Here is a 44797-nt window from a genome sequence, read left to right as displayed (position 1 = left end):
GGCCCATAGAGGGCTGGTGCCATGCTGGTAGCATCGTACGACCAGACATGCAGTGCAGGATCCTTGAATTGATCGGCCAGCAGACCGAAGCCGGGGATGTTCGCCGTCCAACCATGGCCGGAGGGGTCGAAGCGGCGGATCGTTACCTTAAGTGCGTCGCCGGGCTGGGCGCCCTCGATGTAGACTGGGCCTGAGACCGGGTTGATCATGCCGAAGTCGAGGTTCTTCAAGGTGTCGATCGTCGCATCGCGCCCAAGCTGGCCCCCTGAAGAGTCGAGGCATTCGAAATGGATGGTCTCACCGGATTTGGCGACAAGCGCAGGTGCAAAGTCCTTGTTCCAGCCGAAATTGTGCTGGGCGCGGTGGATCGTGTGGGTGCAGGCAACGCACATATCAAATCTCCCTGGAATTGTCAGAGCCCTCCCGGCGCGCCGGGAGGGCCTTTGCTCCTGCCGAGCTTTACTGGTTGACGTAGATGGCGTCGTAATTGATGACGCGGGTCGGATCGATGTAGATGTTGTCCGCACCACCCATGCGCAGCGACTTGGCGACGACGCGGCGTTCGTTGATCACCGGAACCCATGGCGCGTCGGCCATGATATCGGTGAAGACCTTACCCCAGGCCGCAGTACGCTCTACCGACTTTGCGGGATCGGACATGGAGTCTGCCTCGACCGCTCGCTTGTCGAGAGCTTCGTTGCAATACCACGACCAGTTCCAACCGCCGGCAACTGCGCCGGAGCATCCAAGGATCGGGCCGTAGAAGTTTGATGGATCCGGGAAGTCGGCAATCCAGGCCATGCCACCCGACCAGATCATCGGCGCTTCACCTTCAGTGCCGCCGGCGGCGATGACGTTTGCCTGTGCCAGCGCGCGAACCTCGGCCTTTACGCCGATGGCGGCTAGATCCTGCTGGATTGCCTGGGCGATGCGCGGCTGTGGATCAGTATTGGTAGAATACAGGACCGTCTCGAAACCATCTGTGAAACCAGCCTCTGCAAGCAGCGCCTTGGCCTTGGCGACGTCATAGGCATAGCCGCTGAAGCCCTTGTCATATCCGGGCATAAGCGGTGGTAGCGGCTGGTTTGCCGCGGTTGCGCGACCGTTCAGGATGCGGGTGATGCGTTCCTTGTTGATCGCCATATTGACCGCCTGACGCACCTTGACGTTGTCGAACGGCTTCACCTTGGTATTCAGCGTGACGTAGCCCGTATGAAGCTGCTCGCCATCGACGATCATCTTCGGGCCATCGGCGGAATTCTTGATCTCGAGGAACTTCGCCGGAGGAATGCCGTCGCCGGCAATATCGACCTCGCCCTTCTGCAGTCGCAGCAGTGCGACGAGCGGTTCCTGGCCAACTTCGACCTTGAAGCTGTCGATATGCGGGACGTCCTTGACGAAGTAATCCTTGTTGCGCTCGAAAACGAGCTGCTGACCGATCGTCCAGTCCTTCAGGACGAAGGTGCCTGAACCCACCGGCTTTTTGCCGAAATCTCCGCCTGCGGCTTCCACCGCCTCTTTCGGAACCACTGAGGCAAAGTTTATGGCGAGTACGTGCAGGAAGGTCGCGTCCGGGCGAGACAGGTGGAAGATGACTGTTGAATCGTCGGGTGTTTCGATGCCGGCAAGGGTCGTCGACTTGCCCCCAGTCAAATCCTCGAAACCTTTGATGGCGCCGAAGAAGCCGGCTCCGGGGCCCTGCGTCTTGGGATCGACAGCCCGTTCGATGGAATATTTGACGTCGGAAGCGACCACCTCACGGCCGTTGGAGAACTTCACACCTTTGCGGAGCTTGAACGTATAGGTGAGGCCATCTGGAGAGACCGTGAAGTTTTCGGCAAGCGATGGCACGAGATTCGGAGTGCCCGGTTCATAGTCCATGAGACGCGAGAACAGGCTCTTGATCATTGACCAATTAACCCAGTCGTAGCCTATCGCCGGATCAAGCGTGGTAATGTCGTCCTTGTAGGTGACGACAACGTCGCCGCCCTGTTTTGGTGTTTCCTGAGCCATCACGATCATCGGTGCGAGCGCTACCATCGTCGCGAGCGTCGTTGTCTGAAGTAAACGTTTGAACATGCTGAGTTCCCCTTCTTTGGTTGTTGTCAACGAGTACGGATACGTGGATCGATGAGTGGTGCGATCAGGTCGGCAAGCAAGTTGCCGATCACGATGGCGAGAGCGGAAACCAGTGTGACACCCATGATGATCGGGATGTCGACTTGCTGGATTGCCTGCCACGCAAGCTGGCCAATACCAGGCCAACCGTAGACAGCCTCCACGACAACGACGCCGCCCATGAACTGTCCGATATCGATGCCAATCATGGCGATGATCGGCAGGATTGCATTGGGCAGGGCGTGCCGGAGGACGATGCGTCGAGACGAGAGGCCTTTGGCGCGGGCAGTGCGAACATAGTCCTGGTTGAGCACGTCGATCATGGCCGATCGCACCATGCGTGCATACCAGCCGGCGCCAAGAACGCCGAGGGTGGTGGCCGGCAGCACAACATGGGCGATGGTGCCGTAGCCGCTCATCGGAAACCAGCCGAGCGTTACGGCAAAGACGTAGAGCAACAGCAATGCGACAACGAACTGTGGAGCAGAGACACCGACGAAGGAGGCCATCATCACCAGCCGATCGACTGCTTGGCCGCGCCGCACCGCCGCCACGGTCCCGAGAACGAGCCCGAGCACGACCTCGACCAGGATGCCTGCCAGCATGAGTGTCAAGGTTGCCGGAAGGCGTGCGGCAAGCAGGGTCCAGACCTCGGTTTTCTGGGCGTAGGAACGTCCGAGGTTGCCCGACAGCAGGTGGAGTAGATAGCTCCAGAATTGCGTCAGGAGAGGTTGATCTAGGCCGAGCTCGTGACGGATGTTTGCGACCGTTTGCGCAGTCGCGCTGCGCCCTGCCAGCATGCGCGCCGGATCAGCGGGCAGCGCATAGAGCAGAACGAAAGTGATGGCCGCAACGCCGAGAAGGATCAGGGCTGCCTGCACGAGGCGACGAAGGATGAGAAATAGCATCAGCCGCGCCCCCGTTGCGTTGGGTCGAGAATGTCGCGCAGTGCATCGCCGACGAGGTTGAAGGAAAGGGCTGTCAGCAAGATTACGGCGCCCGGGAAAAACACGAGCCACGGAGCCGCCTGAAAGTAGCTTTGGCTTTCAAAAATGATGTTGCCCCAAGATGGCTGCGGTGGCTGGACGCCGATGCCAAGGAAGGAGAGCGTTGCCTCAAGTAGAACCGTTGTTGCGATTCCGAGCGTGCCCCAGACGATGGCTGTGGGCATGAGATGGGGCAGTATGTGTACGAACAGGATCCGGAAATGGCCGGCACCGAGCGAACGCTGAGCCATTATGAAATCGCGCTCCACTAGACCCCGTGTCTCGGTATAGACAATGCGCGCAACCTGTACCCAGTTGACGAGCGCGATGACCATCGCGACGATCCAGAGGCTTGGCCGCAGCAGAGCGGCGAGGACGATCGCAAGAAGCAAGGCAGGAAAGGCCATCATCAGATCGGTGAAGCGCATCAACACGTTACCGAGCAGGCCGCGGAGATAACCGGCGAGGATGCCGATCAACAGGCCGATCGCAACTGCAATCCCGTTCGCGACCAGTCCGATGATGAGTGACGTGCGTGCGCCGAAGAGCAGGCGTGAAAAAAGGTCGCGTCCGAGCGTGTCGGTGCCGAGAAGAAACTGGCCGCCGGGCGGTAGTGGGGCACCTTCAAGGGAGAGTCCGTCGAACATCTGATCGTCGGGGCTGAATGGCGCGATCCACGGCGCGGCGATCGCCATGAAAATGACGAGCAGAACCACGAGGAGGCCGAACAGAGCTGCGGGCTGGCGCAACAATGCCTTTATAACACGCATCAACCTGCCTCCGGCAGCGGTTCGGCGCCGCCCAGGATAAAGGCAGCGATCTGCTCCATTGGCAATCGCCGCTTCATGGCGCAATCGCGCAAAATCGCGTAGGCGCGGTCCTCGTCTATTGCGCGAGCCACCATCAACTTCTCGACAGCGGCATGAACGAGCGGGCGAAGCCGCACCCTCTCCTCCAGATATTGCAGACGCTGTGCGAAGGCTTTGCGTTCCTGGTGGATCGATACGGCCATAACGAGTGCAGGGTATACCGCCGACGCGGCGATAGGTTTGGCAATGATGGACCCGGCGCCCTGTTCCATGGCCCAGGCGATGCGCCCAGGCGCTTCCGAGCCAAGCAAAGCCACTACCGGACAATTCGGCGTGCCACCATTCCACGGAAGCAAATTGTCCCAGCCCTGATCGGCATCGACAATGACGAGATCAGGCAGCTCGGCAGCTGACAGTGTCGACCATTGGAGTTTCGTTTGCAGACCGAGCAACCGAAGCTGACGGGTCAGACGTTCGGTATTGCCATCCTCGCGATGCAAGATGGTGACGCGCCAGCCGGTGAAATTGGGAGTTTCTCTCATGACACCACCCGCAGTTTTGGTGAAGCTGGGGCGTTTCGGCGGGTCAGGTATGGATCGGCTGCCAGCGGTGGACGAGAGGCGACAATGTCGAAGGCGTTATCAGCGTTAATTCGGCCGAGATGAAAGGGCAGCGCCGCGTGGTTTGTCTCGCGGTCAACAACGAGTGAGCCAAAAAGCGTCGGCCAGGATTTGCTGTGTAGTTCGGCCTTCGTTGCAACCGGATCATCGCTTCCAGCAGCAACGATCGTATCAGCGCAAAGACGCGCGGCAGTGTATGCGCTGGCAAAAACACCAGAGACGCGACGGCTAGAGCCATAGTGGGCTGCCACCCGCGCCTTGAAGGCAGTGTTGTCTGGTGTCGCGATGCTGTCGAAGTAGGAGGCTGCGCATAGCTGGCCAATGGCGGCGCCAGGGGCAATGTCGTCCAGCTCGCATTCCATAAGGTCGCAGCTGACAACGGGGCAATTTTGCGCCCGAAATCCCGGGTCGCGGTCGGCGAGAGCCTTGATTCCTTCAAGGAATGCGTAGCTCGAAGGACCAATGAGATTATTCAGGATGAACGTTGGCCGACGCTGCTCGATGTCGGCGATAATGCGCTCGACGGCAGTTTCCTCAAGCGGCAGGTAACGCTCGCCAAGAACGTCGCCGCCGGCGTTGGTGACAAGCTCCCGTGCCAGTCTGTTCATCTCCCAACCCCAAACATAGTTGGCGCCGACAAGATAGGGTCGCTTGCCGTACTTGGGGATCAGGTGCTCAAAAAGCGGAATGAGGTGCTGGTTGGGGCAGCCACCGACATAGATCACGTTCTCGTTGGCTTCGAAGCCTTCGTATGGACACATGTACCAAAGGAGCGCGTCATGCTTCTCCACAAGCGGGATGACTTCCTTGCGTGCCGCTGACGTAATCGTGCCAATGATGTGACGGCATCCGGCCCGAAGCAGCTGTCGCGCGCCTTCGAGGTAGGCAGCGAGATCTGCGTGGGGGTCGAAGAAGACAGGTTCTATTGAAAGGTCGCTGGTGTGGGCGAGTTCCTCGAAGGCGAAATGGGTGCCGTCGCGGGCATCGCGGCCCATCGCCCCATATGGCCCCGTCGTCGAAAAGAGAACGCCGATCTTCAACGTATCATTCCTTCAAACACAAAAAACCCCACGACGCGGTTTCCGTCAAGGACGGAGCGTCATGAGGCGAAACTGCCCAGCGACTATCGAAGTCATGTCATCCGCAGTGGCCCATTGCCTAATCTGCAGGCCTGCATAAAAGACAGGCATGGGGGATTTGTCAAGGCGTGTTATAGGCGATTTCAAATTCGCCCAGAGTTCTTCCGTTTGAGCGCCGCAAGGAGCTATCTAGTGCATCACCGGCGCTGTGAGCGTCCGGTGATTGTGTTGTGCTGCCAGCCGTACTCGTTCTTCCTTGGTGCTCGGTCGTGGTTGTGACGCCACAGGTACGATCAAACGTGGTGGCCAGCGAGCGTGAGACCAAGGCCGATTAGGATTGAGCCACAGGTCCTAGGCACGATTGACCCGGTGTATCCGCCCTTCAACCGCACAAGAGCAAGGGAGGCGATGCCAACCGACGCGACGTCTGCGAGCGAAAAGACGAGGTTGACGAAAATGCCCAGAATCAGGAACTGCGCCCAGAGCGGCATCACTGCCGAGGGATCGACGAACTGTGGCAGGAATGTCAGGAAGAACAGCACGGTCTTCGGATTGAGGACCTCAACAATGATGCTGTCACGCAAGCTCGCCGATGCGGGTCTATCAGCCTCATCGCCCCCATTGCTCCACCCAAGAAACATCCTCACACCAAGCCAAACGAGATAGCTGGCGCCCACAAATTTCATTGCTGTATAGGCCATTGGCGCGTGGTTGATCAGCGATGCGAGTCCAACTGCGGCTGCCATTATGTGCACGTAGCAGCCAATGTGGACGCCGAGTGCGGACATCAATCCCGCCTTGCGTCCATGTGCCAGCGTTTGAGCCGTCATGTAAAGTATAGCCGGCCCTGGCACGCATGCGAAGGCAACTGTCGCAATGGCGAAGGGTATCCATAGTTCCAACGACGGCAGCATTTTGCTCCTCCCAGTTGTTGACGGCGGGAGGAGTAGGGCGAGTGCTCGCGGGAATGAATACGACAGCTGTCGTACTCGGAACGCTTTTCTTCTTCGACGATCGGTTGATGGTTAAGCGAATCTTGTCGTCAGGTGCGGCTGGTGAGGTTGTGACTCGGTCAACCGACTGGCATCCCCAAGCGTACAGCATAAGCTGTCAGCTCTGCAGTGCTGTGCAGATTGAGCTTTCTCATGAGGTTTTCGCGGTGCTTGCGCGCCGTTAGAGGGCTGATCCCCAGGCGCTGAGCGGTTTCCCGGCCCGTCATACCTTGCGCAACCATCTGCAGTGTCTGCAGTTCGCGTGGCGTTAGCGGGACGGGCGACAGGATGTCGGTGACAGGGACGTGGCCGCTTTTCGCAAATCGGACAGTCTGCCCCAAATAGGTATCGCCGTTCCTGATTGCCGCGAAGGCGTCGGCCAACTCTTCGGGGTCGCCGTCCTTGGTGAGATAGGCGCTGGCACCCGCTTCAATCGCCGCGCGGACCATTCTCGGTTCGGTATTTGCGGTCAGCACCACAATTTTCATACGAGGAGCGAGTGAGTGCAAGTCGGAGATGAACTGTGCAGCGACGCCTGGCATCCCGAGGTCGAGTATCAAAATGTCCGCAGTCACGCTGCGTACGAGGTTCAAGAGCCTGTCGCCGTCAGCGGCCTCCGCCACGACAGACACGTTCGCCATGGCGGAGATCAAAAGCTTGAGGCCTTCCCTTACGATCGCGTGATCGTCAGCCAGAATGACTGTTGTCCGGCGCATCATTTTTATCTCCATCAGCGGCGAATCCATTTTTGAGCAACCTGTGGAAGGCACCGTGCAAAGAATCAATTTTTGCTAGAATGGATCGTTCTGCTGATAAATACAGGGCGCTTGGAGACACGCAATGCAAGAAGACAAAATACGTCAAGCGCTCATCGAACTTCTGTACCGCAATTCCTACGGGGTGGTCATTTCGAACATCGTCATCTCGCTGGCGGCCGCATATGTGTTGAGAACCGAGGTCCCTACAACTTGGATAGGGGGGTGGCTTTGTGCACTGTATATGCTCACGGCAACGCGTGTTCTCGTGTCGCGGCGCTTCTTTCAGCTTGCTCCCGAACCGGGCTCGGAACGCTCCTGGGCGTGGCTCGCCGCAACTTTCTCGTGGATGTCGGGGCTCTTGTGGGGATCGCTCGGTTGGGTAGGGTTTCTCCCGGGGTCCCCGGTTGTGTTGTCGTTCACCGTCATCGTCCTGACCGGACTGGTTTGCGGCACCGTACCTTCCCTTTCTGCTTTTCCTCCGGCTCTCATCGGATCAATACTTGCGACGGTCCTCCCGATTGCCGTGCGTTGCATGACTGTCGACAGCGAGATGTCCGCTCCCTTCCTCTTCCTTCTGGTCGCACTTGTCTGCATTAACTTCTACTACTGCCGCACTACCTACCGGATGTTGCGTGAGACCATAAGTTTGCGGCTGGAGAATGAGACGCTCGTTGAGGACTTGCAGGAGGAACGCGATCGCGCGCAGAGCGCGGACCGTGCGAAAACACGCTTTCTCGCCGCCGCCAGCCACGATTTACGTCAGCCTCTCCATGCCCTCAGCCTGCTTGTTTCCACGCTCGCATTGTTGGGACGGCGCGGCGACGTCCCTTCGGGAGCAGCACGGGATCTCGCTGAAAAAGCCAAAACCGTAGTCGGTAACCTCAGTGGCCTCTTAAACGCGCTGCTCGACATTTCCCGTCTAGATGCAGGTGTGGTCAGGGTTGCAAAGGAACCGGTAGCGCTGGGCGAGCTCTTTCACGATCTCCGAACAGAATTTGTAGCCGAGGCCGAGCAGCGGGGGCTGGCATGGCGCGTCGTCATGTCTGATCTGTGGGTTGATAGCGATCCCTTGCTTCTCAGGCGTATCCTCAACAATCTGCTGTCAAATGCCTTCCGATATACGAAGAGGGGGACGGTCCTGCTCGGATGCCGCAGGCGCGGCAACCGTGTGGAAATTCAGGTCTGGGATACCGGTGGAGGCATCCCGTCGGATAAGCAGACGAGTGTTTTCGAGGAGTTCGTCCAGTTGCAGAATTCTGCACGCGATCGCACTCAGGGGTTGGGGCTCGGGCTTGCTATCGTTCGCCGCACAGCAGATCTCCTTGAGCACCCCCTGAGACTGACTTCCATGTACGGCCATGGATCAATGTTTTCCATAACTCTCCCTGTCCATCAGGGGCTAGGTGCGCTAACTGCGAGCAGTGCCAGCCTTCCGTCCGGAGGCTGCCTTCTTGGTATAATGTTGGTGGAAGACGAGACGGATGTGCTCCAAGCGATGGAGCAATTGCTGACGTTGGAAGGGCACCGAGTCTATGCGGGCCGAACGGCTGCCGAAGTGCAGGAAGTTCATTTGGCAGATGTGTCGATGACCAATCCCCCAGTTGATCTGATAATCGCCGACTACCGCCTGGGGCATGGTCTCACAGGTCTCGACGCGATCCGGACCCTTCGCTCCTACCTGGGGCGTTCCGTTCCGGCGATCGTGGTGACGGGCGACACGTCGCCGTCCCGTTTGAAGGAAGTGAGCGAAAGCGGCTTTCGCATCCTGCACAAGCCGATTAGCGGCGAGGAGTTAGGCAACGCCATTCAAGCCGCGCGTCCTGATTGACGTCCGGGACCTGCATGAAATGCAGCAGGGCATGGAAGCGGCGTGCCTCCAATGCCCTGCCTGAACGCATGGCCTACACGCTATTCGGCGGCCAGCCGGGCGTAGTCATTAGCGCTGAGAATAGATTCAAGCGCGGACAGCTCGTCGCTTGTGAGGTCGGTCAACGGAGCGCGGACCGAGCCTGGATCGCGACCGATGACCTTGAGGCCCGCCTTGATAATCGAGACAGCGTAGCCTTTCTTTCGGTTGCGCAAGGCCACGAACGGGAAGAAGAAGTCCTTGAGTATCTGATCCACCGTCTTCTGGTCGCCTTTGCGCAGGGCCTGGTAGAAGCGCTGAGCCAGTGCCGGAACAAAGTTGAAAACAGCTGACGAATAGGTGGTGACACCCGCCGCGAAATAGGCCTGGGCGTAAACCTCATGGGTGGGCATGCCGCCGACATAAACCAGGCGGTCGCCGATCTTGGTGGTGATCTCGATGACGCGGTCGACGTCACCCACACCATCCTTGAAGCCTATCAGGTTGGGGCATTCATCACACAGCCTTGCCAGGCTGTCTGCAGACAGGATTGCGTTATCGCGGTTGTAAACGATGACGCCGATTCCGACTGATTTGCAGACCGCCTTCACGTGAGCGATCAGTCCGGCCTGTTCAGAAAACATGAGATAGGGAGGTAGCAGCAGCAAACCGTCCGCGCCGGCCCTCTCGGCCGATTGTGCAATCTCGATAGCAAGGGATGTCCCATAGCCCGTGCCCGAGATAATTGGTGTCTTGCCGGCTGCAGCCTTGGCGGCGCGTACGACTTGCGGAACTTCCGAAGGATTGAGTGAGAAGAACTCCCCGGTGCCGCCGGCGGCAAAGAGGGCGCTCGCTTGAAAGCTTGCGAGCCAGTCGACATGTGTGCGGTAGGCGGCCTCGTCGAACTGGTTGGCGCTGTCAAAATGCGTGACGGGGAAAGAGAGAAGGCCGTCGCCGACAGCTTTCTTGATGGCGTTGGGTTCCATATCAGAGTCCTTGAATTTATTGCTTTATTGGGAATTGAGCCGACATCAGAGATGCCCGGCGTCCAGGGCTTCAAGCAGGGCGGCGATGTAGCCATAGCAAAAGCTGAAGGCGACGCCGCTCGCATCCCTGCCAGCGATCCGCGGCACATGATCCGGCATGACCATGTATTTGTAGCCGATCTCCTTGTAGACTTTCAGCGATCGGACCATGTCCATGTCGCCCTCGTCGGGGAAGGTTTCCATGAAGGAAAGCTTGCCGCCGCTGATATTGCGAAAGTGCAGGTTGAAGATCTTGCCGCGCGTTCCGAACCAACGGATGATGTCGTCTATCTCCTCGCGCGGATTGTCGAGCATCTCGCCGATCGAGCCTTGGCAGAAGTTCAGGCCATGGTAGGGGCTTTCGCGCATCTGGACGAACTTCTTGAGCCCGTCGACTGTCCCTAACACCCTCGTGACACCGCGATAGCCAGGTGGTGTGTACGGGTCGTGTGGATGGCAGGCGAGGCGGACACGGTTGCTTTCTGCAACAGGCACGACGCGCTCCAGGAAGTAGTCAATCCGTTCCCAGTTCTCATCCTCCGACAGCACGCCTGCAAGCCCAGGCAGCGCCTGATGGTCGGCCCTGTCCCAGCGGAACGCCTCATTGAGCGACCCGCCACGACCCTTTTCGAGTTCCGTGCGTGGTATGCCGATCAGATTGAGGTTGTACTTTGTTGCGGGAATGCCGGCCTTTGCACAGTTCTCGATCATCCGGCAAACCGCGTCGATCTGACGGTCGCGCTCCGGCCCGGCCAGAAGAATGTCGGGGTAAGAGGCCTTCTCGATTGGTTGTGAGGGAAGGGGAAGCTGAATCATGTCCAGTACAAGACCGAAGCTTTCCACGTGGTCGCGATGGCGTTCGAGATCGTCCAGCGTCCAGCCGGACGGAGGACCCGGCGGGTCGGCGGAAATATGCTTCACCCCAAGCTGGGCAAAAACACGAAAATCATCGTCGTCGCGCGCTGCGACCTGCGTACCCAAATACACGCTCGTCCTCCCGATTGATCAAACAGTGTCATATGACATAATATGAATTTCGGAGGCTGTCGAGCCCTATTGCTGCTCTGCGAGCATTCGGTACCGCCTCTGGCTTGCTGTCATATGCGCGCGCATTGCCTGCCGCGCTCGGTCGGGGTCCTGGTCAGCTATGGCTGCAAGTATCTCGCCGTGTTCGGCGTGTACCTTTTCGAGATAGGCGCGGTCGTTGGCTTCAGGGAGGGTGGGGAATTGTCCTCGCGGTATGGCGCGCGGGCCGAAATGACGAAGCACGTCGACGTAAAACCGGTTGTTCGTGGCGGCCGCGATCGCCATGTGGAACTCGTAGTCGGCCTCAACGGTCGATTGCCCGGCATCGATCAGATTGGCCATTTTCCTGTTGGCTGTCCGTATCGCCGCCTCTTGCTCGGCGGTCCTGCGGTAAGCGGCAATTGCCGCCGCCTCTCCCTCTGCTGCCATTCGAAACTCCAGCAACTCCAGTGTTTCGGGGATGCTTTTTACCTCGATCGGTGTCAAGGATAGGCCGGTTTTTGCCTTGGGGTCGGCGACAAAGACGCCCTTTCCTTGCACGGGCAAAACGAAGCCGGCCGCCCGCAGATCGGCAATCGCCTCCCTGACGACCGTGCGGCTGACGCCAAAGGCCGCCTCGAGTTGTGGCTCGGTTGGTAGCTGGTCACCCTCTTTGAGCTTGCCTGTCTCAATCTGCAGGCGCAGCTGATCAATGACCTGCTGCGCGCGACGCTCTCTGCCCCGACTGACCGTTACCATAATCCCATCCCCAACTTTTCCATCTCGTCCTGTCCGTAAGGCGCTTGCAAAGCTCCATCAACTTCGATAGATCATAATACGACATACGGACGACATATGATGTCTAGTATAGTAACTCAGGGAGGAGTTGCAATGAAGCATTTTTCCAGAAGTCTTTTTGTGGGCGTTGCTTTTTGTGCGCTGACGCTTGCTGCGCAGGAGCTCAAGGCAGCCACGCCCGCTGACCAGCTCGTTATCGGTACCTCGCTTGCGCAAGTTCTGTCGCTCGACCCGCAGCAGGCGACCGAGGCCAAGGCGATCGAGATCATGTCGAACCTTTACGATCGGCTTGTCGCGACGACGCCTGACGGGAAGATCGTGCCGCAGCTGGCGGAAAGCTGGCAGGTGGACGATAAGGGGATTACGTTCAAGCTTCGTGACGCCACCTTTGCCTCCGGTAATCCCGTAACCTCCAACGACGTGGTCTATTCCCTGGTGAGGCTGCTGAAGCTTGACCAGGCTGCGGCGGCAAACCTGAAGCGGGTCGGCTATACCAAGGACAATGTCGATAAACTCGTGAAGGCGGTCGACGACAAGACTGTACGGATTGATCTGTCCGGCGAGGTCACGTCTGAGCTCCTGCTTTATCGCCTCGCCATGGTCATCGCCAGTGTGGTCGACAGCGTTGAGGTCCAGAAGAACGCGGCTAATGACGACTTTGGGAACGCTTGGCTGAGAACGCATTCGGCCGGATCTGGCCCGTTCACGCTTAATCGTTGGTCGCCGAACGAGCTCGTCATTTTGGATGCGAACAAGGACTACGTTGCCGGCGCACCGAAGATGCGGCGTGTGATCGTAAGGCATGTGCCCGAAAGTCAGGTCGAACGACTGATGCTGGAGCGTGGCGATATCGATATTGCCAGTGCCATGACCGCGTCTGATCTTGCGACCTTCGGCGACAAGGAGGGCTTCGACGTTCAGCGAGTGCCGACGGGTGGGTTCTACGTGCTGGCGATGAATGCCGGAAACAAGTATCTCGCCAACCCAAAGGTGCGCGAAGCGATTGCCTACGGGATCGACTACAAGGGTATCGAGAAGACGATCATGGGTCCATATGGCAGGACCCGGACGGTACCGGTTCCGGAGAATTTCGAGTACGCCATCCCAAGCCCTGACTGGCACCTCGATGTAGAAAAGGCAAAGCAATTGCTGGCTGAAGCCGGCTTCAAGGATGGCTTCTCGGTCAACCTGAAGACCATCGCACAGACACCGCGCATCGATCTGGCGACGGCGATCCAGGCCTCACTCGGCCAGATCGGCATCAAGGTCGATATCCAGCAGGGCAACGGTTCTGACATCATCGCGGCGCATCGGGCACGAAATTTCGATCTCCTTATGCCGCAAACCGGCGCATACATGCCAAACGTTCTTGGAGCGATGGAGCAATTTGCGTCCAATCCGGACAATTCGCTTGAGGCTAACAACGCGGGCAACTTCGTCTGGCGCTCGGCCTGGGATATTCCAGAATTGACTGCCCTTACGGCAAAGGCGTCAATGGAGCCTGACCCCAAGAAGCGCGGTGAACTCTATGTCGAGATGCAGAAGATGTTCATTGCTCAGAATCCCGCCGTGCTGCCGATGTTCGAGCGCTTTGAACCGATCGTGCTGAGCAGCAAGGTGCAGGGCTATATCGGGCATCCCAATCAAGCGACCCGGCTTGAGGGTGTGACCAAGGCAGAGACTGATTAAGCAGGGTCGCCGATCATGAAAGAATTGTCCGTAACCGAACTGGGACGGCGACTTGGACATCTCGTCGTTAGCCTGTTCATCCTGTTGTGCGTCACTTTCGTGATCGGCCGCGTGCTGCCGGCCGATCCGGTGGGCGCGATCGTCGGCGAGCTTGCGGATCCGCAAGCCTATGCCGCCATGCGCCAGAAGCTGGGGCTCGACCTGCCCATCTACCAGCAGTTTCTGATTTACCTGAAGGGCCTGGCCCAGGGCGACTTCGGGACCGCGGTCCTGACAGGAAATCCGGTATCCTCGGATCTGGCCCAGGCATTTCCGGCGACGTTTGAGCTTGCCACGCTTGCGATCCTGATCTCGACGTTCGTCGGCGTGCCCCTTGGTCTGATGGCCGCATTGTTTCGCGACAGTCTCATAGACAAGACAGCACGAGTGATTGCACTCGTCGGCCACTCGATCCCGATCTTCTGGTTCGGGATCGTCGGCCTTGTGATCTTTTATGCCAGCCTGAATTGGGTCGGCGGACCGGGACGCGTGGACGTCTTTTATGAGGGACTGGTCGCGCCGCAAACGGGTCTGCTTCTCGTAGACAGCCTTATGCAGGGCGAAACAGAGATCTTCTTGAATGCGCTCGGCCACATCATCTTGCCAGCCGTGATCCTTGCATATGCTGCGATGGCCTACATCACACGCATGACCCGCAGTTTCACGCTGGAGCAGTTGAGCCAGGACTATGTCATCGCAGCACGCGCAAAAGGTGTTGGACCGGCGAGTACTGTCATCAGCCATGTCCTGCCCAACATAGCTGTTCAGCTGATCACCATCCTCGCGATCTCGTATGGCGGCCTGTTGGAAGGTGCCGTTGTCACCGAGATCGTTTTTTCATGGCCTGGGATTGGCCAGTATATGACCAACGCACTGATGATCGGTGACATGAACGCGGTCGTCGCAGGCACGATCATCATCGGTTTCATCTTTATGTTCCTAAATTTCCTCGCGGATATCGCCTATGCAATCTTCGATCCGCGCACACGGGAGGCTGCCCGATGAGCGACGCACTTCAAACTGGCCTACTTGTACGCCCGCCCAGCCTTCACACGAGAATCGCCGCCTCGGCGCGGCGCATTTCGTCGAAGCTTGTACAGGAGCCTCTCGGCCTGGCAGGCTTTGTCGTCCTCGCGCTCTTGTGCGTGGTAGCAACCTTCGCCCCGGTGCTTGCTCCCTATGATCCAAATATCCAGGTTCTCTCGGACGCTCTGAAACCGCCAAGTGTCGCTCACTGGGCAGGGACCGATGAATTTGGCCGTGATATCCTGAGCCGACTGATCTACGGCACGCGGATAACGGTCCAGACGGTCCTCTCGATCTCCTTGATTGTCGGCCCGATAGGACTGTTGATTGGTGTCGTGGCGGGCTTCTTTGGCGGCCGTACGGATGCACTTCTGATGCGGGCGACTGACATCGTTCTCTCGTTTCCATCGCTCATCCTGGCACTCGCATTTGCCGCTGCCCTCGGCGCCGGTCTAACCACGGCAATTATCGCTATCTCCTTGACAGCCTGGCCCCCAATTGCCCGGCTGGCCCGGGCTGAAGCACTGGTGGTCCGGAATGCAGACTACGTTTCCGCTGCTCGCCTTTACGGCGCCTCGCCACTGCGCATTCTGTTCGTTTACATTGCGCCAATGTGCATTCCGTCGGTCATCGTTCGTCTTACGCTGAATATGGCCGGGATCATCCTGACGGCCGCGTCTCTCGGGTTCCTGGGCCTTGGCGCGCAGCCGCCTGCGCCGGAGTGGGGAGCCATGATATCCAATGGGCGAAAGTTCATGCTCGACTACTGGTGGGTCGCTGTGATGCCCGGCTTGGCCATCCTTGTTACCAGTCTCGCCTTCAACATCGCGGGTGATGCGCTTCGCGACATTCTGGATCCTCGCCATGCAAGATCATGAGGTGAAGCCGGTGCTCTCCATCAAGGGGCTGAATGTGAGTTTTGGCAGGAACCCAATCCCTGCCGTCTCTGACGTAAGCTTCGACATAGGACGCGAGCGTGTCGGTATTGTCGGCGAATCCGGCTCCGGCAAATCGACCACGGGGCGTGCGATCATGCGCCTTCTGCCTCCGAGTGCTACGGTCACTGCGCAGCGTCTTGATCTCGACGGGCAGCCGCTTTTGTCGAGGTCTGAACGGCAGATGGGCAAATTGAGGGGCAAGGACATCGCATTGATCATGCAGGATCCTCGCTACTCGCTGAACCCCGTCCTGACGGTGGGAAAGCAGATCGCGGAGGCGGCGCGTCTTCATCTTGGCCTGCGTGGTGGAGAGGCATTTGCCGCCGCCAGAACCATGCTGGAGCGTGTCCGGATCAATGACCCGGAACGCGTCATGTCGCTCTATCCCCACCAAATCTCGGGGGGTATGGGCCAGCGGGTGATGATAGCAATGATGCTCCTTGCGAAGCCGAAGCTGGTGATCGCCGATGAACCGACCTCAGCGCTCGACGTTAGTGTCAGAAAGGACGTGTTGACGCTCCTCGATGAACTCGTTCGGGAGAACAATTCAGGCCTCTTGTTGATCAGCCACGATATCCGCATGGTTGCCGCTTTCTGTGAGCGGATCATTGTCATGTATTCCGGAAGGGTGGTTGAAACGCTCACTCGGCTCGAGGACGCGCGTCACCCCTATACACGGGGGCTAATGGCCGCGCTACCCGATCCGAAGCATCCGGTACGGCGCCTGGCTGTCCTCGACCGGTCGAAACTCGACACGGAGAAAGCATGATGATTGAAGTTCGTGATCTCAATGTCGTCTTTGCTTCGGGAAAGCAGGAAAATCACGTCGTAAAGAAGGTCAGCTTCGACGTGGCTTCGGGCGAAACCCTTGGCATCGTGGGCGAATCCGGGTGTGGCAAGTCTACCTTGTTGCGCTGTCTTGCTGGTATGGAAAACGGCTGGTCGGGAAGAATTGCGCTCGCCGGCAAAGATGTAGGCAAGGCACGAAGCCGTGATGAACTGAAATGCGCACAGATGGTGTTTCAGGATCCCTACGGATCCCTTCACCCGCGCCATCGAATTGGAACGGCATTGGCCGAGCCTTTGAAAGCCATGGGCCATTCCGACATTTGGCCGAAGGTGGAAAAGGCATTGCGACAGGTTGGATTGCCAGTGGCGTTCGCCAGCCGGTTTCCCCACGAACTTTCCGGCGGCCAGCGCCAGCGCGTTGCGATCGCAAGGGCGCTGATACTCCAGCCGCCGATTTTACTGCTGGACGAGCCTACGTCTGCGCTCGATGTGTCGATACAGGCAGAGATTCTCAACTTGCTGGCAGACCAGCGTGACGAGCGCGGATTGACCTATGTTCTCGTCAGCCACGATCTTGCCGTCATCGCGCACATGTGCGATCGCGTATTGATCATGAAGAACGGCCAGTTTGTCGACGAGTTGACCAAAAGCGACATGCAAAACGGCGTGACGCACGACGCTTATGCCCGCGAGTTGTTCGAGGCCAGTTTCGTCTGATTGTATAGACAAGAAGTTGGTCGGAAGGGCGATGCTCCTGCGCGCCCACTGGAAGAACAAATTTTGGCCTTATGGGGAGCACGCTCGCATCGGAGCCCCGGCACGCGGCGTTCAAATTGTGCGGGGACCTAGCGCGGACGTCTGGAACCTAGCGACCGACCCTCGTCAGGCGCATCGCCAAATCAAATCCAACCTTGCCCACGACAATCGAGAGGCAGAAGGCCACAGGCCATGCGATGGCGAAGTGCTTCGCCCAGCTTCGGATCCAATCGATGCTGGCGCCAAGTTCGACGAAGGCAAAAAAGCCCGTCATGAGGAACGCCATCATGCAGGAAATGAAGGCTTGCGCTAGAATGATTGTCTTGCGGTCGTTCATGTTGTTCTCCGAACGCGAGGACGGAGAGCAAGGCGGTTCGAACCATGCCAGCACCATCCTCAATATGAGGTTTGATGCCGAGGGTTCGCAAGCGCGACGATCCGCTTCACGCGGCGCTGGAATAACCACACCAGCCGGGATCTTTTCGACACATTCCGATAGCGCATCGAAAGTGCTGACGTCAATCCGCTGCGCCTTCCTGCATGGGTCTCAGGGCCAGGCCGCGTAGCTGGTGTCCGCGCTTGGCTTCCGAAGAACGGCGCCGGCGCGATAAGCGCGCGGGGAGACGCCGGTGAGCCGTTTAAAGAAGCGACTGAAATATGCCGGATCGGTGAAGCCGAGCGCTTCGGCGACTGCCGCGATTTGCAATCCCGAGCCGTCGAGCATGGTGGATGCTTCCGAGATCAGACGTGAGTGAACAAGCTCCATTGGTGTTCGTTTGGTCGCACGGCGCGGATGGCACTGTTCAGGCGATCAGCGGTAACGCCAAGGGCGTTGGCGTAGTGGTCTACCGTCCAATGATCCCGGATGTGCAATTCGATCAAGTGTACAAAGCCGCGAACGATGGCACGCGGCGATGGCTGCTGCCGTTCGACGGTGGAACTCGTCAGGCGCCAGATCGCCAAGAGAAGGAGTGCCAGATGGTGGCGGATGACTTCCTGGGTCCCAGCTTCGTCGGCCTTCAGCTCCTGTTCGATGATGGCGAATGCGCCCGACAAGCGACGCGCTTCCAAAGTGCCGAGGCGCACGCCGAGGATCGGACGTGAGATCGCTTCACGAACCTGTGCGAAAACCGCGCCGGAAGGCATCGCCGATCCGAGGATGACATCAGGAACGGCCAGAGCGGCGCCTTCGCTGCCGGCATCGAAAACGATGGTGCCGGTCTCGCCGGAGGGCGCCCATATGATCGCTGGGCCATTGATCGGGACTTCATGCGAACCCAGCCGGATGTGTCCGCTGCCGCAAACAAGGACGAAGGCGCGATTTCGGGTGCCGCGAAACGTCCACGCCGATTGCGCGAGGGCGCCGAGAAAAATGCGTGCCTCAACGGCTTCCGATACCTGACGGGGAGGATGCGTGGTCGTAACCAGCGGGGCATTAGCGGAACCCATGGCAATCCTTTCGACTTTCCGTGAAAAGTACAAATATCTCTTGTAAAAGTCTATTACGCTTCAAAAGGGCAACGCGTAGATTGACCGCGTCAACGGATGCTTCCGCACTCTTGGAGGAGAACGGAATGGGGATTGCGATGTTGACCTGAGCGGCCTGTGGGAGCAGGCCTTACGGGAGGAAAATCGATGAAAATCTATCAACGCAGGCAAGTCCTGCGAAGTGCTGCACTTGTCGCCGCGGTCGCCGCAACGGGCGTCGGACGGGCGGCCTTTGCTGTGGAGCGCAAATCCGTTCGCATTGGCTATGCGATTTCAAAGACCGGGCCGAATGCGGGCGGTGCCGGTATCACGACGCTTCCAAACTACTTGCTCTGGGTCAAGGACGTGAATGACGCCGGAGGTCTCGAACTGCCGGATGGCAAGAAGCTGCCGATCGAGGTGATCGAATACGACGACCGTTCGTCGTCGGAAGAAGTTGTGCGGGCAACCGAGCGTCTGGCGACGAACGACCAGGTGGATTTTATTCTTGCACCGTGGGGTACCGGCTTCAACCTTGCGGTTGCGCCACTTTTTGATCGCTATGGCTATCCCCAGCTTGCCGTTTCTGCAGTAACCGACAAGGCACCCCAATTCGTCCAGCGCTGGAAGAAGAGTTTCTGGATGCTCGGGGGCGGCCATGATTACGCCAGGGCACTCGCGAGTATCCTCGTTGAAGCCAACAAGGCCGGCACTATCAACAATAAGGTCGCGATGGTCTCTGTTGCAGATGGCTTTGGCATCGACCTTGTCAGCGCGGCCCGTCCCGCTTTCAAGGAGGCTGGTATCGAGGTCGTGTACGACCAAACCTATCCGTTGGCGACGTCGGATTTCTCGCCTGTCATCAACGAGGCGATGGCAAGCGGCGCCGACAGTTTCGTTGCCTTTTCCTACCCGCCGGACACGTTTGCGCTCACGCAGCAGGCACAGGTCGCGAACTTCAATCCGAAGGTGCTTTATCTTGGCGTCGGAACGGGCTTCCCCGTCTACAGCAAGAACAACGGAGAAAATGCAACCGGCATCATGAGCCTGGGTGGAATCGATCCGGCAAACAAGGCGAACGAGGAATACCGCAAGCGGCACGAGGGGCTCACTGGGGTTGCTCCGGACTACTGGGGCAGCGTGATCACCTATGCAAGCCTCCAGATGCTGCAGGAGGCGATCAAGCGCAAGGGATTGGATCGCGAGGCCGTCTCGGCCGAAATCGCCGGCGGCACCTTCGAAACGGTGCTGGGTGAGACAAAACTCGAGGAAAACCAGCTACGCAAGCTCTGGTGGACCGGTCAATGGCAGAACGGCAAATTCGTCGGCGTCGCTCCATCCGATCGCTCGGGTGCCAGCAAGGTCATGCTGCCTCGGAAGGAATGGAAGAAGGCCTGACGCCGCAGGCGGCGCGCGTTCCAGGAAATGCGCGCCGCCCCGCAAGCATCGAAAAAGGAGGAGGCTGATGCTCGTCACAGCCCTGTTGTCCGGGCTGGTGCTCGGCGGAACCTATGCGCTCGTCGCCATGGGGCTGACGCTCCAGTACGGCATCGCTCGCATCATGAACCTCGCCTATGGTGAGACGATCATAGCGGCTTCATTTCTCGCATACGTGATGTTTTCACACTGGGGGATCAGTCCCGTGCTTGGCCTTGTCATTGCTGTGCCAGCGGGCTTTGTTCTCGGCTATGGCGTGTACGGGGTGATGATGCGCCCGCTTGTTGCCCGCGCCCGCGACAGGGCAAGCCTTGAGATCGACTCGATCCTGGCGACGTTCGGCCTGCTTTTTGTGATCCAGGGACTTTTGCTGGTGGTATTCGGTGCGAATTTTACCAGTTACAGCTACCTCAATGTCCCTGTGAACGTGTTCGGTGCGACGCTTGCGGCCAACCGGCTGTTGGCGCTGGGTATGGCGGTTACACTTGGTCTTGGAATCTATCTCGCTCTGACGCGAACGCTCTGGGGTACCGCGCTGCGTGCTGTCTCGGTTTCACCATCCTCTGCGCCGCTCGTCGGCATCAACGTCGACAAGGCCGCTCGCACTGCATTTGCACTTGGGGGAGCGCTTGCGGCCGCCGGTGGCGTTGTCATTTCCATGTACCAGACATTCACGGCGACTTCGGGCGTGGTCTTCACCATGAAGGCGTTGATTGTCGTTATCATGGGTGGCGTTGGCAATGTTATCGGCGCACTTTCGGCGGGCCTGATCCTTGGTGTGGTCGAAACCTTTGTAGCGACCTATGTCTCTCCAGGGCTTACCCTGGCCGCGACCTATCTCATCTTCCTTGCCGTGCTGCTGTGGCGTCCTGCCGGTCTTTTCGGAAGGGTTTCTCGATGAGGCGCGCCACTCTTCTGCAGGCGGGAACATTTATCGCAATTGTCGCAGCACTGGCGTTCCTGCCATCCTTTGCCAGCCCGTACAGCGTCACGCTGATGATCGGGATGCTCGGTTATGTCACTCTCGCGACGGCCTGGGCATTGTTTTCCGGCCCGACGCGCTATGTGTCGCTCGCAACCGTCGCCTTTTTCGGCATCGGCGCCTATACCTGCGCGGTGCTCAGCGAGAGCGTCCCTTATCCGGTGCTACTGCTCATTGCTGGCGTGATAGGTCTAATTGTCGCGCTCGTGGTCGGCCTGTCGACGCTGAGGCTTGCAGGCGTTTATTTCGTCATCTTCACCTTCGGTCTTGCTGAACTCGTCCGCCAACTTGTGACATGGTACGAGGTCAACATGACCGGCACGCTCGGTCGCTACATATTCCTTCCGGTCACGCCGGAGGGAATATACTGGCAGCTTTTGGCGCTTGCCGCGGCCACGTTCGTTATCTCTTGGGCCGTTGGGCGCAGCAGAATCGGGCTTGCGCTCAAGGTGATCGGTGACGATGAGGTGGTGGCTGCCCATTGTGGTATCAACATTGCCCGCGTGAAAATTGCTCTGTTTGCCGTCAGCTCCGTTATCATCACCCTCGTTGGTGCCATCCAGGCTCCGCGCTGGACCTACGTGGAACCAGCGATCGCCTTCAATCCCACAATTTCCTTCCTGACGTTGATCATGGCTCTGCTTGGCGGAGCTAGCAGACTGGGTGGGCCCCTGCTCGGAGCTGTGCCATTGTTCCTGTTGTTCGAATGGCTGTCGGCGAACTTCCCGAACCACTACTCGATTATTCTTGGCTTGCTCTTCATTGCGATTGTCTTCGTCCTTCCGCGCGGCGTCCTGGCCTTTATCGAGGAGAGCTGGAAGCGGCGGCATAACGGCAAGTCGCGCGCAGTTCCGGGGGTGGCCGAATGAGCGAACTTCTGACAGTTTCCGGCTTGACCAAGCGCTTCGGCGGACTGACGGCGGTCAATGCAGTCTCCTTTTCCATAGAGCGCGGCGAAGTGGTGGGTTTGCTCGGTCCAAACGGTTCAGGCAAGACCACGGTTCTCAACATGATTTCCGGACACCTCAGGCCGACCGGCGGAACGATTGCGTTGGACGATCAACTCATATCCGGTCTGGCGCCGGACCAGGTCGCCAGAAAAAGCGTGTCGCGCACCTTTCAGCTGGTGCGCTCCCTGCCGTCACTGAGTGTTATCGAAAATGTTACAGTCGCGCTTGCTTTCGGCCCTCGAAAGCTCTGGGGCAGCGCGGCCGAAGAGGAGGCGTTGGCGCGGCTTGACGATGTTGGTCTCACTCATCGCGCCTATCAGACAGCGCAGGACCTGACCTACATCGACTTGAAGCGCATGGAACTCGCTCGCGCGCTAGCGGCTGAGCCGCAACTACTGCTGCTGGATGAGTGGCTGGCTGGACTGAACCCCACGGAACTGCGAGCCGGGATCGATCTCATTCATTCGCTGAAGAACCGCGGGATCACGATCCTTCTTGTGGAGCATGTGATGGAGGCAATCCGGGCTGTCTGTAATCGTTGCGTCGTGATGAACGCCGGGCGCAAGATCGCTGATGCGCCGACCGCTGAAGCGCTCGCCAACCAGGACGTGGTCACCGCCTATCTTGGGGGGCACCATGCTTGAGGTCACCAACCTTTCTCTACACTATGGGCGACACGTTGCGCTTGATCGCGTGTCGATTAAGGTCGGCAAAGGCGAGACCGTGGCCATCCTCGGCGCCAACGGCGCCGGAAAATCGTCATTGCTTAAATCGATTGCCGGGATAGCGCGGGTAGACACGGGGGCTGTGATCAATTTCGCCGGGGCGAGAATTATGGGAATGCCCGCGCACGATATCCTGGAAGCGGGCATTGCCTTGGTTCCTGAGGGACGGGGAGTCTTCGGCGAGTTAACGGTCGCGGAAAATCTCGCGCTCGGTGCTTATGCAAGGCGTGCGCGGGCTTCCACGGCCGAGAGCCGGAACTACGTCTATGAACTCTTTCCCAAGCTTCGCGACCGGCGCGCACAGTTCGTCAACACGATGTCGGGTGGCGAGCAGCAGATGGTGGCGATCGGGCGGGCTTTGATGTCAAAGCCGCAGTTGTTGATGTTGGACGAGCCTAGCCTCGGCCTCGCGCCGGTCGTCGTCGGAGAGTTGTTCGAAAGTCTGGCGCGGATTCGAAAGACGGGCCTTGCGCTTCTGATTGTCGAGCAGAACGTGAAGAAGAGCCTTTCGATCGCTGACCGCTGTTATCTCGCCGAGGCAGGAAGAATCACCGGTGAGGGACCTGCTCAAGCACTCAAGGATGATCCCGCAATACAGCGTGCCTTCCTCGGCGCCAGCGCGACAATATGATTTTATGACAAGGAGATGGCATGAACATGCTTGGCTTGAAGATCAACAATACGGAAGTGGAAGCGACCGATGGCCGCAGTTTCGAGCGATTGAACCCGATCTCGGGCGAAGTCGCCTCTACCGTTGCCGCGGCTTCGGTGGAGGATGCTCGCCAAGCCGCAAACGCGGCCGCCAAGGCGTTCCCTGCCTGGGCTGCGACCGGCCCCGGCCAGCGCCGTAAGCTGTTGCTTGCTGCCGCTGACAGATTGCAGGAAAAGGCTTCCGAGTTCGTCGCTGCCATGGCGGCGGAAACAGGCGCGACGGCAGGCTGGGCGATGTTCAATGTCGGTTTGGCTGCTGACATGTTGCGTGAGGCGGCTTCGCTTACGACCCAGATTGCAGGAGAGGTGATACCCTCCAATCGGCCGGGAAGTCTGGCTATGGCGATCCGCCAGCCGGCCGGCGTCGTCCTGTCCATCGCACCGTGGAATGCTCCGGTAATTTTGGGTGTCCGTTCCCTGGCAACGCCACTCGCCTGCGGCAACACTGTCGTCATGAAGACCTCGGAGATTTGCCCGCGAACACACAGGCTGATCGTCGACGCATTGCATGAGGCCGGTCTTCCCGAGGGCGTCTTGAATGCGGTGTCCAATGCACCCGAGGATGCGGGCGGCATCGTTGAGGCCCTTATTGCTCATCCCGCGGTGCGCCGGGTCAATTTTACGGGCTCGACACGTGTCGGACGCATCATTGCTGAAACTGCGGGCCGCCATTTGAAGCCCGCGCTGCTGGAATTGGGCGGAAAGGCGCCATTTGTTGTGCTCGACGATGCTGATATCGAGCAGGCGGTCGCCGCTGCTGCGTTCGGTGCCTTCATGAACCAAGGGCAGATATGTATGTCGACCGAGCGGATCGTCGTGGACGACAAGATCGCCGATACGTTCGTCGAGGCGCTGGCAGCGAAGGTGAAGACGCTCAAGGCTGGTGATCCGCGCAAGGGCAATACGCCACTCGGCTCAGTCGTGGACGCCAGGGCTGCCCAGCGCATTGACGCACTGGTGAGGGACGCGCTCTCGAAGGGCGCGGTTCTAGCTGCCGGCGGCGACGTGAACGGCACGATTGTCGACGCGACACTCCTCGATCGCGTCACGCCTTCTATGCGGATATATGGCGAGGAGAGCTTCGGTCCGGTCGTTTCGGTGGTGCGTGTAGGCTCCATCGACGAGGCCGTTCGCGTTGCCAACGATACGGAGTACGGGCTTTCGTCGGCAGTCTTCGGCAGAGATGTTAACCGGGCAATGGCCGTTGCCAAACGTATCGAGTCCGGCATTTGCCACATCAATGGCCCGACGGTACATGACGAAGCGCAGATGCCCTTCGGCGGTGTCAAGGATTCCGGTTACGGGCGGTTTGGCGGCAAGGCAGGAATTGCCGAGTTCACCGAATTGCGCTGGATCACCATCCAGGATGGCCCTGTCCACTATCCGATCTGATGGAGAATACATTGGGGATGCTGGACGGAAAGACCTGCATTGTCACTGGCGGTGCTGGCAGTCTCGGCCTGGCGGCCGCAAGACTGTTCCTCGCCGAAGGCGCAAACGTTGCGCTGGTTGATCTGTCGTCGCAAGCACTGGAGAAAGCGGCAGCGGCCTTGCCACCGGGCCGGATAGAGCTGATTGAAGGGGATGTCTCAAACGCTGGCGACGTCAGGCGCTATGCCAAGCAAACAGTGGAGCGGTTCGGCCTCGTGGACGTGCTGTTTTCCAATGCGGGCAATTTCGGCACCGTGGCTCCGATAGAGAGTTACCCTGAAGACGTTTTCGATGCTGTTCAGGCGGTGCACGTCAAGGGAGCTTTCCTGGCAGCAAAGTTCGTTGTGCCTGTCATGCGTGACGGCGGCAGCATCGTGATCACCTCGTCGGTTGCGGGTGTGCGCGGGGACGCAGGTGTCTATGCCTACATCACTGCCAAACATGCGCAGGTTGGTCTTATGCGTTGTCTTGCCAAGGAACTGGCGCCGCGCGGCATTCGCGTCAACTCGATCCATCCTGGTCCAATCGACAACAGCTTCCAACTTGCGGTGGAAGAGGGACTTGGCGCGGCCACCAATGTCGATGGCACAGAATTCTTCAATCGACTCATCCCCCTTGGGCGACACGGTACGCCGGAGGAGGTCGCGAAATCCGTCCTCTATCTTGCCTCAAGCCAATCAAGCTTCGTCACGGGCACGACACTGATGGTTGATGGCGGCATGAGTGTATAGCAGGGGAAAACCATGAACGATAACGGCGAGTGCCAAGTCGCAGAGCTGACGATGACTGCCGGCGGGGCGTTGCTGGCGCGGCTGAAGGCCATTGGCATCGACTACATTTTCGCCAATTCAGGAACCGACTTTCCGCCCATCATCGAAGGGCTGGCTGAGGCCGAAGCCAAGGGTATTCCGGTGCCGGAAGCGATCGTCATTCCGCACGAGAACGCGGCGATGGGCATGGCACACGGTTACTATCTGGCGACCGGGCGTGTGCAGGCAGTCATGGCGCACACCAATGTCGGGCTTGCAAACTGCGCGATCGGCGCGATCAATGCCGCCACCGAACACATACCCATACTGCTCTTTTCGGGAAAGACGCCAGTTTCCGAGAGCGGCCATCTGGGTTCGCGAACTGTGCCAATTGGATGGGGGCAAGAGATGCGTGACCAGACTTCGCTGGTACGCGAAGCTGTGAAATGGGACGACGAACTGCGCTTCCCAGAGCATGTGCATCAAATGGTCGATCGGGCTCATGCGATCGCAACGTCGACGCCACGTGGTCCGATCTACGTTGGGCTTCCGCGGGAGGTTCTCTGCCAACCTTGCAGGACCAATGGCTTGAGGGAGCCCGTGCACATGGAGCCTGCGATCCATGTGCCGGATCCAAAAGCAATCGAAGAGGCGGCGCGACTGCTCGCATCCGCCCGCCATCCGGTCATTTTTGCGCAGCGCGGCGCTGGATCTGAAGCGGGCTTTGCAGCGCTTTCTGCACTTGCCAAGGAGTGGGGAATTCCGGTTTGCCAGTATTGGGCAGTCCAATTGGCGCTACCGACCGACCATCCGATGGCGGCGCAGGCCGATCCTGCGCCCTTGCTGGCTGATGCCGATGTCGTGCTGGTCGTCGATGCACTTGCTCCTTGGGCGCCCGACACTCATCCCCTTAAGGAAGGCTGTAAGGTCATTCAACTCGGACAAGATCCGCTGTTCCAGCGATTTCCGGTTCGCTATTTTCGTTCGGATGTCACGATTGCCTGCGAGATTGCAGACGGTTTGCTGGCGTTGAGTGCGGCAATGTCTCGATTGTCTCCCGGCAGTGATGTTGCAGACAGGGTCAACGCGGTTGGCGCGGCGAACCGCAAGGCGAGGATGGCTGTGCTGGCGCGGGCAGAGGCAGGATGCGCAGAGCCGATGACCAAGGACTGGGTAAGCCTGACGCTCTCCAGAGCGATTCACGGGCGTGAGGTGACGGTGTTGTCGGAACTTGGATGCCCGCTTGCACCTATGCAACTCGCTGACAATCGCGCCTGGTACCAGGAGCCGCATTCGGGCGGTCTCGGCTGGTCCTTCCCTGCAGCGCTTGGCATGCAGCTTGCCGACCGCGACCGCTTGGTCGTGGCGACGATGGGCGATGGCTCCTATATCTTTTCCAATCCGGTTGCCTGCCATCAGATCGCCGAGGCTCTCTCGCTCCCCATCCTGTTGGTGATCGTGAACAATGCCGAATGGGGTGCGGTGCGCCAATCTGTGGTTGGCCTCTATCCCGATGGCTATGCAGCCAAAGCGAACCGAATGCCGCTCACCTCGCTCGCACCAATCCCGGATTTCTCAAAGATAGCGCAGGCGAGCCGTGCCCACGCCGAAAGAGTAGAGCAGGGTGCCGATCTCGAGGCAGCGCTTCTCCGCGCCATTCGCTACATCGACGAGGAGCGGCGCATGGCATTGCTTGATGTGCAAGTACGCGCATAGACAGTCTGGAATGGGGAGCACCAAATGCCTGAATTAGCGACTACCGAATTCTGGAAGGATCTGAAACCGATCAGCCGGGTCTTCCAGCCGGACGCGCTACCGGAGGTCTATCTTAACGACGCACCGACGGACGACGAGCGCTTCTATGTTCCCTTTACGGACACGGTCTCCTCGCGGCCACTCTGGATTTCGCCGACACAGAACAAGTGGTGCGACATCCTGATGGCCAAGCAGGCTGGGCTAGTAAATCGGCACTATCATCCGCACGAGGTCTTCGCCTACACGATCTCCGGAAAATGGGGATACCTGGAACACGAATGGACAGCGACCGCAGGCGATTTCGTCTACGAAACGCCTGGCGAGGGGCATACCTTGGTCGCCTACGAGCACGAGCAGCCGATGAAGGTATTCTTTCAAGTCAAGGGTCCATTGATCTGGCTCGACGAGAATGGAGAGCCGGATGGGTTCTTCGATGTGCATAATTATATTGCTCTTTGTCGCGACCACTACGAGAAGGTCGGCATCGGTCGTGACTATGTCGATCGGCTCTTCCGATAGTAGAGTAGCGTGGTCCTGGCGTATCGATCTCTCCGGTACAGCGGTGGCCGTCGTCCACACACAGCGATATAGTATCGCATCGACGGCTTGAGCAGACGAATGAGAGTGACGATGATCAAGATCCCGGCCCCGGTGTTGGCGCTTTCGGCACTTTTGCTATGGACGGGCGATGCCTTTCCCATCGAGGCACAATACGAGTGTGCCGGGGGTATCCGGATCCATGCAGCTTTTTCGTCTCCCGGCGGTTCGCCCGGAAGTGTGGTTCTGGTCTTTTCCGACACGTCGGGTGAGATCAGACTGCCTCAGGTGAGGTCAGCCGATTGTGGTCGATATGCCAATGACGATGTAGAGTTCTGGATCAAGGGCAACGAAGCCACTCTGACAAGAGCAGGTAGGAGCGACAAATGTCACACCAAATAATTGTCGGCGAGGTGGCTTGTGCCTGATGTTTTCTCGAGCCACGTGCGTTGAGCTCGACTAGGAGGCAGGTGTCTTGAGCCTTAGACCGCCACGAACAATCTCCGGCCAGTCGGGTGCGGCGCTCAATCCATTGGAATACGAGCTTGCCTCAGAGCGGGCAGAGGCGTTGGGGCGGCAGGGCCGCAAGATGGAGACAGCGTTGGCCAAGCTTGCCGCCTGGTCGGCAGACAACGGCGGAAACGACCGTCAGGCACTGCTCGATGATGCGTCGGACGCCGTGTGGGCGCTGTTTATCCAGCGCGAAATCTGCGGACTGCGAAACAATGGCGATGTCATCCGACGCTACCAGATTCCGACAGAGGTTCTCGCCCGGCTCGGCGCTTCGCGCAAGTGACACTTTCAAGGCACGCAAGCGAACTGGCTTGCCCGGCAACTGGATTTTGCCCGTGGAGTCATTCGGCTTTTACGGCGAATGCCAATCCTCTGCTAACCGCACCCTAAATCATGGGTCGGCAAACACGCGTCAGTGGTAGATTCTCGGCACACACGGTGCTAGGTTCCTGTCAAACTCAAGCTTCCGTGGGGATCCCATGTTCCGATTGGGTAAGAAGTATCGTCACTTCATTCACGACGCCGGTTGCGGTTGCTCGCATCCCGTTCTGCAAGAGCGGTCTCGTCATCTCAGCGAGTACTCAAGACGGACATTTCTCGCCGGCCTGGGATCGGCCGCGATCACGGGGGGGATTGCCTCCCCTGTTGGTGCACAGACACCACCGACCAAAATCCTGCTCAGGCAAGTCCGGCTATTTGACGGCCGGTCCGAGACGCTGCAGTCGGGTGTTCAGGTTCTGGTTGAAGGGAACACGATCTCCGCAATAGACAAAGCCAACAATGCTCCACCGTCAGACGCTACCGTCGTGGAATGCGCTGATCGGGTGCTGATGCCGGGCATGATTGATGCACACTGGCACACGATTTATGCCGCGGTTCCCCTCAATACCTTGATGGCCGGCGATCCCGGTATCATTTTTGCAACGTCGACAGCCGAGGCAGAGCGAACCCTGATGCGGGGTTTCACAACTGTACGGGATTTGGGCGGGCCTGTGTTTACCTTCAAACAGGCAATCGACCGCGGGATTATCACCGGTCCGCGCATATTTCCCTCCGGGGCAATGATAACGACATCAGGCGGCCACGCCGATTTGCGCATGCCGTTTGAAATTCCCGCAAGGGAGGGGCAGCTCAGTCTTAGTGAGATGATGGGAAGCGCCGCCATAGCCGACGACACCGGCGAACTGAAACGCCGCGTGCGCGAACAGCTTTTACAGGGGGCTTCACAGATCAAGCTCGTGGGAGGGGGAGGCGTCTCCTCGCCTAGGAGCCCTCTGGACATGACGACATTCAGCGAGGACGAAATTCGTGCGGCAGTTGAGGTGGCGCGCGATTGGAATACCTATGTGACGGTCCATGCTTACGCGCCGAGGACCGTTCAACGGGCCATTGCCGGCGGAGCTGCCTGTATCGAGCACGCGCATCTGATGGACGAAGACACGGCGCGGATGTTTGCTGAAAAGAACGTCTGGCTGAGCACGCAACCCTTTCTGAGCGTGGAGGATGCAGCTTCGCAATCGGGTCCGGGCGCCGAGCGGGTAAAACAGCTCTTTGCCGGGACGCCGAAAGTCTATGAGTTTGTGAAGAAGTACGGCATCAAAACGGCATGGGGTTCTGACGTCTTGTTCTCTCCCGAATTGACACCCCGGCAAAACACCATGCTGACCCACCTTTCCAACTGGTACTCCAGCGCGGAGGCATTGCGCATGGCAACGTCAGGCAATGCAGAGCTACTTGCCTTCTCCAATCTGCGCACGCCATACCCTGGAAAACTGGGCGTCATCGAGCAAGGGGCCCTTGCCGATATTCTGGTCTGGGACGGAAATCCGCTCGATGATTTCAAGATAATCGAGGATCCGGAGCAGAAATTGAGCGTGATCATCAAGGACGGAAGGATCTTCAAGAACACCTTGTAAGCCGTTCGCTTTCCATCGGAATCGAGATGAGCTTTGCCTTACGCTCTTGAAGGAATTCCGCAATGCCTAACCTCATCGATAGTCACCTCGCGCTTGTGCCTACATCATGCGGTGGGGGTAGCTCAAACCAACACCCACGGCTTTTCCACTACACAACACTGCAAGGGTTTCTGGGTATTATCAGCTCGAAAGTGATATGGGCGACGAACATCCACTACCTGAATGACTCCGAGGAATTCGCGTATGGGCTTGCGTACCTGAGGACGGAAGCGGAAGCCCGGGTAGAGACTGCGCCTTCAGGCCATCAAGCGATCTTGCTGCGCGTGGCATCCCTCGTTGATTTCTTCAAGCAAGGCTATGTCTACACGGCATCGTTTGCGGAGGATGATGATCTTCTCAGTCAGTGGAGGGGATATGGGGCTGGTGGTGGAGTCTGCCTGGGATTTGTCGTCAGCGACCTGCAGAAGATTGCTCAGAGGTCAGGATTTCGCCTTATCAAGTGCATTTATGAGCAAAGCCAAAAGGCTGCTCTCGCGAGGGAATTTCTCGACCAGTCCTTGGCAACCTTGGATCCGGTCGCATCAATGGATGACGGAACCGTCGAGGAGTTCGCAAACCAGATCGTTACCCGCTACCAGCAACTCGCCTGCGCCTTCAAGGATCCGTCGTTTCGCGAGGAATGCGAATGGCGGATCATTTCGAAATTCGTGCCGGTTGATCATCCATCCGTGAAAGTCCGTGGGACGTCGACGATGCTTGTGCCGTATTTCGAGGTTGATCTCGAACTGGGAGAGGACGGCCAAGGTCGAACGAGCATCGGCGTCGATACACTGGTCGTCGGACCGAGCCTTCAGAAGGAGCGGATCCTCCAGGCAGCCTCCATCGCCAGCAGGAATTTGACAGTTGAGACGGCGCGCCCGTCCGATATTCCATACCGGTCGCTCTAGTCGTGGGCTGTCATGGTCGCTGGCTCTCAGTGGTGACATTGACGTAAAGTCCGTGGGTTAGAGCTTTGCCTTCATGAGCTTGTTGAGGCTCACTTCGAACTGTTCGGCATCTGCGCCGAGAAGGGCCCTGACATCGGCCTGGAACTGAAGGGCGATCGGCGTGAGACGCACCATTAGTGCTTTCCCTTCCGAAGTCAGCGAGAGTGAGACAAGCCTTCGGTCGTTGGGGTTGACCACCTTGGCGACCAGTCCCTGAGCCTCGAGACGAGAGGCAGCGCGACTAACCTTCGATTTTTCCATGTCAACACGCGTCTGGATTTCGCGGACGGAAACTTCACTGCTCTGGGAAAGATGCGCCAGCACACGCCATTCCGGCACGGAAAGTCCGCTGTCGGAACTATGCCGGCGTTCGTAAGCGCCGCTCATTCGCGAGGCCACAACAGCAAGCCGGTAGGGCAAAAAGTCACTTAGCATAAAAGAGGCCATTGGATTTGATCCCATAGTCGAACGACGGCTCCGTCTTGCACCTGTGCGGGTTCGAAACCATTCAAGCTTGACATCGTTGCAAATGCAACAAATATATCACGATGTCGCAAGAGGCAGTATGGGAGGACCCGATGACTGGCTTAAGCATGTCGCAGGAACTGACCTGCGCGAAGACCCCGATGGGTCTCCATGCCGGCTACATGCCGGGTTTCGGCAACGATTTCGAAACGGAATCCCTGCCTGGTGCTTTGCCGCAAGGGCAGAATTCCCCACAGAAATGCAATTATGGGCTCTATGCGGAGCAGCTCTCGGGCACGGCGTTCACCGCTCCGCGCGGACACAATGAGCGCACCTGGTGCTACCGTATTCGCCCCTCGGTCAAACACACCGCCCGTTTCCAAAAGATCGACGTTCCGCTCTGGAAGTCGGCCCCCCATATACTCTCGGATGTCATCAGTCTCGGCCAGTATCGTTGGGATCCCGTTCCCCATGGCCAACAGGAACTTACCTGGATCACAGGCATGCGCACTGTCACGACGGCCGGCGACGTTAACATCCAGACGGGCATGGCAAGCCATATCTACCTTGTCACCAAATCCATGGAGGACGAGTATTTTTACTCCGCCGACGGTGAATTGCTCGTCGTGCCCCAGGAAGGCCGCTTACGGTTCTCCACCGAATTGGGTGTCATCGACGTCGAGCCGAAGGAAGTCGCGCTCATTCCACGCGGCCTTGTCTACCGCGTGGAAGTGCTTGAAGGTCCATGTCGAGGTTTCGTGTGCGAAAACTACGGCCAGAAGTTCGATTTGCCGAACCGCGGACCGATCGGGGCCAACTGCCTGGCCAATCCGCGCGACTTCAAGACGCCGGTTGCCGCCTTCGAAGATCGGGAAGTTCCCTCCGCAGTCACGTTGAAATGGTGCGGCCAGTTCCATCGCACCGAAATCGGCCATAGCCCGCTCGATGTGGTGGCATGGCACGGCAATTATGCACCATGTAAGTATGACTTGCGGACTTATAGTCCAGTCGGGGCGATCCTCTTTGATCACCCGGATCCCTCAATTTTCACTGTGTTGACTGCGCCGTCTGGACAGGAGGGCACGGCCAACATCGATTTCGTGTTGTTTCGTGACAGGTGGTCGGTGGCAGAGCATTCCTTCCGCCCACCTTGGTACCATAAGAATGTCATGTCAGAGCTGATGGGCAACATCTATGGCATCTACGATGCCAAGCCGAAGGGTTTTGTGCCAGGCGGCATGTCGTTGCACAACTGCATGTTGCCTCATGGACCCGATCGCAATGCCTTCGAAGGTGCGTCGAACTCCGATCTGAAGCCCGAAAGGCTGACTGAGACGATGAGTTTCATGTTCGAAACCCGCTTCCCCCAGCATGTCACCGAATGGGCTGCCAAGAGCGCGCCTCTGCAGGACGACTATATCGACTGCTGGACGAGCCTCGACAAGAAGTTCGACGGCACGCCCGGCACCAAGTGATAGTGGCTGGGCGAAGTCTGGCCTCTACGTCAATCGCTGACACCGAAAGGCAAAACATGCCACTTTTGCGCTCCTGGGTGGACACCGCCAACGAAGCCAATTGCTCCTTTCCGTTGAACAATCTGCCCTATGGAGTGTTTTCCTCGGGCAACGAGAAGCCTCGCTGCGGGGTCGCTATCGGCGACAGGATCTTCGATGTTACTGCGGCCGAAGCAGGTGGTCTCCTGTCAGCAGACAAGGAGCCGCTTTTCGACGAACCTTCCTGGAACAAAGTGATGGCGGAAGGGCCGAGGGCATGGGAAAGCCTTCGGGCGCGGCTGATTTCAATCCTTGGTGAAGGTTCGACTGATCAGGCGAGTGCGGCGGCCCATCTCGTTCCTCTTGCCATGACCCGGCCGCACCTTCCCTTCCGTGTGGCCGAATACACCGACTTTTACGCCGGTCGGAACCATGCAACCAACGTCGGGACAATGCTTCGTGGTCCGGAGAACGCGCTTCCGCCCAATTGGTTACATATCCCGATTGGCTACAACGGCCGTGCCTCATCAGTCGTTGTTTCCGGCACGCCTGTCCGTAGGCCCTGGGGGCAGCTCAAGGGACCGAACGATGCCGTTCCTCGTTTTGCTCCGTCAGCCCGATTTGACCTGGAACTCGAAATTGGCGCGATCGTCGGCATGCCTTCTGTACATGGGCAGCCGGTCACGGTTGCGGAAGCCGACGAGATGATTTTCGGCTATGTTCTCCTGAACGACTGGTCTGCGCGGGACATTCAGGCCTGGGAGTACCAGCCGCTGGGTCCTTTTCAGGCGAAGGCCACGGCAACCACAATCAGTCCATGGATTGTCACGAAGGCGGCGCTCGAGCCTTTCCGTGTGTCGACCCCGCAGCGTGAGCTTGCCCTTCTGCCTTATCTTCAGGAGCCGCGCCCCTTGCTCTATGACATCACGCTCGAGGTCGGCCTCACGCCAGATGGCGGTAAGGAGACAATCATTGCCCGCACCAACTACGCGGAAATGTATTATTCGGCGGCCCAGCAGCTCGCCCATCACACTACGTCAGGCTGCGCCATGAACACCGGCGATTTGCTAGGCTCCGGCACGATTTCCGGAGCAACCAAGGACAGCCGTGGTTCGCTTCTTGAGCTGAGCTGGGGAGGCAAGGAGCCTATCTCGATCGCGGATGGTAGCCGCAGTTTCATAGAGGACAACGACACTATAACCCTGCGCGGTTCAGCAAAGGGAAAGGGCTACATGATTGGTTTTGGTGACTGCACCGGCCGTGTGCTGCCTGCCCATTCAGACCTCTACGCCCGAACAGATCAGCGCTCCGGCTGAAACTTAACCCGCTGGTCGTCTCTTCTGGACGAACCGTTTGCGGAACCAGTCGCGTAGCATTTCCTTTTCGTAAACGAACTGGTCGCCTGAGTATCGCGCACCGGGCAGGGAGAGGTAGTTCATGTCTGTGATTGTTTCTTGTCCGGTCACGACCGTTCCTCCGCTCTTAAACCTGTAGCGAACGCTAAATCGCGGAGGTGTTATGTCGCGCAGAATTCGAACATCAGCGTAGCGGGGGCGCCACGGCTCGTACTGACCTGCCAGACGAATGTCCGTAATTTCGATGCTAAGCTGCTGGTTTCTGGTCAAATATCTTCTGTCGAGGAGTTCAAAATACTTGGTAAATGCCGCCATTGCATTCTCACGTCGCGCGCGATTTCGAAAGTCGTCGTCGCGAAACGTCTCGGGTTTCACAAAGGTTATCCGTATCGATGCCTGCGCGCCGTCTGAAATCAGAGCCAGTGTCGTAATGACCGCAGCCACAAACCATTTGCGTCGCATTGACCTATCCCACACAAGGCCATCGCTCACCTCGCTGTAACAAGGCGTGTTCTGGGCGTTCTCGTAGGAGATTTTAGCGCGGAAAGCGTCCGTGCGAAACAGTTCTGCTGACATTGGAACGGCAAATAAGCCGCTGTCCAACCGGTGCGCCTACACCCGAGCGAATATGCGAATGCATTGTCCCAGATGGAGCTCGCGTTTGTTTCAGTCGCGCCAAGTTTCTGCTCATCCCCCGTGCGCTCTCATGCCACCAACGACCCTAGGCAGCTTTGAGGTGACATTCTGCGAAGGCACGGTCAGCCTTTGCCTATCTTTGCGATCGACCGAAGGTCGTCAGCCGTCGTCGTCGGATACCCGAAAAACTCCAAGTAGGCGGGAATCTGTTCGAACAGCATATCCGTGCCAACCTGAAACGCGCAGCCTCGCTCGCGCGCTGCAGCGAGAAATGGCGTGATTTCGTCTTTCATGACAACCTCGCCAACAAACGTGCTGGGCGAAAGGCGCGATACATCCACCGGTAGCGGGTCCCCCTTGCGCATTCCAAGCGGAGTTGCGTTGACGACGATGTCAAAGCCGGTCGGATCAGTGGAGCCGACTTCGACCACGGTCTCTGGATAGAATGTCTTCAGGCGGTAAAGGAGTCCATCCAACGTCGCCTGGTTGCCGTCGTAGAGCACTATCCGTCGCACACCGGCTCCAGCCAGTGAGGCGGCAATCGCCGAGCCGACGCCACCCGCTCCAACGATAAGGACATCTCCTCCTGCAATTGTTTGCCCCTTGCGAAGAAGTCCCCTTACAAATCCTTCGCCATCGAACATGTCGCCAATCAGCCTGCCGTCATGGGCTAGCCTGACTGCGTTGCAGGAGCCGGCAACCTTGGCGTTTTTCGATGTCTCGTCCAACAGTCCCATGGTGGTAATCTTGTGCGGCATGGTGATGAGCGCGCCGTGGATGTTCGAGAGCCGGAAGACAAGCTTGAAGAAGGAAGGATAATCTTCCGGCTTGCAGCCCATCGGCACCACGACCGCATCGATGCCGTTCTTTTCGAAGTAGGGATTGTAAATCAGGGGAGCCTTGAACGACTCCGTGGGATAGCCGAGGTGAGCAATAAGCTGTGTGGTCCCCCTAATCATTTACGTGCCCTCGCCATGCGTCGGGCTTGCCGAGGTAGACCATCTGTCCAGACCGCGCGGATGACTTGATCGCCTCGATAACGCGGAGCGTTGCAATACCTTCCTGGCCGCTGACAAGCGGCTCAGCGTTACCTCTGATGACATCGCAGAAATGTTTGAGTTGCAGCGCAAGTGGATCGCTTGAAGCGTATGGCACACGGCTTTCCACGAGAGGCTCCAACCAGTCGGGGTCCGAAGCGTTCATCCAAAGATCAAGTTGAGGTATGGCGAGTGAGCCATTGGTCCCGCCGATCTGATAGCAAAACTGGTTTTGCCTTGGAAACGCAGGGTTTTCGCCGGATGTCATCTCCCAACTCCAGGGCGATGCAACGGCATCTGAAGCATTCAAAGTTCCAAGAGCACCAGTTGCGAAACGAAGAAGAATAACGGCGCTATCTTCGACACAGTGCCCGCGGGCAGAGTTTGACTCCATCGCAAAGACGGCCTCCACATTCCCGAAGAAATATCGGAAGAGATCGACGTCATGGATCAGGTTGATGAAGGTCGGTCCCCCGCCTGACTTTTGACGCCACTCGACCTCGAAATAGTCTTTGGGCTTGGCGACCCAGAATGTACCCTGAACCGTGAGGATTTTGCCGAGCCGACCGCTTTCCAGGATACGCTTGGCCTCTTGCAGCATCGGGTTATGGCGTCGGTGGTGGCCGACCAGAATGGGGATGCCGAGCCTGGATCCCGCATCAACGAGTGCTGTGGCTGCTTCGCTGTTGTCCGCGATCGGCTTTTCGACAAGGACTGGGATGCGTGCGTGAATGACCTCCAACGCATTGGCAACGTGAAGCTGGTTCGGCGTAGCAACGATCACGCCATCCGGACGTTGGGTTTGCGCAAGCTCGGAGAAGGTGGCAAACCATGACATGCCCTTACCCAAAGCGAAGTCGCGACCTGCCTCGGAGGGATCGATGATGGCACAGAGCGCGGCGTCCGCTTCAGCCAGTACACCTTCAACATGGCGCTTGCCGATCAGGCCAGCTCCCATGACGGCGATGTTCAGGGGCTTTGTTCGAGACTGATTTGACATCATTGGGCGCTCCTCGATGCCTCAGTTGCGCAGGATCTCGCCCAGGAATTTTCGCGTGCGCTCGTGACGCGGGTTCGTGAAAAACTCCGCCGGATGGGCCTCTTCGACGATTGCTCCGCTCGCCATGAAGATCACCCGGTCTGCGACCTGGCGTGCAAAGCCCATCTCATGGGTAACGCAGATCATCGTCATGCCTTCTTCGGCGAGCCCAATCATTGTATCGAGCACTTCCTTGACCATCTCGGGATCGAGCGCTGAGGTCGGCTCATCGAAAAGCATGATTTTCGGACGCATACACAACGCGCGCGCAATCGCGACGCGCTGCTGCTGACCACCTGAGAGCTGCACCGGATATTTATCGGCCTGCTCGAGGATTTTGACCCGGCCAAGCAACGAACGGGCGCGTTCTTCCGCTTCCACTTTCCCAACGCCAAGCGCCCGCATTGGCGCGAGCATGCAGTTCTGCAGTACGGTCAGATGGGGGAAGAGGTTGAATTGCTGGAACACCATGCCAACCTCACGCCGGATGGCGTCGATTGCTTTAGCCTGATTCCCCATGAGAATGCCGCCAACGCGGATCTCGCCTTTCTCATAGGTCTCCAAATGGTTGATGCAGCGGATGAGCGTGGATTTCCCGCTGCCGGACGGACCACAAAGCACGATACGCTCACCCTTGCGGACCGACATGTTGATGTCGTGCAGTGCTTGGAAGGCACCGTACCATTTCTCCACATGGTCCATGGTGATCATCGTGTCTTTGCTCGATACCGAAGAATTGGTCATGGTCTGGGTTCCATCGCTCTTTCGTGGACGCGCGGCTTCACCGAGCGGAGGCAGCAAATCGCCGCTCAAGGCGGGCGCCGAAAAGGGTGAGTGGGCAACACATCAGGAAGTACAGAGCCCCCACAACTCCGAAGACCGTCAGTGGTTGAAAGATCTGATTGGAGATGATGTTGCCGGCTCGGGTCAATTCGGTGAAGCCGACGATCGAGGCAAGCGAGGTTCCCTTGATCAGCTGCACCAGGAAGCCGATCGTTGCCGGTAGCGAGATGCGCAGCGCCTGCGGAAGGATGACATCCTTCATTCGAGAGACATATTTGAGGCTGAGTGCCTTTGCGGCCTCCGTCTGGCCGCGTGGAACGGCGTCGATCGAACCGCGCCAGATCTCGCCCAGATAGGCACTTGCATGCAGTGTCAGGCCGATTGCCACGGCGACCCACGCGTCTAGTTTCAACCCGATCAGAGCAAGGCCGTAGTAAACGACAAAGAGCTGCATCAGGAGCGGTGTGCCCTGAAAGACGGCGATGTAACCAGCCGTGATGCGCTCAAGGAGCGAAATTCCAGATGTGCGTGCCAGCGCCACACCAAGGCCGGAGATGCCCCCGCAGACGAAACCGACCGCTGACAGAAGCACGGTCCATTTCAGCCCGATCAGGAGAAAGACGAATTCTTCGCTGCCCATCGAATGGCTCCTACTTGACCGGGTAAGTGAAGTAACGCGCCGAGAAGAAAGCGAAGAGGCGCATCATTAGCCAGGAAATCACGAGGTAGAAGATCGTGACAGTGAAATAGACCTCGAAGCTTCTGAAGCTGTCGGACTCTATTCGTTGGGAAACCGAAGTGAGCTCATATGCCGAGATTGCCGAGGCGATACTGGTCGAAAGCGTAAGAAGCACGAACTGGCTGGTCAGCGACGGGTAGATCGCGCGCAAGGCTGGCTTCAGTATGATGAGCCGAAAAACCTGCGCCTTGTGAAGGCCAAGTGCCAGCCCCGCCTCCATTTGCCCCTTCGGAATGGACTGGACGCCGCCGCGAATGATCTCGATCGCATAGGCGCCACCATTGATGCCAAGCGCGATGATTGCGGTCGGCGTAGGGTCGAGACGGATGCCTGCGAGCGGAAGTGCAAAGTAAAGGAAGAAGATCTGAACCAGGAAAGGCGTGTTTCGAATAAGCTCGACAAAGCCGATCACCAGCCAACGAACCGGTTTGAACGGAGAGTCTCTTAGCGCCACACCACCGATGCCAATCACAATGGCAAGGAGCATTCCGCAGATGGCGAGGAGAAACGTGCCCAGACAACCGAGAAGCAGGCTGGGAAGTCCATCAATGACCGGCGTGAAGTCCAGTGTATAATTCATCGTGCGCTCGCTGGTGCGACCATCCCGGCCATTGCCTCGATTGCCAGTTCATATCCGCGGGCGCCGAAGCCAATCATGATGGCCGTGGCAACGCGAGAAACCAGTGAATTGTGATAGATGCTCTCCCGAGCGTGAACATTGGAGATATGCAGTTCGATTTTCGGCGGATCGAACGTCTTCAATGCGTCGAGAAGGGCGATCGAGGTAAAGGTATAGCCTGCAGGATTGATGATGATGCCGCAGGCCTCAAGGCGGGCCTGATGAACGCTCTCCACCAGTTCACCTTCGAAGTTCGTCTGGCGAAATTCGATCTCAAAGCCAAGGCTCTTTGCCTTTACCAGACATTTCTCCTTAATGTCGGCGAGCGTGGCGGTGCCGTAGATTGCCGGCTCCCGCTGGCCCAGAAGATTTAAATTCGGCCCGTTGAGCACAAATATCGTGTTGTTCATGATTGCGCTCCTAGACATGCGCAGTGCGCCTTGCAGATGGCATGACGGTGCCTGGCGGGCATTCCAGAATGCCCGCCGGTTCTGAGTGCCAGTCCAGCGAAGGCTCAATTCGCGGTGAAAGGAATGGCCTCGAGCTTCTCCGGGAATTCAGGAACAGGGACCTTCATCCACTTGCCGTAAATCGCCTTGAGTTCGCCATTGGCCTTGATCTTGTCGATGAAGGCATTGATCGAGGCATTGATTTCCTTTTCGCCAAGGCGCGTGCAAGCGCCGTTGTAGAGCTTTTGGAATTCAAGCTTGTTTTCGAACTCGCCAGGCCGAGCCTTCTCGACGCGGTCCATGTAGAAAATGTTGCCACCGAGTGCCTGAACCTGGCCGGAAACCAGCGCTTGTACACTGGGGGCGTCGCCGTCGAAGCGGCGGATCGTTGCGCTCTGCGGGGCGTTCTTTGTGACCTGCGTGTCTTGAGCTGCACCCTTGGCGACCCCGATCGAGAGGTTTGCCATGTCTTCATTGGTTTTAATTGACATGGACTTCGGTGCGATCAGGACGATGGCATTGGCCACGTAGGGCTTGCTGAACTGAACTGCCTTTGCGCGATCCGGCAGCATGGCCATTGTCGCAAAGAGTACGTCAACGCGACCGGTTGTCAGCGCCGGAATACGGTTGTTGACTTCGAGGGGCACGAATTCGACCGGAACGCCGAGCTCCTTGGCGTAGAGCGTCGCGATATCAGCGTCGAGGCCATCCTGCTTGCCGCCGCTCGTCACGAAGCCCCACGGCGGATTGTCACCCTGGATGCCGACAATCAGTTTTCCTCGGGCCTTGATCTCTTCAGGCGTGATTGCGGCAGCTGGCCTTGCAAGCCCGACAGCTGCCACCAAGGCGGCTGCGCCAAGCATCGCGTTTCGGCGCGTCAGCATCGATTTGAACATGGATTTCCTCCTCCGTTTGGGCGGTCGCGTGGACCCAACAGTCATCCTCTCCCGACTGTATGCCTCATGTTTGACAGAGGAACTCACTTAAATCAACATAGTTTTTGAAAATCATATGAGACTTTGCATTTGACCAATTGAATTGAAATCCTCAGGACATTCGGCATAATGCCGTTTGGCGGAGGATAGCCGAGTTGGCCCTCGTCACCGGTTTGAAAGGGGATAACGACATGAAGACCTCGATCGCGACGGTAACGCTGAGTGGCGAACTTCCGGAGAAACTCGAAGCAATTGCCCGAGCAGGTTTTGATGGCGTCGAGATATTCGAGAATGATTTCCTGGCTTTTGACGGAAGTCCGGCCGATGTGGGAAGGATGGCCAGGGACCTCGGGCTCGAAATAACGCTCTTCCAGCCGTTCCGTGATTTCGAGGGCATGCCGGATGCGCTGCGCACGCGTACGTTTGACAGGGCTGAACGCAAGTTCGACGTCATGCAGGAGCTCGGGACCGATATGGTGCTGGTTTGCTCTAACGTCTCGCAGGCCGCACACGGCGGCATCGACCGCGCGGCCGCCGATTTCCAAGAACTTGGTGAACGTGCAGCCAAACGTGGCCTAAAGATCGGCTATGAGGCACTTGCCTGGGGGCGCTACGTCAATGACCACCGCGACGCCTGGGAGATCGTGCGTCGCGCCAATCACCCAAACGTTGGGCTCATACTCGACAGCTTTCATTCGCTGTCGCGCAAGATCGACATCAACTCGATCCGCTCGATACCAAAGGAGAAGATCTTCATAGTGCAGTTGGCGGACGCGCCTCTGATTGACATGGATCTACTCTATTGGAGCCGCCATTTTCGCAATATGCCGGGGGAGGGCGATCTGCCAGTGACACCTTTCACCGAGGCTGTCGCCTCGACGGGATATGATGGATTTTTTTCGTTGGAGATATTCAATGACCAGTTTCGTGGGGGCTCGACAAGGGCAATTGCTGCTGATGGCCATCGGTCGCTGATCTATCTGGCCGATCAGGTCCGTCGGAGTGTCAAGACGCCGATCGGTGCCGTTATGCCGGATCGGGCTATCGTAAAAGGCATCGGCTTCGTCGAGTTCGCGACGGACGAGGACGAGGCCGTGGGGCTGATTGCCCTTCTGAGGACCCTTGGTTTCCGCAAGACAGCCGTCCACCGTTCCAAAAAGGTCACCCTGTTCGAACAAGGCGGCATCCGCATTCTGGTCAATGTCGATCCGCTCGGCTTTGCGAACGCAGCCTATGCGGTTCATGGCACATTCGCTTATGCATTGGCGCTGATTGTCGAAGATGCGGCCGAAGCCTATCGCCGTGCTCTTTCGCTTGATGCGGAACCGTTCCGCCAAGCCGTTGCCGAAGGCGAGCTTGAATTTCCAGCCATTCGCGGCGTCGGCGGCGGCCTGATCTACCTGATCGACGAAAAGACCCCGCTCGGCCGTTTTTCCGAAATCGATTTTGAACCCGTGCCGGCAGAGAGTGCTGAAGACGCCGGGTTGTTGCTGGTTGATCATATTGCCCAAACGGTCGCCTATGACGAGATGCTCACTTGGCTGCTCTTCTACACCTCGATCTTCGAGACGGACAAAACGCCGATGGTCGACATCATCGATCCTGGCGGTGTTGTGCGCAGCCAGGTCATTGAAAACAGCTCAGGTGCTCTGCGCATCACGTTGAATGGGGCAGAGAACAGGTGCACGCTCGCAGGCCACTTTATTGCCGAGAAATTCGGTTCTGGAATACAGCATTTGGCATTCTCAACCAATGACATATTGGCTACCGCTCAGGCATTGCGTGAGCAAGGATTCAAGCCGCTTCATATCTCACCCAATTACTACGACGATCTTGAAGCCCGATTTGGTCTGGAGCCTGAGCTGACAGACCGACTGAAGGCTGAAAATATCCTCTATGACCGCGATGACCGTGGAGAGTATTTTCAGCTCTACAGCAGCACTTACGGAGAGGGTTTCTTCTTTGAGATCGTCGAGCGGCGGGGCTATCGCGGCTATGGCGCACCAAACGCCCTTTTTCGCATTGCCGCGCTCAAGAAGCAGATGCGCCCCGAAGGAATTCCAAGGGATGCCGGCTGATTTGCGTCCTCAGGCAATCTTCCCGCTATTCAGCACGTGTTCCACGCCACTCTGGATGTGCCGCCTGATGATAGCACGGGCGCCCTCTACGTCTCGCTTCAAGGCGAGTTCGAACAGGAGTTTGTGATCTTCGACGACGGCATTTCCGCGAAAGCTCTGTGCCAGCATATGATAGCGCAAGAAACGGTCGAACACTGACGACAGTGTGACCATCAGTGTGGATGAGTTGCAGGCCGATACGATCGCCTGGTGGAATTCCCAGTCGAATCGGACCCAGTCAATTGTGCGCGATGCGTCACCTGCGAGAAGCTTCCTTTCTGCGGCAGCCAGCTTGTGGTGAGCCGCAACGATGCGCCCTTCCCATTCGAGATTTCCTGCCGCGAACGACAGTCCGATCGCGTGACATTCCAACACGGTGCGAATATCTGCGAGTTCCTCGAGTTCCTTGCGAGATGCCGGACTGACCTCAAAACCGCGCTGACCTTCGGCAAGAACGAGGTTTTCCGTGGTCAGGCGACTTAGTATTTCGCGCAATGACGAAATACTGATCGAATAGCGATCTTTTGCTTGCTCAAGCTTTATCTTTGCACCGGGTGCAAGCGCACCGGAAATGATGTCCTGTCGGAGTTGCCGGAAAACGACATCGCTTACGGTCTCGGAGGTTTCGGGGGCAACTTTGAGCATAAAATCCTCTGCGTCAATGAGCGTCAATCAAGAGCGGCATGCGGTCTCGCAAAGCCCGAGGGACTACAAGAGCCCCTTTCCAAGGGCATGTTCGACACCGCCCTCAATGTGACGCTGCAATATCTTCTTCGCCGTCTTGCTATCGCGTTTCAAAGCAGCCTCCATGAGTTGGCGATGCTCCTGTTCCGCGACACCGCCGCGATAGGACAATGCGACCATCTGGTATCGCAGGTATTTGTCGAAGATAGCTGAGTGTGTCTCCATAAGAAGGCGGGATCCGCAGGCCGAAATCAGCGCCTGATGGAATTCCCAGTCATAGCGCTTCCAATCCTCAGCCTTGCTGGTGTCGCCCGAAGCCATAGCTTCTTCCATGCGGGCTAGTTTGTAATGAGCGGATACGAGATTGGCTTCCCATTCCACCTCACCCTGTTCGAACGACTGCTCAAGCGCGTGTTCTTCCAGCAGCAGCCTCAGAGCAGCGATTTCCCTCAAGTCTGCGACCGACACCGGCGCCACTTCGAAGCCCCTCTGGCCTTCGGCCACGACGAGCCCCTCGGACGTCAGGCGATTGAGGATCTCTCTTAAAGTGCTCACACTTGTCTCATATGCGCCCTTCAGATTCTCCAGTTTGAGCTTTTGACCCGGGGCAAGCCGTCCGAATATGATGTCTGCTCGTATCTGCCGATAGCCGCTTTCCGCAACCGTCTCTTCTACCATTTCCTGCCGCACCACGTGTCTCCGACATTCTGTCTTTCGTCATATATAACGGAAACACTAGGTCGGGTTCAATAAACAAGCTGACGTGGTCGTTTCGCAGCGGGCAGCCCTATCGGTGTGGTTCGTACCGTTTGCGCCAGCTCAGGTGGGTGGTCGACATGCTGCGGGGTGCGGGGTCCTTTTTGAGAAAATTCCGCTGATCAGGTTCCCCGCCATTTGGACCTGCAGGAACAATGCGGGCACAAACACGAGCGACAGGACGGTCGACGCAATCAAGCCGCCAATGACAAAGATCGCCATCGGCGCGCGGAATGCGCCACCGTCGCCCAGCCCAAA

Annotated in this window: 48 protein-coding genes (1 of these 48 running past the window's edge); 22 read left to right on the top strand and 26 right to left on the bottom strand. The window is 58.0% G+C overall.

Going from position 1 to position 44797, the window contains the following annotated elements:
* The 8 genes from JNB88_RS25845 to JNB88_RS25810 all read right to left on the bottom strand — a co-directional run.
* A partial coding sequence (locus JNB88_RS25845; RefSeq protein ID WP_220357937.1) for an acetamidase/formamidase family protein occupies positions 1–392 on the bottom strand: 392 nt, incomplete at its 3' end.
* Positions 393–459: 67 nt separating this feature from the next.
* Complete coding sequence (locus JNB88_RS25840) at positions 460–2079, bottom strand: ABC transporter substrate-binding protein (RefSeq protein ID WP_220357936.1); 1620 nt, start codon at positions 2077–2079, stop codon at positions 460–462.
* 26 nt (positions 2080–2105) lie between these two features.
* Positions 2106–3026, bottom strand: coding sequence for an ABC transporter permease (locus JNB88_RS25835; RefSeq protein ID WP_220357935.1), 921 nt, complete (start codon positions 3024–3026; stop codon positions 2106–2108).
* Entirely contained in the window at positions 3026–3874 is an 849-nt protein-coding gene (locus JNB88_RS25830; RefSeq protein ID WP_220357934.1) for an ABC transporter permease, read from the bottom strand. The genes JNB88_RS25835 and JNB88_RS25830 overlap by 1 nt, the downstream gene beginning before the upstream one ends.
* Entirely contained in the window at positions 3874–4455 is a 582-nt protein-coding gene (locus JNB88_RS25825) for an ANTAR domain-containing response regulator (RefSeq protein WP_220357933.1), read from the bottom strand. The genes JNB88_RS25830 and JNB88_RS25825 overlap by 1 nt, the downstream gene beginning before the upstream one ends.
* The gene (locus JNB88_RS25820) at positions 4452–5573 is read right to left on the bottom strand and encodes a transporter substrate-binding protein (protein WP_220357932.1); all 1122 of its coding nucleotides are present in this window, start codon (positions 5571–5573) and stop codon (positions 4452–4454) included. The genes JNB88_RS25825 and JNB88_RS25820 overlap by 4 nt, the downstream gene beginning before the upstream one ends.
* Positions 5574–5905: 332 nt before the next feature.
* Positions 5906–6526, bottom strand: a complete 621-nt coding sequence (locus tag JNB88_RS25815; RefSeq protein WP_420832218.1) for a LysE family translocator — start codon at positions 6524–6526, stop codon at positions 5906–5908.
* A 158-nt stretch (positions 6527–6684) separates the two neighbouring features.
* On the bottom strand, positions 6685–7323 hold the full coding sequence (locus JNB88_RS25810; protein ID WP_037130286.1) for a response regulator: 639 nt from the start codon (positions 7321–7323) through the stop codon (positions 6685–6687).
* 571 nt (positions 7324–7894) lie between these two features.
* Here JNB88_RS25810 and JNB88_RS25805 point away from each other — a divergent pair.
* Positions 7895–9190 carry a hybrid sensor histidine kinase/response regulator gene (locus tag JNB88_RS25805; protein ID WP_223217333.1) on the top strand — a complete coding sequence of 432 codons (1296 nt, stop codon included), beginning with the start codon at positions 7895–7897 and terminating at the stop codon, positions 9188–9190.
* Positions 9191–9270: 80 nt separating this feature from the next.
* On the opposite strand, the gene kdgD is transcribed toward JNB88_RS25805, so the two are convergent.
* The 3 genes from kdgD to JNB88_RS25790 form a co-directional block, all read right to left on the bottom strand.
* Complete coding sequence (gene kdgD, locus JNB88_RS25800; protein WP_220357930.1) at positions 9271–10194, bottom strand: 5-dehydro-4-deoxyglucarate dehydratase; 924 nt, start codon at positions 10192–10194, stop codon at positions 9271–9273.
* 45 nt (positions 10195–10239) lie between these two features.
* Complete coding sequence (locus tag JNB88_RS25795) at positions 10240–11220, bottom strand: mannonate dehydratase (protein ID WP_220357929.1); 981 nt, start codon at positions 11218–11220, stop codon at positions 10240–10242.
* 66 nt (positions 11221–11286) lie between these two features.
* Positions 11287–11997, bottom strand: coding sequence for a FadR/GntR family transcriptional regulator (locus tag JNB88_RS25790; protein ID WP_220357928.1), 711 nt, complete (start codon positions 11995–11997; stop codon positions 11287–11289).
* A gap of 132 nt (positions 11998–12129) precedes the next feature.
* Here JNB88_RS25790 and JNB88_RS25785 point away from each other — a divergent pair, with 132 nt between their 5' ends.
* The 5 genes from JNB88_RS25785 to JNB88_RS25765 are packed head-to-tail and all read left to right on the top strand — an operon-like array spanning position 12130 to position 17234.
* Positions 12130–13725: an ABC transporter substrate-binding protein gene (locus JNB88_RS25785; protein ID WP_220357927.1), complete on the top strand. Its 1596-nt coding sequence runs from the start codon at positions 12130–12132 to the stop codon at positions 13723–13725.
* Between the two features lie 15 nt (positions 13726–13740).
* On the top strand, positions 13741–14769 hold the full coding sequence (locus JNB88_RS25780; protein WP_220357926.1) for an ABC transporter permease: 1029 nt from the start codon (positions 13741–13743) through the stop codon (positions 14767–14769).
* A complete protein-coding gene (locus JNB88_RS25775) occupies positions 14766–15668 on the top strand; it encodes an ABC transporter permease (protein WP_220357925.1) in 903 nt (300 codons plus the stop codon). The genes JNB88_RS25780 and JNB88_RS25775 overlap by 4 nt, the downstream gene beginning before the upstream one ends.
* Positions 15655–16497, top strand: a complete 843-nt coding sequence (locus JNB88_RS25770; RefSeq protein ID WP_220357924.1) for an ABC transporter ATP-binding protein — start codon at positions 15655–15657, stop codon at positions 16495–16497. Before JNB88_RS25775 ends, JNB88_RS25770 begins: the two co-directional genes overlap by 14 nt.
* Positions 16497–17234 (top strand): ABC transporter ATP-binding protein, encoded by a 738-nt coding sequence (locus JNB88_RS25765; protein WP_220357949.1) that lies wholly within the window; start codon positions 16497–16499, stop codon positions 17232–17234. Before JNB88_RS25770 ends, JNB88_RS25765 begins: the two co-directional genes overlap by 1 nt.
* A gap of 148 nt (positions 17235–17382) precedes the next feature.
* Here JNB88_RS25765 and JNB88_RS25760 read toward each other — a convergent pair whose 3' ends face one another.
* From JNB88_RS25760 to JNB88_RS25750, 3 genes are all read right to left on the bottom strand, one after another.
* Complete coding sequence (locus tag JNB88_RS25760) at positions 17383–17610, bottom strand: DUF2798 domain-containing protein (protein WP_220357923.1); 228 nt, start codon at positions 17608–17610, stop codon at positions 17383–17385.
* 210 nt (positions 17611–17820) lie between these two features.
* The gene (locus tag JNB88_RS25755; protein WP_220357922.1) at positions 17821–18039 is read right to left on the bottom strand and encodes a helix-turn-helix domain-containing protein; all 219 of its coding nucleotides are present in this window, start codon (positions 18037–18039) and stop codon (positions 17821–17823) included.
* Positions 18015–18722, bottom strand: coding sequence for a hypothetical protein (locus JNB88_RS25750; RefSeq protein ID WP_220357921.1), 708 nt, complete (start codon positions 18720–18722; stop codon positions 18015–18017). Before JNB88_RS25750 ends, JNB88_RS25755 begins: the two co-directional genes overlap by 25 nt.
* Positions 18723–18908: 186 nt before the next feature.
* Here JNB88_RS25750 and JNB88_RS25745 point away from each other — a divergent pair, with 186 nt between their 5' ends.
* The 13 genes from JNB88_RS25745 (at position 18909) to JNB88_RS25685 (ending at position 31393) form a co-directional block, all read left to right on the top strand.
* Positions 18909–20138, top strand: a complete 1230-nt coding sequence (locus JNB88_RS25745; RefSeq protein ID WP_220357920.1) for an amino acid ABC transporter substrate-binding protein — start codon at positions 18909–18911, stop codon at positions 20136–20138.
* 67 nt (positions 20139–20205) lie between these two features.
* On the top strand, positions 20206–21078 hold the full coding sequence (locus JNB88_RS25740) for a branched-chain amino acid ABC transporter permease (RefSeq protein WP_220357919.1): 873 nt from the start codon (positions 20206–20208) through the stop codon (positions 21076–21078).
* Positions 21075–22028, top strand: coding sequence for a branched-chain amino acid ABC transporter permease (locus JNB88_RS25735; RefSeq protein ID WP_220357918.1), 954 nt, complete (start codon positions 21075–21077; stop codon positions 22026–22028). The genes JNB88_RS25740 and JNB88_RS25735 overlap by 4 nt, the downstream gene beginning before the upstream one ends.
* Complete coding sequence (locus JNB88_RS25730; protein ID WP_220357917.1) at positions 22025–22753, top strand: ABC transporter ATP-binding protein; 729 nt, start codon at positions 22025–22027, stop codon at positions 22751–22753. Before JNB88_RS25735 ends, JNB88_RS25730 begins: the two co-directional genes overlap by 4 nt.
* Positions 22746–23465 (top strand): ABC transporter ATP-binding protein, encoded by a 720-nt coding sequence (locus JNB88_RS25725; protein ID WP_220357916.1) that lies wholly within the window; start codon positions 22746–22748, stop codon positions 23463–23465. The genes JNB88_RS25730 and JNB88_RS25725 overlap by 8 nt, the downstream gene beginning before the upstream one ends.
* A 20-nt stretch (positions 23466–23485) precedes the next feature.
* Complete coding sequence (locus JNB88_RS25720; protein ID WP_220357915.1) at positions 23486–24937, top strand: aldehyde dehydrogenase; 1452 nt, start codon at positions 23486–23488, stop codon at positions 24935–24937.
* Positions 24938–24954: 17 nt separating this feature from the next.
* Complete coding sequence (locus JNB88_RS25715) at positions 24955–25707, top strand: SDR family NAD(P)-dependent oxidoreductase (protein WP_220357914.1); 753 nt, start codon at positions 24955–24957, stop codon at positions 25705–25707.
* A gap of 12 nt (positions 25708–25719) precedes the next feature.
* Positions 25720–27441: a thiamine pyrophosphate-requiring protein gene (locus JNB88_RS25710; protein WP_220357913.1), complete on the top strand. Its 1722-nt coding sequence runs from the start codon at positions 25720–25722 to the stop codon at positions 27439–27441.
* Between the two features lie 24 nt (positions 27442–27465).
* Entirely contained in the window at positions 27466–27999 is a 534-nt protein-coding gene (locus JNB88_RS25705) for a 2,4'-dihydroxyacetophenone dioxygenase family protein (protein ID WP_220357912.1), read from the top strand.
* 111 nt (positions 28000–28110) lie between these two features.
* Entirely contained in the window at positions 28111–28419 is a 309-nt protein-coding gene (locus JNB88_RS25700; protein ID WP_220357911.1) for an MliC family protein, read from the top strand.
* A 73-nt stretch (positions 28420–28492) separates the two neighbouring features.
* Entirely contained in the window at positions 28493–28813 is a 321-nt protein-coding gene (locus JNB88_RS25695; protein ID WP_037129995.1) for a DUF6665 family protein, read from the top strand.
* Positions 28814–29009: 196 nt separating this feature from the next.
* The gene (locus tag JNB88_RS25690; protein WP_220357910.1) at positions 29010–30446 is read left to right on the top strand and encodes a metal-dependent hydrolase family protein; all 1437 of its coding nucleotides are present in this window, start codon (positions 29010–29012) and stop codon (positions 30444–30446) included.
* 62 nt (positions 30447–30508) lie between these two features.
* Positions 30509–31393 carry a DUF2971 domain-containing protein gene (locus JNB88_RS25685; protein ID WP_220357909.1) on the top strand — a complete coding sequence of 295 codons (885 nt, stop codon included), beginning with the start codon at positions 30509–30511 and terminating at the stop codon, positions 31391–31393.
* Between the two features lie 57 nt (positions 31394–31450).
* On the opposite strand, the gene JNB88_RS25680 is transcribed toward JNB88_RS25685, so the two are convergent.
* Positions 31451–31879 (bottom strand): MarR family winged helix-turn-helix transcriptional regulator, encoded by a 429-nt coding sequence (locus JNB88_RS25680; RefSeq protein WP_220357908.1) that lies wholly within the window; start codon positions 31877–31879, stop codon positions 31451–31453.
* Between the two features lie 146 nt (positions 31880–32025).
* Between JNB88_RS25680 and hmgA the strand changes: the two genes are divergently transcribed.
* Entirely contained in the window at positions 32026–33372 is a 1347-nt protein-coding gene (gene hmgA, locus JNB88_RS25675; protein ID WP_220357948.1) for a homogentisate 1,2-dioxygenase, read from the top strand.
* A gap of 56 nt (positions 33373–33428) precedes the next feature.
* Positions 33429–34706 carry a fumarylacetoacetase gene (gene fahA / locus JNB88_RS25670; RefSeq protein WP_220357907.1) on the top strand — a complete coding sequence of 426 codons (1278 nt, stop codon included), beginning with the start codon at positions 33429–33431 and terminating at the stop codon, positions 34704–34706.
* Between the two features lie 3 nt (positions 34707–34709).
* On the opposite strand, the gene JNB88_RS25665 is transcribed toward fahA, so the two are convergent.
* From JNB88_RS25665 to JNB88_RS25630, 8 genes are all read right to left on the bottom strand, one after another.
* Positions 34710–35348: a DUF3016 domain-containing protein gene (locus JNB88_RS25665; RefSeq protein WP_220357906.1), complete on the bottom strand. Its 639-nt coding sequence runs from the start codon at positions 35346–35348 to the stop codon at positions 34710–34712.
* A 155-nt stretch (positions 35349–35503) separates the two neighbouring features.
* Positions 35504–36340 carry a shikimate dehydrogenase family protein gene (locus JNB88_RS25660; protein ID WP_220357905.1) on the bottom strand — a complete coding sequence of 279 codons (837 nt, stop codon included), beginning with the start codon at positions 36338–36340 and terminating at the stop codon, positions 35504–35506.
* Positions 36333–37418, bottom strand: coding sequence for a Gfo/Idh/MocA family protein (locus JNB88_RS25655; RefSeq protein ID WP_220357947.1), 1086 nt, complete (start codon positions 37416–37418; stop codon positions 36333–36335). The genes JNB88_RS25660 and JNB88_RS25655 overlap by 8 nt, the downstream gene beginning before the upstream one ends.
* 21 nt (positions 37419–37439) lie before the next feature.
* On the bottom strand, positions 37440–38201 hold the full coding sequence (locus JNB88_RS25650) for an amino acid ABC transporter ATP-binding protein (protein WP_037130011.1): 762 nt from the start codon (positions 38199–38201) through the stop codon (positions 37440–37442).
* A gap of 37 nt (positions 38202–38238) precedes the next feature.
* Positions 38239–38880, bottom strand: a complete 642-nt coding sequence (locus JNB88_RS25645; RefSeq protein WP_037130014.1) for an amino acid ABC transporter permease — start codon at positions 38878–38880, stop codon at positions 38239–38241.
* A 10-nt stretch (positions 38881–38890) separates the two neighbouring features.
* Positions 38891–39559, bottom strand: a complete 669-nt coding sequence (locus JNB88_RS25640) for an amino acid ABC transporter permease (protein WP_220357904.1) — start codon at positions 39557–39559, stop codon at positions 38891–38893.
* The gene (locus tag JNB88_RS25635) at positions 39556–40008 is read right to left on the bottom strand and encodes a type II 3-dehydroquinate dehydratase (RefSeq protein ID WP_037130019.1); all 453 of its coding nucleotides are present in this window, start codon (positions 40006–40008) and stop codon (positions 39556–39558) included. Before JNB88_RS25635 ends, JNB88_RS25640 begins: the two co-directional genes overlap by 4 nt.
* Before the next feature lie 104 nt (positions 40009–40112).
* The gene (locus JNB88_RS25630; protein WP_220357903.1) at positions 40113–40943 is read right to left on the bottom strand and encodes a transporter substrate-binding domain-containing protein; all 831 of its coding nucleotides are present in this window, start codon (positions 40941–40943) and stop codon (positions 40113–40115) included.
* Between the two features lie 230 nt (positions 40944–41173).
* Here JNB88_RS25630 and JNB88_RS25625 point away from each other — a divergent pair, with 230 nt between their 5' ends.
* Positions 41174–43060, top strand: coding sequence for a bifunctional sugar phosphate isomerase/epimerase/4-hydroxyphenylpyruvate dioxygenase family protein (locus tag JNB88_RS25625; protein ID WP_220357902.1), 1887 nt, complete (start codon positions 41174–41176; stop codon positions 43058–43060).
* 9 nt (positions 43061–43069) lie between these two features.
* Here the strand turns inward: JNB88_RS25625 and JNB88_RS25620 are convergent, their stop codons facing one another.
* The 3 genes from JNB88_RS25620 to JNB88_RS25610 all read right to left on the bottom strand — a co-directional run.
* Positions 43070–43744 carry a GntR family transcriptional regulator gene (locus JNB88_RS25620; RefSeq protein ID WP_037130028.1) on the bottom strand — a complete coding sequence of 225 codons (675 nt, stop codon included), beginning with the start codon at positions 43742–43744 and terminating at the stop codon, positions 43070–43072.
* Positions 43745–43807: 63 nt separating this feature from the next.
* Positions 43808–44461 (bottom strand): GntR family transcriptional regulator, encoded by a 654-nt coding sequence (locus JNB88_RS25615; RefSeq protein WP_222858136.1) that lies wholly within the window; start codon positions 44459–44461, stop codon positions 43808–43810.
* Positions 44462–44602: 141 nt separating this feature from the next.
* Positions 44603–44797, bottom strand: the final stretch of a protein-coding gene (locus JNB88_RS25610; protein ID WP_220357900.1) for an efflux RND transporter permease subunit. 2949 nt of this gene lie beyond the right edge of the window; the window shows 195 of its 3144 coding nt (coding positions 2950–3144); its start codon lies beyond the right edge, outside the window; it ends in the stop codon at positions 44603–44605.

This window comes from Rhizobium cauense, from assembly GCF_019511525.1.
In the GTDB taxonomy this organism is placed as follows: domain Bacteria; phylum Pseudomonadota; class Alphaproteobacteria; order Rhizobiales; family Rhizobiaceae; genus Rhizobium; species Rhizobium cauense.
Note: the sequence above shows the minus strand (reverse complement) of the source record. Positions and strands in the feature narration are given on the sequence as shown.

Bases quoted from the DNA above. Each gene is read 5' to 3' on its own strand.
- JNB88_RS25620 (WP_037130028.1), bottom strand. From the start codon at position 43,744: ATGCTCAAAGTTGCCCCCGAAACCTCCGAGACCGTAAGCGATGTCGTT.
- JNB88_RS25720 (WP_220357915.1), top strand. From the start codon at position 23,486: ATGAACATGCTTGGCTTGAAGATCAACAATACGGAAGTGGAAGCGACC.
- JNB88_RS25790 (WP_220357928.1), bottom strand. From the start codon at position 11,997: ATGGTAACGGTCAGTCGGGGCAGAGAGCGTCGCGCGCAGCAGGTCATT.
- JNB88_RS25730 (WP_220357917.1), top strand. From the start codon at position 22,025: ATGAGCGAACTTCTGACAGTTTCCGGCTTGACCAAGCGCTTCGGCGGA.
- JNB88_RS25750 (WP_220357921.1), bottom strand. From the start codon at position 18,722: ATGGGTTCCGCTAATGCCCCGCTGGTTACGACCACGCATCCTCCCCGT.
- JNB88_RS25815 (WP_420832218.1), bottom strand. From the start codon at position 6,526: ATGCTGCCGTCGTTGGAACTATGGATACCCTTCGCCATTGCGACAGTT.
- JNB88_RS25785 (WP_220357927.1), top strand. From the start codon at position 12,130: ATGAAGCATTTTTCCAGAAGTCTTTTTGTGGGCGTTGCTTTTTGTGCG.
- JNB88_RS25700 (WP_220357911.1), top strand. From the start codon at position 28,111: ATGATCAAGATCCCGGCCCCGGTGTTGGCGCTTTCGGCACTTTTGCTA.
- JNB88_RS25810 (WP_037130286.1), bottom strand. From the start codon at position 7,323: ATGATGCGCCGGACAACAGTCATTCTGGCTGACGATCACGCGATCGTA.
- JNB88_RS25655 (WP_220357947.1), bottom strand. From the start codon at position 37,418: ATGTCAAATCAGTCTCGAACAAAGCCCCTGAACATCGCCGTCATGGGA.
- JNB88_RS25710 (WP_220357913.1), top strand. From the start codon at position 25,720: ATGAACGATAACGGCGAGTGCCAAGTCGCAGAGCTGACGATGACTGCC.
- JNB88_RS25780 (WP_220357926.1), top strand. From the start codon at position 13,741: ATGAAAGAATTGTCCGTAACCGAACTGGGACGGCGACTTGGACATCTC.
- JNB88_RS25775 (WP_220357925.1), top strand. From the start codon at position 14,766: ATGAGCGACGCACTTCAAACTGGCCTACTTGTACGCCCGCCCAGCCTT.
- JNB88_RS25645 (WP_037130014.1), bottom strand. From the start codon at position 38,880: ATGGGCAGCGAAGAATTCGTCTTTCTCCTGATCGGGCTGAAATGGACC.
- JNB88_RS25640 (WP_220357904.1), bottom strand. From the start codon at position 39,559: ATGAATTATACACTGGACTTCACGCCGGTCATTGATGGACTTCCCAGC.
- JNB88_RS25745 (WP_220357920.1), top strand. From the start codon at position 18,909: ATGAAAATCTATCAACGCAGGCAAGTCCTGCGAAGTGCTGCACTTGTC.
- JNB88_RS25735 (WP_220357918.1), top strand. From the start codon at position 21,075: ATGAGGCGCGCCACTCTTCTGCAGGCGGGAACATTTATCGCAATTGTC.
- JNB88_RS25680 (WP_220357908.1), bottom strand. From the start codon at position 31,879: ATGGCCTCTTTTATGCTAAGTGACTTTTTGCCCTACCGGCTTGCTGTT.
- JNB88_RS25805 (WP_223217333.1), top strand. From the start codon at position 7,895: ATGACTGTCGACAGCGAGATGTCCGCTCCCTTCCTCTTCCTTCTGGTC.
- JNB88_RS25835 (WP_220357935.1), bottom strand. From the start codon at position 3,026: ATGCTATTTCTCATCCTTCGTCGCCTCGTGCAGGCAGCCCTGATCCTT.
- JNB88_RS25765 (WP_220357949.1), top strand. From the start codon at position 16,497: ATGATTGAAGTTCGTGATCTCAATGTCGTCTTTGCTTCGGGAAAGCAG.
- JNB88_RS25660 (WP_220357905.1), bottom strand. From the start codon at position 36,340: ATGATTAGGGGGACCACACAGCTTATTGCTCACCTCGGCTATCCCACG.
- JNB88_RS25830 (WP_220357934.1), bottom strand. From the start codon at position 3,874: ATGCGTGTTATAAAGGCATTGTTGCGCCAGCCCGCAGCTCTGTTCGGC.
- JNB88_RS25625 (WP_220357902.1), top strand. From the start codon at position 41,174: ATGAAGACCTCGATCGCGACGGTAACGCTGAGTGGCGAACTTCCGGAG.
- JNB88_RS25705 (WP_220357912.1), top strand. From the start codon at position 27,466: ATGCCTGAATTAGCGACTACCGAATTCTGGAAGGATCTGAAACCGATC.
- kdgD (WP_220357930.1), bottom strand. From the start codon at position 10,194: ATGGAACCCAACGCCATCAAGAAAGCTGTCGGCGACGGCCTTCTCTCT.
- hmgA (WP_220357948.1), top strand. From the start codon at position 32,026: ATGTCGCAGGAACTGACCTGCGCGAAGACCCCGATGGGTCTCCATGCC.
- JNB88_RS25740 (WP_220357919.1), top strand. From the start codon at position 20,206: ATGCTCGTCACAGCCCTGTTGTCCGGGCTGGTGCTCGGCGGAACCTAT.
- JNB88_RS25650 (WP_037130011.1), bottom strand. From the start codon at position 38,201: ATGACCAATTCTTCGGTATCGAGCAAAGACACGATGATCACCATGGAC.
- JNB88_RS25840 (WP_220357936.1), bottom strand. From the start codon at position 2,079: ATGTTCAAACGTTTACTTCAGACAACGACGCTCGCGACGATGGTAGCG.
- JNB88_RS25715 (WP_220357914.1), top strand. From the start codon at position 24,955: ATGCTGGACGGAAAGACCTGCATTGTCACTGGCGGTGCTGGCAGTCTC.
- JNB88_RS25615 (WP_222858136.1), bottom strand. From the start codon at position 44,461: ATGGTAGAAGAGACGGTTGCGGAAAGCGGCTATCGGCAGATACGAGCA.
- JNB88_RS25770 (WP_220357924.1), top strand. From the start codon at position 15,655: ATGCAAGATCATGAGGTGAAGCCGGTGCTCTCCATCAAGGGGCTGAAT.
- JNB88_RS25690 (WP_220357910.1), top strand. From the start codon at position 29,010: ATGTTCCGATTGGGTAAGAAGTATCGTCACTTCATTCACGACGCCGGT.
- JNB88_RS25825 (WP_220357933.1), bottom strand. From the start codon at position 4,455: ATGAGAGAAACTCCCAATTTCACCGGCTGGCGCGTCACCATCTTGCAT.
- JNB88_RS25755 (WP_220357922.1), bottom strand. From the start codon at position 18,039: ATGGAGCTTGTTCACTCACGTCTGATCTCGGAAGCATCCACCATGCTC.
- JNB88_RS25685 (WP_220357909.1), top strand. From the start codon at position 30,509: ATGCCTAACCTCATCGATAGTCACCTCGCGCTTGTGCCTACATCATGC.
- JNB88_RS25630 (WP_220357903.1), bottom strand. From the start codon at position 40,943: ATGTTCAAATCGATGCTGACGCGCCGAAACGCGATGCTTGGCGCAGCC.
- JNB88_RS25760 (WP_220357923.1), bottom strand. From the start codon at position 17,610: ATGAACGACCGCAAGACAATCATTCTAGCGCAAGCCTTCATTTCCTGC.
- JNB88_RS25635 (WP_037130019.1), bottom strand. From the start codon at position 40,008: ATGAACAACACGATATTTGTGCTCAACGGGCCGAATTTAAATCTTCTG.
- fahA (WP_220357907.1), top strand. From the start codon at position 33,429: ATGCCACTTTTGCGCTCCTGGGTGGACACCGCCAACGAAGCCAATTGC.
- JNB88_RS25725 (WP_220357916.1), top strand. From the start codon at position 22,746: ATGCTTGAGGTCACCAACCTTTCTCTACACTATGGGCGACACGTTGCG.